The organism is Mesorhizobium sp. WSM3626 (assembly GCF_000513935.1).
GTDB lineage: Bacteria > Pseudomonadota > Alphaproteobacteria > Rhizobiales > Rhizobiaceae > Mesorhizobium > Mesorhizobium salmacidum.
On sequence record NZ_AZUY01000005.1, the window covers coordinates 113301 to 170971 of the forward strand.

Below are 57671 nucleotides of genomic sequence, written 5' to 3' on the forward strand. Positions count from 1 at the left end.
TACGGTGATCAGGCCGGCCTTCTCGCAATCCAGATAAAGATTGGTGTCGGCGCCGAGATGCTCGGCATGGACGACAGTGCCCTTCCAGGCGCCGGATTTCGGATCGACGGTCAGGTGCTCGGGCCGCACGCCGATGGTCTTGGCCGTCTCGCCGAGCCGGGCGCCGTCGACGAAATTCATCTTGGGCGAACCGATGAAGCCGGCGACAAACTCGTTTGCCGGCGAATTGTAGAGCTCCATCGGGCCGCCGATCTGCTCGATTTTTCCGGCGTTGAGCACGACGATTTTGTCGGCCAGCGTCATCGCCTCGACCTGGTCGTGGGTGACGTAGATCATCGTCGCCTTGAGCCGGCGATGCAGCTGCGCGATTTCCAGCCGCGTGTTGACGCGCAGTGCCGCGTCGAGGTTCGACAGCGGCTCGTCGAACAGGAACAGTTTTGGCTCGCGCACCACGGCGCGGCCGATGGCGACGCGCTGGCGCTGGCCGCCGGAGAGCTCCGCCGGCCGCCTTTCCAGATAGGGCTCCAGCGACAGCATGGACGAGGCGACGCCGATGCGGCGATCGATCTCCGCCGCCGGCGTGTTCGCCTGCTTGAGGCCGAGGCCCATATTGTTCTTCACCGTCAGATGCGGATAAAGCGCATAGGTCTGGAACACCATGGCGATGCCGCGTTTTGCCGGCGGCGTGGCGGAGACGTCGTCGCCATCGATCAGCACCCGGCCAGAGGTCGAATCCTCCAGCCCGGCGATGACGCGGAGCAAGGTCGACTTGCCGCAGCCCGAAGGCCCGACGAAGACGACGAACTCGCCATCCGTCACTTCTAGGTCGATGCCCTTCAGCACCTCGACCGGCCCAAAGGCCTTCTTCACGTTCTCGATCTTCAGCGAGCCCACGGCAGTCCTCCAAATTGATGCGTGGGCGCGAAAGCACCCCCCTCTGGCCTGCCGGCCATCTCCCCCTCAAGGAGGGAGATTGGCAGCGTCGACCCAGGCTTTCTTCTTGCAATGTTGGTGATTGGCGAAGGCAACCGAGACAGTCGATCTCCCCCGTTGAGGGGGAGATGTCCGGTAGGACAGAGGGGGGCGCCGTAGAGCGCTGACGACGGCAGCCTGGTCACAGTCGCACCGCCTTGCCGCTGCGCACGCTCTCGTCGGCGGCAAGGCAGACGGCGAGCGACCGCACCGCGTCGTCCATGTGTCTGGTGAGATCGATGTCCTCGCGGATTGCCTTGAGGACAAAAGCCTGTTCGAGATCGCAGAGATCCTGATGACCGGGTTCGCCTTCCATCGACAGCATCTCGTCCGGCCTGGCGAATTTGCCGTCCGGCCCGGTTTCAGCGCTGTGCAGACGGATGGTCGAAGTCTTGGTGTGGGTGTCGATATCGTCGGACCTCACGCCCTCCTTCATGACGATCGACACGCAGCCCTTGGGCGACATGACATCCTTCACGAAGAAGGCCGTCTCGGAAATCATCGGACCCCAGCCGGCCTCGTACCAGCCGACCGAGCCGTCATCGAACAGCACCTGCAGATGGCCGTAATTGTACATGGAGGGCGCCACCTCCTCGGTCAGCCGCACCCCCATGCCGCGCACCTCGATCGGCTTGGCGTCGGTGATCTGCAGCATGACGTCGAGATAGTGCACGCCGCAATCGACGATCGGCGAGGTCGTCTGCATCAACTGCTTGTGCGTCTCCCACGTATGGCCTGAGGATTGCTGGTTGAGGTTCATGCGGAACACGTAGGGACCGCCGAGCTTGCGCGCCTCGGCGATCAATCGGATCCAGGACGGGTGATGGCGCAGGATATAGCCGATCACCAGTTTTCGGCCGTTGGCTTTGGCTGCGGCGACGACGCGCTTGGCGTCCGCCACCGTCGTTGCCAGGGGCTTTTCGACGAAGACATGGCAGCCAGCCTCGAGCGCCTTCACCGCATAGTCGGCATGGCTGTCTGAATAGGTGGCGACGCAGGCGACGTCGGGTTTTTCGTCGCGCAGGGCGTCGTCGAAGGAGCGCCTGATGCCGTAGCCGGCCAGCCCGTCCGGCAGCGGCACGTCGGAGCGATTGACCAGCGCCGCGATCTGAAAACCCGGATTGGCGTGATAGGCCAGCGCATGGCTGCGGCCCATATTGCCGAGGCCGGCGACGATTACTCGGAGGGGATCTGGGACGCGAAGGGGTGATTCTGAACTCACTTGACGGCTCCGGAGGTAATGCCGCGGATCAGCTGCCGCGAGAAGATGACGTAGAGGATCAGCACCGGCAGGATCGCCAGCGAGAGCGCGGCCAGGATGGCGTTCCAGTTGGTGACGAACTGGCCGAGGAAAAGCTGGGCGCCGAGCGTCACGGTCTTGGTCTCTTCCGACGGCGCCAGGATCAGCGGGAACCACAGATCGTTCCAGATCGGGATCATGGTGAAGACGGCGACGGTCGCCATCGACGGCCGCACCAGCGGCACCACCAGCCGGAAGAAGATGGTGTATTCCGACAGCCCGTCGATGCGGCCGGCATTCTTCAGGTCGTCGGAGACCTGCTTCATGAATTCGGACAGGATGAAGACGGCCAGCGGCAGGCCTTGCGCGGTGTAGACCAGGATCAGCGCGGTCAAGGTGTTGACCAGCCCGCTCGCCACCATCAATTGCAGGATGGCGACGGTGGCGAGGCGGATCGGGATCATGATGCCGAGGGCCAGGTAAAGCCCCATCAGCGTATTGCCGCGAAAGCGGTATTCCGACAGCGCGAAGGCAGCCATGGCGCCGAACAGCAGCACGAAGAACAGCGAGCCGACGGTGACGACGAGGCTGTTCTGGAAATAGTGGATGAAATCACCCTGGCCGATCACCGTGGTGTAGCCGATCATGTCGAAGGTTTTCGGCGTCGGCGGCGTCAGCGGCGCGCCGAAGATGCCGGCGCGCGACTTGAACGAATTCATGATGACCAGAACCACCGGGAAAAGCGCGATCGCCGTGTAGGTCAGCAGAATCGCGTGGGCGCCGATGGTGCGGGGCAGTGAACGGGTGGCGATGCTCATTGGAAAAACTCCCAAGCGCGCAGAGAGGCTGGTTCCAAGGCGCCCCCCTCTGGCCTGCCGGCCATCTCCCCCTCAAGGGGGGAGATCGGCAGCGTTGGCCTTGCCGCCCACTTTGCAACGTTGGCGATTGGCGAAAGCAGTAGTGACATCTGATCTCCCCCCCTGAGGGGGAGATGGCCGGCAGGCCAGAGGGGGGTGTTCAGCCGTGACATCTCCGCCCTCAGAACTGGTAGCGACGCAGGCGCGTCTGGATGAGGAAGAGGTAGACGCAGACACCGCCGAGGATGATCAGGAACATGATCGTGGCGATGGTCGCGCCCATGTTGGGGTCGCCGACCTGCAGCTGGAAACCGAAGAAGGCGCGGTAGAGGAAGGTGCCGAGAATATCGGTCGAATAGTTCGGCCCGGCGAGCGCGCCCTGTGCGGTGTAGATCAAGTCGAAGGCGTTGAAATTGCCGACGAAGGTGAGGATCGAGATGATGCCGATCGACGGCAGGATCAGCGGCAGCTTGATCTTCCAGAACTGCGACAGGCCGGTGATTCCATCGCATTCGGCCGCCTCGATCACCTCTTCGGGGATCGACAGCAGCGCTGCATAGATCAGCATCATCGGGATGCCGATGAACTGCCACACCGAGATCAGGCTGAGCGCGGTCAGCGCGTATTGCTCCTTGCCGAGCCATGGCGTGAACAGGCTTTTCAGGCCGACGAAGTCGAGCAGATGCGGCGCCACCCCCCACAGCGGCGACAGGATCAGTTTCCAGGCGAAGCCGACGATGACGAAGGACAGGATGGTCGGCACGAAGATCGCCGTGCGGTAGAAGGCCGAGAACCGCAGCTTCGGACTGGACAGGATGGCGGCCAAAAGCACGCCGACAGGGTTCTGCACCAGCATGTGGATGATGAAGAACCAGACATTGTTCCTCAGCGCGTTCCAGAAATTGACCGACCAGTTGGGGTCGCCGAACAGGGTGCGGAAATTGTCCAGGCCGACGAAGACCTGGGACTGGTCGACGTTGCGAAACAGCGAGAGCTGCAGCGTGCCGGCCAGCGGCAGGATCATGATTGCCGTATAGACCAGCACCGCCGGCGCCAGGAAGACGGCGATATGCCAGCGGAACGGTCTTTTCGGTCGTGTTTGTGCGGCCATGAGTTCGGTCCCCGCCGTCTCTCGGTTCCAGACGATGTGATGCTAGATGATGCCTCGATGCATGGCCCAAACCTTGCCCGGCGCGGCAAGACAAAGGCCTGCGACTGATCAGCTAGCCTTCCCCCAACAAGAGCAGGGTAAAGCCGTGAGGCAGAGCCGACAATCGCAATATGGAACAGGATAATCCGGAACCGGCCGGGCATGCGCCCAGCCGGCTCCGTTGCTGAGCCCTTACTTGGCCGGCTTATACCAGCTGTCGAGGCCGGTCTGCAGCTTCTTGGCCGCGGCTTCGGGCGTATCGGTGCCGTTGATGACGTTGGCCGATTCAACCCAGGTCTCGTTTTCGAGGTTCGGCGTGCCGCGCGACAGGATCTGGTAGGTCGAGCGGATCGTCGACTTGCACTTGCCGCGCCAGGAGACGAATTCCTGTGCCAGCGGGTCCTGCATCTTCACCGGTGCGGAGTTCAGGCTGAAGAAGCCCGGCAGCGCGTTGGCGTAGATGGTGGCGAAATCCGGCGAGGCCACCCAGGACAGGAAGGTCTTGGCCGCGTCCGCATGCTTGGAGGCTGCGTTCAGGCCCATGCCGATATCGGTATGGTCGGAGATGTAGCAGGTGTCGCCTGCCTTCTCGACCGGCGGCGGGAAGGCGCCCATCTTGAACTGGGCCTGCGTGTTGAACAGGCCGATTTCCCACGAGCCGGCCGGGTAGATGGCGGCGCGGCCGAGCGTGAACAGGTTCTGGCTGTCCGGATAGGTCTGGGCTTCGAAGCCGTCGCCGAGATATGGCTTCCACTTGGCCAGTTCCTCGTAGGGAGCGACCCAATCCTTGTCGGTCAGCTTCTGATCGCCCTTGATCAGCGCCGCGCGGCCGTCCTCGCCCTTCCAGTAGTTGGGGCCGATGTTCTGGTAGCCCATGGTCGCGGCTTCCCAGAGGTCCTTGGTGCCCATCGCCATCGGGATGTAGGTGCCGTCGGCCTTGATCTTGTCGAGCGCGGCGAAGAACTCGTCGCGGGTCTGCGGCACCTTGATGCCGAGCTTGTCGAAGGCGTCCTTGTTGTAGATGAAGCCGTGGATGACGGCGCCATCGGCACGCAGAAGCTCGCCTTGCCGTCATCGGTCTGCCAGGCGGACTTGGCGACGGGCGAGAAGTTTTCCATGCCGGGCAGTGCGGAGAGATCGGCAAGGTTGCCCTTCTTGAACAGTTCGAGCGACTTGTCGAAGGGGCGGCAGGTGATCAGGTCGCCCGCCGAACCGGCGGCGAGCTTGGCGCCGAGAGCGGCGTCATATTCGGTCGGAGCCGACGGGGCGAACACCACCTTGATGCCGGGGTTCTTGGCTTCGAAGGCCGGGATCAGCTTGTCCTTCCAGATGGCAAGGTCGTCGCCGCGCCAGCTTTCGATGTTGAGCGTTACGTCCTCGGCGTGAGCCAACCCGGCGGAGCCGAGAATGCTGGTGCCCAGAAGCAGTGCCGTCAGTAGTTTCGTTGTCATGCTCAGTCTCCCTGTTGACCTTTTTCAGGTTCGGTTTTGATGAGAACCTAGGCTTTGGAGCCCTTGTTCCCCTCGATCGCGGAAAGGGCTGGCCGCAGCTTATGGCCTGTCCGTTCCAGTATCTTCTGCGCCGCGTCGGCGCGGGCGGCACCCCGGCGCCGCGCGTCCTCGATGGCGCGCACCGCATAGGGCGTCGTGCCGCTGGCGGAAAGAGCGATCAGGCAATCGCCCGCGCCGACGCCGGCATTGGCGACTGCGGTCGAGGCCTCCTCGGTGTCATCCTCGGGCCCACCGGCCAGTGTCCTGAAGGCCTCGTCGCCGCCGGCGATCAGGATGGCGATGCGGTCGCGCTGGATGCCGAACGTGCCGGGCAGTTCCAGCGCGTCGGCCAGCGCCATCAGGCCGGAGCTGCCGGCCGCGGCATAGGCAAGCTTGCCGCCGCTGCTCAGGCAGCCGGCAATGATCTCGGCTGCCCTGGCGATGGAGGGAATGGCGTTGCGGACCGTTTTCGCAGCCTCGACCTGTGCATCGGCCAGCGAGCCGAGGATCGCTTCGGGAGCCTGGATATCCAGCCCCTCGGCATTCCCATGCAGCGCTTCGGTGCGCGTTTCGGCCATCCCAGTTCCTCCAATCCACAAAACAATACCAAAAAAATACCACTTGTCCACACGGATTAACGAATTCATGGACAGGAAATCGCTGAGCCGACGAATCGCCCATATTTTTCAATCAAATGCGGCTTAATCCTTTTGAAACGGAAATTAACCCTTGGCTATTGGTATTTTATTGGTATTATCCTGCTGGAGGAGAAATCGCGTGAAATTCGTGCTCGGAATCGATGGCGGCGGCACCAGCTGCAGGGCCGCGCTGGCTACGGTGGACGGCGTTGTCGTCGGCCGCGCCAAAAGCGGCGCCGCCAACATCCGCACCGACCTCACCGGCGCCCGCTCGAACATCGTCGATGCGGCGCGGCAGGCTTTCATCGCCGCCGGGCAAGATCCCGAGCTAATCCCGCAAACACCGGCCATTCTCGGCCTTGCCGGCGCCAATGTCGGCACTTACCGGCAGCAGCTCGAGGCGATCCTGCCGTTCAGCACCAGCCGCGTCGAGACCGATGCGGAAATCGCGCTCGAAGGCGCGGTCGGTTCCGGTGACGGCGCGATGGCGATCCTTGGCACCGGCACAGCCTATATGGCGCGCAAGAACGGCAAATCGCGCGCCATCGGCGGCTGGGGGTTCCAGGTCGGCGACCAGGGCAGCGGCGCCCGCATCGGCCGCGACCTCCTGGAACAGACATTGCTCGCGCATGACGGCGTGCGCCAGGCCTCGCCGCTGACCGACAGCATGATGGCCGTTTTCCGCAACAATCCCGAGGACGTGGTCGAATTCACCACCAACGCCAAGCCCGGCGATTTCGGCGGCTTCGCGCCGAAAGTGTTCGAACACGCGCAAAAAGGCGACATCGTCGCCAACTGGATCCTCGGCAAGGCGGTCGCCGATGTCGAGGCCTCGCTCGGCGCGCTCGACCTCGCGGCCGGAGCGCCGCTCTGCCTGCTCGGCGGGCTGGCGCCGCTCTATGCGCCGCGCCTGTCGGCGCGCTACCGTGCCCTGCTGAAGGAACCGCTCGACGACGCGCTTGGCGGCGCGGTGCAGATGGCGGCGCGTCTGTTCGCCAGGCCGGAGGCCACACGATGAGCGATGCCGCCGACCAGATCTTCGCCGCGCTCAAACAATCCTCGCAAAGCGGTGCGCCGCTTTATTTGCAGCTGCGCAAAAGCATTGAGGACGCCGTCAATCGCGGCCTGATCGGCCCGGGCGACGCGCTGCCTTCCGAGCGCGACATCGCCACCAAGGCCGACATTTCGCGCGTCACCGTGCGCAAGGCGGTGCAGGACCTGGTCAAGGGCGGCATATTGGTGCAGCGGCACGGCTCCGGCACCTTCGTGGCGCCGCGCATGGAACGCGTCGAGCAGTCGCTGTCGCGGCTAACCTCCTTCACCGAGGACATGGCGCGGCGCGGCATGGCCGTGCGTTCGGCCTGGCTCGACCGCGGCCTCTACGCGCCGTCGCCCGACGAGATGATGGTGCTCGGCCTGTCGTCGAACGAACTGGTGGCGCGGGTGGCGCGCCTGCGCATCGCCAACGATACGCCGCTGGCGATCGAACGCGCCTCGCTGTCGGCCAGCGTGCTGCCCGACCCGGCCGGCATTGGCTCCTCGCTCTACGCGGCACTGGAACTGACCGGCAACCGGCCGGTGCGCGCCGTGCAGCGCATCTCCGCCGCCAATCTCGGCGATGGCGATGCGCGCCTGCTCGAAGTGCCGCCAGGCATTGCCGGCCTGCACATCGAGCGTATTTCTTATCTGGCGAGCGGCAAGGTGATCGAGTTCACCCGCTCCATCTACCGGGGCGACGCCTATGATTTCGTCGCCGAACTGCGGCTGACAGGGCCAAGCGAAGAGGGCCGACCATGATTGCCAACACCACTCATATGCAGCGCGAGATCGAGGAGATCCCGCAGGCCGTCGCCCGCCTGCTCGACGGCTCCGGACCGGTTTTGGCCGAAGCCGGGCGCGGCATCAGGGAACGCGACCCGCATTTCGTCGTCACCGTGGCGCGCGGCTCGTCCGACCATGCCGCCACCTTCATGAAATATGCCGTCGAGCTGACTGCGGGCCTTGCCGTCGCTTCGGTCGGGCCCTCCATCGCGTCGATCTATGGCCGCAAGCTGCGGCTCGGCGGCTCGGCCTGCCTGGCGATCTCGCAATCGGGCAAGAGCCCCGATATCGTCGCCATGGCCGAAACCGCCCGGGCCGGCGGCGCGCTGACCATCGCCGTCACCAACACCGCCGATTCGCCGCTCGCACGGGCCTCGGATTTCGCCATCGACATCCTCGCCGGCCCCGAGCGCAGCGTCGCGGCAACCAAGACCTTCATCAACTCCGCCGTTGCCGGGCTCGCCCTGATGGCGCATTCCACCGGCGACGAAGCGCTTCTCGCGGCACTGGCCCGCTTGCCCGAGCATTTCGGCAAGGCGATCGCCTGCGACTGGATGAGCGTGCTGGCCGAAACGATCCAGAAGCAGAAGTCGCTGTTCATTCTCGGCCGAGGGCCGTCGGCGGCAATGGCCAACGAAGCGGCGCTGAAGTTCAAGGAGACCTGCGGCATGCATGCCGAGGCCTATAGCGCGGCCGAAGTCATGCACGGCCCGCTGGCGCTGATCGGCCCCGACTTTCCGGTGCTGGCGCTGGCTGCGCGCGACGCGTCCGAGCCATCCGTCGCCGAAGCCGCCGACAGCCTGGCGGCCAAGGGCGCGCCGGTGTTCGTCACCTCGGCACTCGCCAATCGCGCCACGCGCCTGCCGCATGTCGCCACCGGCCACCCACTGACCGATCCGCTGACGCTGATCGTCTCCTTCTACATGTTCGTCGAGGCCTTTGCCCGGCATCGCGGCCTCGACCCGGACGCACCACGCAACCTTCGCAAGGTGACGGAGACCCTATGAGCGACCGTTTTGCCCTGACCGGCGCCCGCATTTTCGACGGCGACGACTGGCATGAAGGCGCAGCCCTTGTCGTGCGCGACGGCCTCGTCGAAGCCATGCTGCCGCAAGACGCGCTTCCCGAGGATATCCGTGCCATCGACACCGGTGGCGGCATGCTGGTGCCGGGCTTTGTCGATATCCAGGTCAATGGCGGCGGCGGGGTGATGCTCAACGACCATCCCGACGTCGCCTCGATCGAAACCATCTGCCGCGCGCATGCGCCGTTCGGCACGACGGCGCTGCTGCCGACGCTGATCACCGACACGCCCGCAATCACCGCCGCCGCAATCGCCGCCGGCGAAGCGGCGGCGCTGCAGAAGGTGCCGGGTTTTCTCGGCCTGCATCTGGAAGGTCCGCATCTGTCGATCGCCCGCAAGGGCGCGCACGATCCGGCGCTGATCCGGCCGATGACGGACGCCGACCAGGCCATGCTGATCGCGGCGCGCCAGAAGCTGCCGGTGCTGCTCACCACGATCGCGCCGGAATCCGTCGACGCGGCCCGCGTCACGGCCTTGGCCAAGGCCGGGATCATCGTCAGCCTCGGCCATTCGGACACGGGCCATGCCACGGCAAAAGCCTTCGCAGAGGCCGGCGCCAGCGTGGTCACGCATTTGTTCAACGCGATGAGCCAGATAGGCAATCGCGAGCCCGGACTGGCGGGCGCGGCCATCGACATCGGTACCTTGTCGGCCGGCCTGATCGCCGACGGCATCCATGTCCATCCGGCCACGATCAGGATCGCGCTCGATGCCAAGCAGGGGCCGGGCAGGATCGTGCTGGTCACCGACGCAATGGCGACCATCGGCACCGACATGAGCTCGTTCACGCTCAACGGCCGCACCATCTACCGCAAGGACGGGAGCCTCAGGCTTGCCGACGGCACGCTGGCTGGCGCCGACCTCGACATGATCTCGGCCATCCGGTTCATGCACCGCACCGTCGGGCTCGGGCTGTCCGAAGCCCTGCGCATGGCTTCGCTCTATCCGGCGCAGGCGATCGGCCAGTCGCACCGGCTTGGCCGCTTCGCCAATGGCACGGCGGCGGACATCGTTGCGCTGTCGGACGATCTTGGCATAGGAAGCGTCTGGATCGGCGGCGACAAGGTGTTCGAGGCTGTCGCTCCCCGCTGAGAGCGAGGCCATGCGGACAATCGATTGTGTCGTCGCCGGAGCAGGCGTCGTCGGCCTTGCAGTCGCCAGGGCGCTTGCCTTGTCGGGCCGCGAGGTGGTGGTGATCGAAAAGGCCGACGCGATCGGCACCGTCACCAGTTCACGCAATTCGGAAGTCATCCATGCCGGGCTCCATTATGCGCCTGGCAGCCTGAAGGCCCGGCTCTGCGTCGAAGGCCGCCGGCTTCTCTACGCCTACTGCGCCGAACACGATATCGGCCATCGCCGCACCGGCAAGCTGATCGTCGCCAGCGAGCCAGGCCAGGCGGGCGGGTTGCGGGCGATCGAGGCCAATGCGAAACGCTGCGGGGTCGACGATCTCCAGCTTTTGACGCGCGGCGAGGCCGAGCGCCTGGAACCGGCGCTGACCTGTGCCTCCGCGTTGCTGTCGCCATCGACCGGCATCATAGACAGCCATGCGCTGATGCTGTCGCTGCGCGGCGATGCTGAAGCCGCCGGCGCGTCCTTCGCCTTCCTCACTTGCGTTGCCGGAGCGGCGATCGAAGCCGACGCGATCCGGATCGACACGTGCGATGCCAATGGCGAGACCTTCGCCTTGGAGGCCGGCGCTTTCGTCAACGCCACAGGCCTTGACGCGCAGGCGGTGGCCAGCCGGATCGACGGTTCCCAAGGGGGCTCGTCCCCCGGCAGTGGCTGGCGCGCGGCAATTATTTCGCGCTTCCGGGGCGGTCACCGTTTTCGCGCCTGATCTATCCGGTTCCGGTCGAAGGCGGCCTCGGCATCCACCTGACGCTCGACCTCGCCGGCAATGCGCGCTTTGGCCCCGACGTCGAATGGATCGACGGCGTGGATTACACGGTCGACCCCGGCCGAAGCGCTGTCTTCCACGAGGCGATCCGCCGCTATTGGCCTGATCTTGCGGGTGACGCGCTCCAGCCGGCCTATGCCGGCATCAGGCCGAAGCTGTCAGGCCCGGGTCAAGCTTCAGCCGATTTCATGATCCAGGGTCCAGCCGATCATGGCGCGGGCCGGATCGTCAATCTGTTCGGCATCGAGAGCCCCGGCCTGACCGCGAGCCTGGCGATCGCCGACCATGTCGTCGAACTCTTGTACCCGACCTGAACCGGCACGTCGCGCCGGGCCGGAGCGGGATATCTGCTTAGCCGACTTTGGTTGAGGCGTAGAGGTCCTTGTAGCTGTCGCGAAGCAAGTTCTTCTGCACCTTGCCCATCGTGTTGCGCGGCAGTTCGTCGACGAAGATCACCCGTTTCGGGTGCTTGTACTTCGCCATGCGGCCGGTGATGGCGTCGAGGATTTCGGCCGCGGTGATCCGCGACGCGGGCGAGCGCACGACGACAGCGGTGACGCCTTCGCCGAAGTCCGGATGGGCAAGGCCGATGACGGCGCTTTCCAGGACGCCGTCGAGCGCGTCGATCTCGCTTTCGAGCTCCTTCGGATAGACGTTGTAACCGCCTGAGATGATCAGGTCCTTGCCGCGACCGACGATGTGGACATAGCCGTCGGCATCGATCATGCCGAGATCGCCGGTGATGAAGAAGCCCTCGGCGCGGAATTCCGCCCTGGTCTTTTCCGGCATGCGCCAGTAGCCGCCGAACACGTTGGGACCCTTGACCTCGATCATGCCGACCTCGCCCTGGCCAAGCGGCTTGCCGGAATCGGGATCGGCGATGCGCAGCGATACGCCGGGCAAGGGGAAGCCGACCGTGCCGGCGCGCCGCTCGCCCTCATAGGGGTTGGAAGTGTTCATGTTGGTCTCGGTCATGCCATAGCGCTCGAGGATGGCATGGCCGGTACGCTCGCTCCAGGCCTTGTGCGTTTCGGCCAGCAGCGGCGCGGAACCGGATACGAACAGCCGGATGTTTTTCGCCGCCTCGCGATCCAGCCCCTCCTGCTGCAGCAGCCTGGTGTAGAAGGTCGGTACGCCCATCAGCGCGGTGGCGCGCGGCAGCAGCGAGACGATGCGGCCCGCATCGAATTTCTGCTCGAACAGCATCGAGGCGCCGGCCATCAGGACGACATTGGTGGCGACGAACAGGCCGTGCGTGTGGAAGATCGGCAGCGCGTGGATCAGCACGTCGTCCCTGGTGAAGCGCCATTGCTCGACCAGCACCNGTGCGTTCGAGGCGAGGTTCTCGTGGCTGAGCATGGCGCCTTTCGAGCGGCCGGTCGTTCCCGACGTGTAGAGGATCGCCGCAAGGTCGTCGCCGCCGCGCTCGACATCGTGGAAATCGGAGGACTGGCGCGACGCCTGGTCCGCAAGCGATCCCCGGCCATTGCGGTCGAGCGTGACCACGACGGCACCGGACGGCTCGACCATCGCACGGATATCCGCCGACCGTGCCGGATCGCAGACGATGACCCGGGGTGCCGCATCGTCGAAGAAATAGCCGAGCTCGGCCAGCGTGTAGGCGGTGTTGAGCGGCAGGAAGACGGCGCCGGCGCGCACGCAGGCGAGATAGAGCAAAATCATCTCCGGGCTCTTCTCGACCTGCACGGCAACCCGGTCGCCGGGCGCGACATCCATTTGCAGAAGCGCATGCGCGAGCTGCGCCGACCGCGCCAGCATGTCGCCATAGGGGAGCGAGCGCCCATCATCGGTTTCCATCAACAGATGCCCAGGCGCCGGCATCCGGGACCGGAATGCATCGAACAGATGATTGCTCATGAAATCTTCCTGGGTGACAGCAATTGGGGGTGACGGCGACGCCGACCCGTGGATCGGCACGCGGCGAAGCGTTCGCGTTTCCCGGCCCGGCCGTCAAGCCGCAAACGGCTGCCCGGCGTCTACCGAAAAAGTTCGAGAGATGGGACAGCAGAGCGCGCCGATCAGACGGCCGTCAACGGTGGACGCGCTGGCCCGGACCGGCGGCGACCTTTGGCACTTCGCCTTGCTTGAAGCGTTCCATGCACATGGCGGCGGTCAGCTGGTAGTGATCGATCAGGGCCTGGACGGCGCCATCCGCGTTTCCGTCCAGCGCATTTTCGGCAATCAGCCGGTGTTCGGCGAAATCGTCGCGCTGGATGCTCTCGCCGTCATTGGCCATCTGGCGATAGCGGTAGGCGTGATCGGAAAGCTGGTCGCAGAAGCCCACCAGCCAGTGCGACCGGCAGGCCGAGATCAGCACCCGATGGAAAGTGCGATGCAATTTCTCCCAGTCCGGATTGAGCGACGAGGTACTTTGCGGCGAAAGCCGTGAGGCGCGCCCCAGGCGATGCAGCGCCAGCACCAATTGTTCTTCCCACTCGGCGGTGCGGTGGGCGATCGATTCGCGCAACGCCCGCTCCTCGAGCCAGCAGCGGGTGCGCGTCAGCTCCTCGAGTTCGGCCGCACTGACCGGCATGATGAAGAAGCCACGCTGGTCATGGCGGCCGAGGAGGCCTTCCGAGGCAAGGCGATTGAGAGCTTCGCGAACCGGAGAGGCCCCGGCGCCATACTTGGAAACGACCCACTCGACGCGCAGCTTGCTTTCGGCTTCCAGAGCGCCGCCGAGAAGATCATCACGCAATTGATGATAGACCGTGCTGGCAAGCGTACTCTTGGCGCCCGTGCCGTCGTCGTTCAGATTGGCAGCTCCATATGTCAAAGCGACTCCTTGTCCCCAACTGTCGTGTTGGGCAATTCGAGTCAGAAATTCCCCTTCTGTACATGTACCATACAGCGGCACGCTTCCGCCGCTCAAGCAGAAGATCGCGCTATTGTACTTTAGAACAAAGAAATATACCCAATCGGCGCGCCGATCGCGGGAATTCGAATATCTCTACAACCAGCAGAACCTTAACGCGTTTTGTATGCACGCATGGTCATCTGTTTCTTGTGTCCCCATGCGAGCATCTTTTCTGCCGCGCGCAAAAGACAGTCGCGGTTTGGTCGGTTCAGGCCTTCTGCACGGATTTGATTCGGCCCGGACGCCGGGAGGCCACTCTCCGCACCACGTTCTTAGTCGGCCTACCGGGATTAAAACCGGACGATAGGGCCGAGTTAGCCGGCGGCCTTGTCGGCCGCGGTCCTGATCGCCTCGATGTTGGCGCGGTACGCTTCGACGCTGCCGCCCCTGAAGATGGCGGCACCGGCCACCAGCACGTCGGCGCCGGCAGATGTGACCAGCGGCGCGGTTTCCGGCGAGACGCCGCCGTCGATCTCGATGCGGATCGGCCGGTCGCCGATCAATGCCTTGACCCTTTTCACCTTGTCGACCATTGCCGGGATGAAGGCCTGCCCGCCGAAACCCGGATTGACGGTCATGATCAGGATCAGGTCGAGCCGGTCGAGCACATATTCGACGGCGCTTTCCGGCGTCGCCGGATTGAGCGAGACGCCGGCCTTCTTGCCGAGGTTCCTGATGGTCTGCAGCGAGCGGTCGAGATGCGGTCCGGCCTCGGCATGCACCGTCATGCCGTCGCAGCCGGCCTCGGCGAAGGCGGCGAGGTAGGGATCGGCGGGCGCGATCATCAGGTGGCAGTCGAAAAAGGCCTTGGTGCGGTTGCGGATCGCCTTGATGACAGGCGGGCCGAAGGTGATGTTCGGCACGAAATGCCCATCCATCACGTCGAGATGGATCCAGTCGGCACCGGCCGCCGCCACCGCTTCGACCTCGTCCCCGAGCTTCGAGAAATCCGATGCCAGCACCGACGGTGCGATCAAGGTTTTTTTGCTCATCTCGCGGCCTTTCCGGGCGCCCTTTCCATACGGACGCCCCGAACCGACTGCCTAAAGCGCTCCCGGCGACTTGTCGAGGGCGCAAGCACAGCGGTTCCACAGGGAGGGTAACGTCGCGGCGCTCGCCGATCCTGTTGCCGTCAATCACCGCCTGAGCTGGTCACAAAGAAAAACCCGCCGGATTGCTCCGGCGGGTGGCTCTCGTTCGGCGTCACGCGGATGGTTACTGCTGCTGGAGTTTCAGGACCCTGTTTGGAACCGGATCCTGTTGCTGGTCGATCTGCTGCCTGCGTCGCGGCAGCAATTGCAGCAGCTGACCCGGATCGATTTCCAGCGACGGCTGCCCGCGTATCGGCCTGCAGTTCGGATACCGCCCGATCGTACCCTCCGGGCAGTGTCGCCTGAAGATCGGCTGGCACTGGCCGTTGACCATCTGCGAGCCCGGCGCGCATTCGCTCTCTTGCCTGGGCTTGCGGCATGCGCCGTCGATCACCTCGGTCCCACGCGGACAGACGCATTCGCCGCGCTTGTTGTGGACCTGGCCGCGTATGTCGCACTGCTGCATGTCAGGCTGTTTGCGCCGGCAGGCATTGCCTTGCACCTCGGTACCCCTTGGGCAGACGCAATTGCCATCGGAGTCATGGACCTGGCCACGAATGGTGCACTGGTCAGGCTGCGGCCGGATCGGACGGCAGGCCCGGTCTCGCACCTCGGTGCCTTGCGGGCAGACGCAGTCCCCGTCCGCATTGTGGACCTGGCCACGGATGCTGCACTGCTCGGGCTTCGGCCGAGTTGGGCGGCAGGCGCCGTTGCGCACCTCAGTGCCTTGCGGGCAGACACAGTCGCCGTCGGCATTGCGGAACTGGCCAGGGATGCGGCACTGCTGTGGTTTTGGCCGGATCTGACGGCAGGCGCCGTCTCGCACCTCGGTGCCGCGCGGGCAGACACAGTCGCCGTTGGCGTCGTGGACCTGACCACGGATGGTGCACTGCTCGGGCTTGTCGGTCCTGACGCATTTTCCGTTCTCCAGCCCCGTGCCGCGCGGGCAGACGCAACGTCCGTCCTCGGTGCGGATCTGGCCTTCGAGCAGCACGCAGCGCGGCGGCGGTGGCAACGGCAGAACATTGGTGCCGCCGCCCGTGCACTGGCCGTTGCGGAAGGTGGTGCCTTCCGGGCAGACGCAGCGGCCGGCGTCGTTCATGACAAAGCCCGGCGAGCACTCATTCTTCACCTCATGCGTGATGATGAACGGATGGCACGCATAGGCCTTGCCGCGATCGCCATGGACGTTGGTCGCATCCTTGGACAGCACGTCGGCGCCGCCCTGCACCCGTGTGTCGGGAGAGAGCACGCCAACGCAGTTCTGGCCATTGACGTTACCCTGCAGGTTGGCAAGACGCCCGTCATCGGGGATGACCACTGTCACACGGTGCGACTGGCTTTCGCCGGCGCCGAGGGTCAGGTTGGCGATGCAGGAGGCCGGCAAGGTCGTCGGCTCCGGCGAGCAGCCGAAAGGCGGGTCGATCGAGGTGATCGCAACGCCTTCCAGCCGGCCAAGCCCTTCCACGCCGATCGCGTCGCCGATGCGGACCGGACCCGAGAAGGGGCTCGTCCCGTCATTTGTGATGGTGATGTCGAACGAGCAGGGCCGGCCGAGCCTGCATTCGCGGTCGCCGGTCTTCTCGACACGGATGGTCGAGGAGCCGCCGCCCTTGGCGCAGGCCTGGCCGATCGGATAGACGGCGTCGTCGCCCTGCGCCGGGCCATAGGAGCCCCGTGCGCAGTTCTCGAACTCGCCATTGGCCGAGACCGTCACGTCGAAGTGCCTTGAGGTCCCGGGTGTCATGACGGCGCCGGGAATCTGGCACGACAATGCATTGGCCGGAACCGGTCCGCACGCCCATTCCGCGCCGTCAGGGGTGACGGTCTGGATCTGTACGGGCGCTCCGCCCGACACCAGCGTGGCGGCATCGTTGACCCGCACCGGACCGGTGGGGGCAGCCGTGCCGACGCTGCTGACGGTGATGCGGCAGGAAACCAGCGCCGCACCAGCCAGCGAGCCGTTGCACACCTTGGTGATGCGCAAGGTCGGCTGGCCGCCATTGGGATGGCGGATGCGTTCCTTGGCGCAGGCCCTGTTGTTGGTGAGATCGACCTCACCGGGGATGGCCCTCACCTCGGCGCAGTTCTCGACCATGTCCGACCGATAGCTGGCCGGCACGACCGCCTTGACGAAGATCGGCGTCGAGGCGCCCGCAGGCAGCGAGATGCCGGCATTGTCGCAGCGGAACTGGCCGGCGCCGTTCGGGCCGCATGTCCAGGGCGGGCTCGGTCCGAAGGTGGAGGATGCCGGCGCGCCGCTTGGGTAGTTGTCGATCACCGTCAGCGGTCCGTTATAGGTCGATGTGCCGTTGTTGATGATGTCGATGATGAAGGTGCAGACGCCATCGGCGGTGCAGACTTGCGTGCGGGCACGCTTCTTGAGGATCAGGTCGACCTTCTTCTCGACCGGCGGCTGGCAATCCGGGTTGCGGTCGCCGCGGCGGCAGATCGGGATCGACGCGCAGCCCCGGTCATTGGCCTGGCTGCCGAACAGCGGCTTGCCGCTGGCGCCGTAATTATAGGTGGCGCAGTTGCGCAGCACGCTGCCTTGCCAGCCTCCGGCCGGCCTGAAGCCGAGCTTGAGGTCGACAAAGGCCCCCGGATTGAGCGTGGTCACCGGGTAGGTGCACGTCATCGGGGTGGTTCCCGGCGCGCAGACCCAGGGCGGATTGGGCCCTGAACTCAGCGTCGAGCCGGCCGGCAGCGTAACCTCGTCGAGCACGATCTTGCCGTTGTAGGGCCCCGTGCCGACATTGGTGACCCGGATGGTAAAGTCGCAGCCGCCGGCCATGGTGCAGCGTGTGACATCGGCATGCTTTTCAACCTTGAGATCCGGCTCCTTGTCCCTGGGCGGGCACCTCTGGTCACGCGGGATGACGATGTCGATGGTTTGCGTGCAGCACAGGCCCCAGCCCTCCTTCGGTCCGGCATAGGTCTCGATGCCGGTGACGATGAGGTGGATGACGTCGCCGGGTGACGCGCCGACGATCTTCCAGTCGAGCACCCCGCCGCCCGCCGGCACCTTCTGGGTGTCGGGGATGATGGTGATGCCTGATGAGGTCGTCGACACCTGCACCCACTTGCCGCCCATCTCCGGGCCCACAGGCATGTGATAGATGAAGGCACCACCGCCGGGCACGCAGTCGACCGTGCCGCGCTCGACCTTGAAGCACTCATGGTCGGTGGGAGGCGGAGGTTGCTTGTCGCATTTGGTGAGGTCGATCCGGATCGAGGTCTTTTCGCCGGTCGCGATGTTGCCATCGTCCGGCTTGCCCGGATCCTGCGAGGGGATGATGGTTCCCGTGCCGATGCCGCCGGTGACCTTGATCAGGCCCTGATTGTCGACATTGGCCGGCGCCGGAAACGCGGCGTGGTCGATCTTGGCCGTGATGCGGAAGGTGATGACGCGTTCGTTCAGTGCGCCCGAGCCATCGAGATCGCTGGCGGACATCCGGAAATCGGAAACCGTTGCCGTATCGTTGGGTCCGGCCGAATTGCTGATGACGGCGGCAGGCAAAGGCCCACCCGATGCATCGGTGCCGTCGCCGGAGACCGTCACGTTGACGATGGAAAGACCGTTCGGAAGCTGATCCTTGAACTCGAGCTGGGCTTTCTTCAGCGCCGCCTCGAGGCCCGGATCGGCAAAGCCCTGCGGATTGCCGCGCAGGCCGAAGGTCAAGGTGTAGAAGACATAGTCGCAGCTGCGCTGGCCGCCGGTCTTGGTGAAGAGCGGCACGACACGTCCGGGCTCCGGATTGATGATGCGCGGATTGTCGAGCTGCAACGGCTGCACATCTGGACTGGTGACAGCCTGGACGGTCTGAGCGGCGGATGCCGGCAGTGCGGGCGCAAGGGCGACCGCGATACCGGCCGCCATCAGCCAGCGCGCACCGCGCCTGGCATATGACAGGGGTTTCATGATCGTCTCCATGACGGTTTTTTGCGTTTGGGTCGCGAGCGGGGATGGGGCAAGACTGTTCATCTTCGCCTCCTCAACGTTCGCAGCTGACGGCTGGGGTCCGGAGCGGCAAGGTCATCTTGCAGCAAGGGTAGTAGCCACCCTTGTCCTTGTCGGACTTCCTGTAGAAGCAAAGTCCAACATCCACTCTGTCGCCCGGATAGTGGCCGGTGATGTCGATCGTGTACGGCTTGCCCGGCGCATGCGACATGGGTGAGGTCACCCCGACGCCTGGCGTCCTGGACTGGGCCTTGATCGAATCGCCGCCGAAGCCGGCATGGTCATGGAGATAGAGATCGGCCTCGAGGCCATGCGGCGTGCAGAAATACTGCACGTCCTCGACATCGAGACACGGAGGCAGATTGCCGGGCGGTGGGAAGTCCGGCGGGTAGAAGGGGGGCTCATAGCCGCCCGGTATTTCCTCATAATAGCTGGCACGGCCCTCGCAAGGGTGCCAGACGGCGACGTCGCCGACATGGCCTTCCACTTCAGGATCCTCGAAATAGCCGTCGAAATCGACGAACCAGGAGCCGAAGGGCGGCACGTTGGCCGGTTTGACGAGGTCCTTGGGCGTGATCTGCACGCCATGGACGGCAAGCGGCCCGCCGGCAGCGAGCTTTTCGGCGAGCTCGGGGTTGTCGCGCAATTTGTCGCCGGTGTTGACCAAGGTCTGGGTGCAGACCGAGGTGTCGAGATTGCCGTCGGCGTCATAGCCATATTGCAGGTCGAGGCCGCCGGCCGACTGCCTGTTGCCTTGCGGGAAGCCGACCGCGTATTCCTGCGGCGCTTCCACCCAGATCGATTCCGTCGAGGGATCGTCCGGGTTTTCTCTGAAATAGCGGATGACCTCGCCCTTGCCGGAATCGGCGAAGCGGCTGTAGTCGTAGCGGTTTTCGGTCGGGCCGCGTTGCGCAAGGTACATGAAGCCGCTGTTGTCGAAGGCGATGTCGGTGACGGCGTAGTCCTTGTCGGCCTTGACCGTCAGTTCCCAACGCGGATCGCCGGCGAAGGTGCCGTCGCGGGCAATGCCCACCGACCAGATTTCAGACTTTTCGCCAACCGAATAGTAGAGCCGGCCGCCATGATAGGAGACGGCCCAGACGCGGCGCTCGTCCTGGGTGTAGCCCCAGGTCTCGGCGTCTTCGGTGTCGAAGGCGGCGCCCTGTATGTCCATCACCGCGCCATCGTCGGCGACGGGAGCCAGCCCATGCGCCGGTCGCCCTGCGACGCCATGGTCGAAGGTGTCGATCGGTCCGCCGTCGGCGTCGATGCGATGGATCAGGCCGGTGTCGAGGTCGGAGGCGAAGAACTGGCGATGGACGGGATCGAAGGTGAGGTTGCCGATGCCGGGACCGCTGTTGGTGTCGATGTCGGCGAATTTGGCGACCTGGCCGGTGATGCCGTCGATCTTCCAGATGGTGCCTGGTCCGCCGCCGTTTTCGGTGCCGAACTGGCCCTCCATGAAAGTGGCGCCCGCCGTGCCGCGGCGCTGCCGCTCCGGCCTGCCGTCCTTGTCGGCATCCGGGGTGACGATTTCGACGCCATGCAGCGAGGTGGCGGCGGCATAGAGGTTGGGAATGCCCGATGGCACACCGCCGCGCACGCCGTCATCATAGGTGAGGCCGAACACCTCGCCGATCTGGCCTGATGTCACCTCGAAAGGCGGCGGCGTGAAGACGAGCTCGCCGGAGGCCGGGCCGCCCAGATGCGAAACATCGAACACGCGCAAGCTGGCGCGCGAAGTGTCGATGAAGGTCTCGTCGACCGGATCGACGCCGGGCGGCAGGCCCTCGTCGAAATTCGGGATGACGGTGCCGGGAAAGCCGGTGACCGCCATCGAGCCGGGATAAATGATCTGGGTTTCCTGCGCCTGGGCGGCGCCTCCAAGCCACAGGCTGGCGGCAAGTGCCAGCACCAGCAAGCCGCTGCCTGCATGCGCGGCTCGTCGCAAGCCGCCGGCAAAATGGAGAGAAGACACAAACGTGCCGTGGACGCGAGACATGAAGCTACCCCCGTTAGCCACGGGAGAAACACCCGGCATCGCCGCGCAAATCAGGGCAAGGCGCGGTGGTCCGGCACGTTCTTCCCTGATCGAATTGTCTGCTTTCCTCATAGTCACGATACGCCTGCTCCTGCGCAGGGTCAACGGAATCAGCGGAAAGCCCAGCGCATCGACCCCGTCCCGAAGGCGGTGGTCGCGCCGAGCTCCTGTTGGTCCCGGAGACCATGGAGTCTCTGGGTTGCTGGTCATGGGGGCTTCCTTTCCGGGGCCGCACCATGCGGCACCTGGACATCAGTCGCGGGCGGAGGTGGAAAGGTTCATGGAAGCCTTGCGCAGAATGCTTGCGCGCGATGCCGCCTGTTCTTATATACGCGCCAAGCCGTGCGGCGCCGGAGAACCGGTGGCCGGACGGGATTTCTTGTGAACAGGGGCTTTCGTCGGAACGCCTTACCGGGTCCTGAGAGCCTGCTTAGCGGAGAGACTAGAAAAATGGCAAAAGTAATCGGTATCGATCTCGGCACCACCAACTCCTGTATCGCCATCATGGATGGCAAGGAGCCGAAGGTAATCGAGAATGCGGAAGGCGCGCGCACGACGCCTTCCATCGTCGCCATCTCGGGCGACGGCGAACGTCTCGTCGGCCAGCCGGCCAAGCGCCAGGCGGTCACCAATCCTGAAAACACCATCTTCGCGGTCAAGCGCCTGATCGGCCGCCGCTATGACGATCCGGTGACGGAGAAGGACAAGAAGCTCGTCCCCTACAAGATCGTCAAGGGCGACAATGGCGATGCCTGGGTCGAGGCTGGCGGCAAGAAGCAGTCGCCCTCGCAGATCTCGGCCATGATCCTGCAGAAGATGAAGGAAACGGCGGAGGCCTATCTCGGCGAGAAGGTCGAGAAGGCGGTCATCACCGTTCCGGCCTATTTCAACGACGCCCAGCGCCAGGCGACCAAGGACGCCGGCAAGATCGCCGGCCTGGAAGTGCTGCGCATCATCAACGAGCCGACCGCGGCAGCACTTGCCTACGGCCTCGACAAGAAGGAAGGCAAGACCATTGCCGTCTATGACCTTGGCGGCGGCACGTTCGACATTTCGGTGCTCGAGATCGGCGACGGCGTGTTCGAGGTGAAGTCGACCAATGGCGACACCTTCCTCGGCGGCGAGGATTTCGACATGCGCCTGGTCGAGTATCTGGCGGCCGAATTCAAGAAGGAACAGGGCATAGACCTGAAGAACGACAAGCTCGCCCTGCAGCGCCTCAAGGAGGCGGCCGAGAAGGCCAAGATCGAGCTGTCGTCGACGACGCAGACCGAAATCAACCTGCCCTTCATCACCGCCGACGCGACCGGACCGAAGCACCTGACGCTGAAGCTGACGCGCGCCAAGTTCGAAAGCCTGGTCGAGGATCTCGTCCAGCGCACCATCGAGCCGTGCAAGGCGGCGCTCAAGGATGCCGGCCTGAAGGCCGGTGAGATCGACGAAGTGGTCCTGGTCGGCGGCATGACCCGCATGCCCAAGATCCAGGAGATCGTGAAGCAGTTCTTCGGCAAGGAGCCGCACAAGGGCGTCAACCCGGATGAGGTCGTCGCACTCGGCGCCGCCATCCAGGCCGGCGTGCTGCAGGGCGACGTCAAGGACGTGCTGCTGCTCGACGTGACGCCGCTGTCGCTCGGTATCGAGACGCTGGGCGGCGTGTTCACCCGGCTGATCGAACGCAACACGACGATCCCGACCAAGAAGAGCCAGGTGTTCTCGACGGCCGAGGATTCGCAGTCGGCCGTGACCATCCGCGTCTTCCAGGGCGAGCGTGAAATGGCCGCCGACAACAAGGCGCTCGGCCAGTTCGACCTGGTCGGCATTCCGCCGGCGCCGCGTGGCGTGCCGCAGATCGAAGTCACCTTCGACATCGACGCCAACGGCATTGTCAACGTCTCGGCCAAGGACAAGGGCACCGGCAAGGAGCACCAGATCCGCATCCAGGCGTCGGGTGGTCTTTCGGACGCCGACATCGAGAAGATGGTCAAGGATGCCGAGGCCAATGCCGACACCGACAAGAAGCGTCGCGCCGTGGTCGAGGCCCGCAACCAGGCCGAAGCCCTGGTGCATTCGTCGGAGAAGTCGCTGAAGGAATATGGCGACAAGGTCTCCGAGGCCGAGCGCACCGCTATATCCGATGCGATCGCGGCGCTGAAGACCGCTGCCGAGGGCGACGATCCGGCCGACATCGAGGCCAAGAGCCAGGTGCTTGCCGAAGCCTCCATGAAGCTTGGCCAGGCCATGTACGAGGCCTCGCAGAAGGAAGCGGCGGAAGCCGATGCCAAGGCGGATGCCGCCAAGGACTCCGACGTGGTCGACGCCGATTTCGAGGAAATCGACGAGGACGACGACAAGAAGAAGTCGGCCTGAACGGTCTGACGGCAAGATAATGCGAAAAGCCCGGCGCAAGGCCGGGCTTTTTTGCAACCCTCGCTGAAAAAATGCGAGCGCTGCCGAAAAAATCACTGAAAACCACGGACAAGTTCGCGCCGGCCCTAGCATACGGGCAGCACCGCTCCTAAATCGAACAACGTGCCGGCAAACGACGCACACCATGCATCAAGACGTTGATCCGGAACTGCGGGAAAAAATGAAAGCTGATTTCTACGAAACGCTGGGCGTGCAAAAGGGCGCCGACGACAAGGAGCTCAAGAGCGCTTTTCGCAAGCTCGCCATGCAGTTCCATCCCGACCGCAATCCCGGCGATCATTCCTGCGAGCACAAGTTCAAGGAAATCAATGAAGCCTACGAGACGCTGAAGGACCCGCAGAAGCGCGCGGCCTATGACCGTTTCGGCCACGCCGCCTTCGAGCAGGGCGGCATGAATGGCGCGCAGGGCTTTGGTGCGGGCGGCTTTGCCGATATCTTCGAGGATATTTTCGGCGACATGATGGGCGGCCGCCAGCGCCGCTCTTCCGGTGGCCGCGAGCGCGGCGCCGACCTGCGCTACAACATGGAAATCTCGCTGGAGGAAGCCTTCGCGGGCAAGACCGCGCAGATTCGCGTGCCGGCTTCGATATCCTGCACGGAATGCTCCGGCACCGGCGCGAAGCCCGGCACCCAGCCGGTCACCTGCTCGATGTGCAACGGCCACGGCAAGGTGCGCGCCACGCAGGGCTTTTTCTCGATCGAGCGGACCTGCCCGCAATGCCAGGGGCGCGGCCAGACGATCAAGGATCCGTGCCCGAAATGCGCCGGCCAAGGCCGCGTCACCGAGGAACGCTCGCTGTCGGTCAACATCCCGGCCGGCATCGAGGACGGCACCCGCATCCGCCTTGCCAATGAGGGCGAGGCCGGGCTGCGCGGCGGGCCGTCGGGCGACCTCTATATCTTCCTGGCCGTCAAGCCGCACGAATTCTTCCAGCGCGACGGCGCCGATCTCTATTGCAAGGTGCCGATCTCGATGACGACGGCAGCGCTTGGCGGCTCGTTCGAGGTGACGACGCTCGACGGCACACAAACCAAGGTGAAGGTGACCGAAGGCACGCAGAACGGACGCCAGTTCCGCCTCAAGGGCAAGGGCATGCCGGTGTTGCGCCAGCCCAATGTCGGCGACCTCTACATCCAGACCGCGGTCGAGACGCCGCAGAACCTGTCACGCCGCCAGCGCGAGCTGCTGGAAGAGTTCGAACAACTCTCCTCGCAGGACAATTCGCCTCAATCGAGCGGCTTTTTCGCCCGCATGAAGGACTTTTTCGAATCTTTCGGCGAGCGTTGAGACGCGACCAGAGCTATCTTATCCACGACACAGGCAGGGCAGCGCCTTGCCTTGCGTCACCCAGGTGTTAAGTAGCTTCCAAGGGGAGCGCTGAGGAGAGCTTGCATGGCACGTGGTCACGGACTGCGGAAGGCGTTTGCCGAGAAGTTCGACGACGAACTCAAATTCTTCAAGGGCTGGATCGACAAGCCGAAGACGGTCGGCTCCATCGTTCCGACCAGTTCGATCACCGCCCGCAAGATGGCTTCGATCGTCAATCCGAAGTCCGGACTGCCGGTACTCGAGGTCGGTCCCGGTACCGGGGTCATCACCCGCGCCATCCTCGCCCAAGGCGTGCGACCTGAAAACCTCTACGCGGTCGAATATTCCACCGATTTCGTGCGCCACCTGCGCCAGCTCTATCCCGGCGTCAACGTCATCGAGGGCGATGCCTTCAACCTCAACGCCACGCTTGGCGAGAGAAGCGGGATGATCTTCGATAGCGTCGTTTCCGGGGTGCCGCTGCTCAACTTCCCGGTCGCCCAGCGCATCGCCTATATCGAAAGCCTGCTCGACCGCATCCCGGCCGGACGGCCGATCGTGCAGCTGACCTATGGTCCGATGTCGCCGATCCCGGCCGGCCGCGGCGACTACACGGTCAAGCATTTCGACTTCATCTTCCGCAACATCCCGCCGACGCAGCTGTGGATCTACAGGCGCGGCAGCGGCGATTGACGCGGATTCTCGCCCAGTATCCCGCCTGCTTCGCCGGGAAAACGAATTGGTGATTTATCGCCGTTCGGTATCATTTGATATTTAATTGCAGGTATAGAGAAACTGCTGATCGGTATAGCGGGGCTCCGGATGCATAAGGAGCTACCCTTGCGCCTCGTATATTCCCTATTGTCGTTTTTTTCTGTATTTCTGGCAACGGCGCCATTGGCCGCCGAGCCCATCTCGCTTCGAGGACAGTGGCGACAAGTCGCCTCGTTGTCGTGTATCGATTGAGCAGCACGGTAATGCGCTTTTGGTGACAGCGAATAACGGATGGACGGCAACAGTTGTTCCAGACCAGGCTGGCGGTCGATTCGCGAGGGGAGAAGGGCGATGGGGTTCTGACTCTGGTGGTTCCTATAAAGGACAGCCTTTTCAGATTCTTGTTGCCTCGAAAGATGGCGGAAGGCTGTGGATGGCCACGTCCGTGAGATCGGCAAAAGGTAGGCAAGCAGTCATCCAAGCGGTCTTTGAACTAGAGAACCCCGCCGATACTGAACTTTGAAATCGCCGCGCCTCCAACGTCCATGATGCGGCTTCGTGTCTAGCGGCAACAATATGAGCTCGGCTATTTGATTCAGTCCGTGCATCGCCTATAGCTGCCGCGACAGCATGGGAGACTCGATGCCGATCATCCCGAAAATCCTCGTCTTCGCCGGCTCGGTGCGCAGCGGCGCCTATAGCGGCAGGACCGCCGACGTGGCGCAGAAGGAACTTTCTGTGCAAGGCGCCGAGGTGACCCGCATTTCGCTCGCCGATTATCCCTTGCCGATCCTCGACGAGGACCTGGAAAAGGAAAATGGCATCCCTGAAAACGCCCAGAAGCTGGCGCGATTGATCGCCGTCCATGACGGGCTGCTGATCGCGACGCCTGAATACAACGGCTCCATCCCGCCGTTGCTCAAGAACACGATCGACTGGGTGAGCCGGGTGCGACGGGATGGCGGCCGGTCGGTCAGGCCGCTTGCCGGCAAGGTCGCCGGCCTCTGCTCGTCCTCCAAAGGCCATTTTGCCGGCATCCGCTGCATCAATCATCTGCGCGCCGTGCTGGTGCGCTGTCAGATGGAGGTGGTGACGCCGGAATGCTCGGTGCCGGAGGGTGGCGACGCCTTCGACGGGGACGGCCATTTCCGTGACGAAAGACTGCACAAATCGATGGAGCACCTATGCCGCACGCTGATCGAAACCTCACGCATGCTGTCGACCAGGGTCGAGGCGTGACTGCCGCTACCATGCAGGCTCACCCCATGCAGGCCAAATCCATGCAGGAAAGATTGATCGTCGGCCTCGACGTGCCGACCGTGACGGAGGCCGAGCAGGCGGTGCGCGAGCTCGACGGTGTCGTCTCCTTCTACAAGATCGGCTATCAGCTGGCCTTTGCCGGCGGGCTCGACTTCGCCAGGGAGCTGGCCAGCGGCGGAACGAAAATCTTCCTCGACATGAAGCTGCTCGACATCGACCACACAGTGGCCAAAGGCGTCGAGAACATCGTCAAGATGGGCATGACCATGCTGACCATACATGCTTATCCCAAGGCGATGCAGGCGGCGGTGGAGGCAGCGCGCGGCAGCGAGCTTTGCCTGCTTGCCGTCAGCGTCCTGACCTCGATGGATGAGCAGGACATGATCGATGCCGGTTATGAATATGACCCGCACACGCTGGTGCTGAGGCGCTCGGAACAGGCGCTGCATGCAGGCATGGGCGGCATCGTCTGCTCGGCCGCGGAGGCCGAAGCGGTGCGCCGCCTCGTCGGCCCCGACATGGCGGTGGTGACACCCGGCATACGCCCCGTCGGCACCGATCATGGCGACCAGAAGCGCGTGATGACACCTGCGCAAGCCATTCGCAGCGGCTCCAGCCACCTTGTCGTCGGGCGCCCGATCGTCGCTGCGGCGGACAGACGCGCGGCGGCTGAAGCCATCCTCGACGAAATGCGCTCGGCGTAAGGAATAGGGAGAAGAAGAATGCCCAAGGGATACTGGATCGCCCGCGTCGATGTGCGCGACGCGGAAGGCTACAAGGATTACGTTGCAGCGGCGAAGCCGGCTTTTGAGCGCTTCGGCGCGAAATTCCTGGCGCGTGGCGGCGAGCATGAGAAGGCCGAGGGCCCAGGGCGCGCGCGCAATGTGCTCATCGAGTTCGAATCGCTCGCCGCGGCGCGTGACTGCTACCATTCGCCGGAATATCAACGCGCAGTGGCGATCCGCCAGAAGGTGGCCGACGGCGAGATCGTACTGGTGGAAGGGGTCTAGCGAAAGAGCCTGTTCGCCGCGGTTTCCGCCATCGCGTCGACGAGTTCCAGCCCCCATTGCTGGCGGCAATAAGCGCGGAAATCGAAGCACGGCAGGCCGGGGCAGACCTCGAACTCGATGAGATGAACCGTATCGTCGGCCTCGACGCGCAGGTCGACGGAAAACACGTCGCGCAGGCCGAGCCCTTCCATCAACCGTTTGGCAATCGCGCGGATTCCGGCATCGGCCACCGGCTGGCTGTCCGCGACAGGAGCGAGTTCGGGTTCGGCATAGTGCCCGGCGGCCTTCGCTGCCTCGCCGGTGTCGCCATAAAGCGCCAGGCTGTCGGCCATCGTCTGGAAATCCGCGCCTGACTCGACAAAGGCGACGCCAAGCGCCTCGACACCGGTTTGCGGCGTCAGCCCGAGGAAGCTGGCGCGCACATTGCGGCCCGCGACATAGGGCTGGACGACGACATCGTCGCGATAGGCCGCGAAAACACGCCGGCTAAGCTCCAGCGCGTGACCGAGATCGGTTACGCGCGAATCCGGCCAGATGCCGATCTTGGCGCCGAGCCGGTTGGGCTTAACGAACCAGCCGGCGGCGGCGGCCGGCGGCTCGACCAGCCAGTTTCCATTCCGGGCAATACCCGCCGGCGGCACCGGCAGGCCGAGCGCGCCAAGCACGGCGCCGGAACGGAACTTGTCCTGGCAGAGCGCGAACAGCGCATCGTCCGCACCGATCGTCCTCATTCCGTTGAGCCGCGCCAGCGCGGGTGCGATACCGCCACGGAAATAGGCGATGCCGTCGGTCAGCGTCCAGACCAGCGTCGTGGAGGGATCGGCTTCGGGAAGCGCGCCTGCGGCATGGTCCAGCTCCACCGCCGCGAAGGTGAGGCCACGCCTGTCACAGGCGGCGGCCAGCGCGTCGAATTCGGGGGCGAGGTCGGTCGATTGCGCCAGGTAGGATGATATCTCGGCCGCGCGCTGCGGTGCGTGACCGTCGGCGACCAGGCGGTCGAAGCAGGCCTTCTCCGGCTCGTGGACGAGGATCAGCTTTGGCTTGTGACTCGACATGAGACGAACATTCCCGGCGGTGCGATCACCCAGCATCGCACGGCCGACGCAAACGGCTTTCGCGAAACCGACTCAAGCCGGACGCCTGCGTGACAGCACCACGATAGATATGCGCGGAGCCAATCGCCCGGCCTGTTCAGGCGATCAGCACGCGCGGCTCGAAGCGGCCGTTGACGGGAATATCGAGGGCGAACGTCATGCCGGCCTGCGGGTCGAGCTGGCGCTGCTTGTCGTCCTTGCCTTTCCAGGCCGACGTCACCGCCAACCGGTCGGCGTTCCTGCCGACAAAGGCCGGGCACGAGGGCTGCGTCACCGGCATCGCAACTTCGCGCAGCAATGTTCCGTCGGGCGAATAGGCCTTGACCGCCTTGCCGCTCCAGACGGCGTTCCACAGCACGCCGTCGCGGTCGACGACCGATCCGTCGACATAGCCCTTGGACGAGCGGTGATCGACGAACACTTTTGGTTCTCCAGAGGGCAGGCCGCTCGCCGGATCGCAGGCGACGCGCATCAGCAGGCCGGTCGAGGTGTCGGTGTAATAGGCGAGCGCGCCATCCCCGGAGAAACAAATCGAGTTCGACACGGTGATGCCGGAGAACAGCTTGCGCAGTTCACCCCTGAAGAACCAGTAGATCGAACCCGCGCCCTTTGCCTCGCTCTTGCCCATCGTCCCCATCCACAAGGCGCCGCAGGGATGGACACGGGAATCGTTGGACCGGGTAAGGGAGTTGTCCGCCTCGACAGGCGTATGCAGCGTCATCTGGCCGGTCGCGACATCGCGGACGAAGAGGCCGGTCTCGGTGGCGATCAGCTGGCGCTTGTCATCGATGATGGCGATGGCGCTCGCCATCTGGCCAAGCTCGTGGATCTTCAGCGCACCACCGGCCACGGGCTTTTCCAGGAGCTGGCCGTTGACGATATCGAACCAGAACAGCGCGTCGGTGGCGGGATCGTAGCTTGGCCCTTCGCCGAGCTCGCAGACATGATCGGAAAAAACCGAAACCTCGTTCATCATGCGTCTCCGAATGCTGCGTCCCAGGCGGCGACGGCGGCACGAGCGCGCGCCGCCACGTCGTCGACGCTCATGCCTGGCTTGAACAGGCTGGAGCCAAGCCCGAAGACCGTCACACCAACCGCCTTGTAGCCGGCAAAGTCCTTGTCCGAAACGCCGCCGACCGCGCCGACCAGCGTCTGCGCCGGCAGCACGGCCCGGATCGCGGAAATGCCCGATGCGCCGAGCACGCTGGCGGGAAAGAATTTCAGCGCCGAGGCGCCGAGCCGGATCGCCTGGAAGGCTTCCGTGGGGGTAAACACGCCGGGCATGGTGACCATGCCGTATGTCCTGGCACGGCCCATGACCTCGGCATCGATGTTGGGGCTGACCAGCAGCCGGCCGCCGGCCTGGTGAAGATTGTCGACGTCGGCGGCCGTGAGCACCGTGCCGGCGCCGACCAGGGCGGTTTTCGGCAGCACTTCGACAATCCTGGCGATCGACGAGAACGGTTCGGGCGAGTTCAGCGGCACCTCTATGGCCTCGATGCCGGCGTCGAACAGCGCCTGGCCCATGGCGATCGCCTCAGTGGGCTTGAGGCCGCGCAGGATAGCGACCAGGCCGCGCTTGAGTTTTGGAAAGGGTGCGGTCTGGCTCATATGGCGGCTCCACTTCTGGCAATCATGCCATTCTCCCGCGCGGCCTCGATCAGCCCGGCGCGTACTGCTCCGTCGGCGTCGGCGGTGCGCACACCTAGCCCGGCAAGGCCGAGCGCAGTCTGGTAAAGCACCGCCAGCGCGCCCGAGGCAACCAGCACGACCGATGTCGCGCCGGCGCCATGGCGGCGCCGGGCGGAGGCGATCTCGCCGCCGATCAGCAGGCCCGACAGGCAGGCGGCCGCATCATCGCCCTTGAGATCCTGGAGCAGGCCGGCAGCGCGGATGGCAAACAGCCGCGAGGTGACATCACCACCCTCGCCCAGTGCTGTTTCGCACCAGCGGCGGAAGAACGGATTGTCGGGAGCAACCGGGCTGGGATGTTCGCCCAGCGAATGGCGCAGGATCGAGTGCGCGGCAAGCACGGAAAACAGCTCGCCCGTCGGCCAGGTGCCGAAGCCGGCGACGGCGCCATCCTCGACCAGCACCCATTTCGAATGGGTGCCGGGCATGCAGACCAGTTCGCGGCCTCTGGCCGGCAGGCCAGCGCCGGCAAGCTGCGTCTCCTCGCCGCGCATGACGTCGGGCGCGTCGGCCAGGCGCTGGGCAAGGCCGGGGACGATGCGGATGTCGCGTTTCTGATCTGGCACCCGGGCGGCGCCGCCAAGAATGGCGCCGAGCGGCGACGGCACGCTGACATAGGGCGCCTCCAGCCAGCCCTGGCGGGAACCGGCCATGCCGCAGATGATGACGGGCAATGCCTCCGGCGCGCCCATCGCTGCCAGATGGCCCTCCAGGACGTTGGCGAAGCCCTTTTCGCGCGCGGTGATCAGGCCATCGTCGCCGCGACGTTCGGCAAGCACCTTGCCGCCGCCGTCGATCAGCCAGGCCCGAAGCCGGGTCGTGCCCCAATCGAGTGCGGCGACTGCCGGAACGTTGCTGGCAAACGCTGGGCTCACAGGAAGCCTCCATCGACGATCAGCATTTGCGCGGTCAGCATGCGCGAGGCATCCGAGGCCAGGAACAGCACCGTGCCGACCATGTCGTCCGGCCGCATAACGTCCCTGATGCATTGCTTGGCGACATGGGCGGCGAGCGCCTCTTCCGTCACCCAGCGCTCCTGCTGCCGCTCGGTGATCACCCAGCCGGGCGCGACGGCGTTGACGCGGATGCGGTCGGGACCAAGCTTGCCGGCCAACCCCTTGGTGAGGCCGAGTATGCCCGCCTTGGCGGCGGTATAGGCCGGCATGTCTGGATGGTTGATCAGGTAGGAGGTCGAGGTGAAATTGATGATCGAGCCGCCGCCGGCCCGCTTCATGCCTGGTGCCACCGCCTGCGCGGTAAAGAAATGCGGTCGCAGGTTGATGGCGAGGTTGTTGTCCCAGAAATCGACGGTAACGTCCTCGACGGCATGGCGTTCGTCCCAGGCGGCATTGTTGACCAGCACGGTGACGTCGCCATGCGCGTCGGCGGCCCTTGCCGCAGAGGCGCGCAGCGCCTCGACGTCGCGCAGATCGGTCTTGAGGTAGAGCGGTCGGTGGCCGAGATCCTTCTCGATCCGGTCGGCGAGCGCGGTGCTCGGCGCGTCGGCGATGTCGAGGAAGGCGACCTTAGCGCCCTGGCGCATGAACCCTTCGGTCAACGCCGCGCCGATGCCGGAGCCGCCGCCGGTGATCAGCACCGAAGCGCCTTCGAGGTCGGCAAAACGCGCCGATGGCATCATGATTTTCGTCTCCCGGGTCAACCGGCGCGCATCCTAGCCAGACACGTCCGGCGGGCAAGGGCGAAAAGACGCTATTTCGAGCTTATGTCGGACAAAAAGGCGATGGCGATGGCGCGAGACCCGCCAGGCGGCATCGCCGCTTGGCCGGCAGCGCCGAATTTCGCCGCTCAGATCGCCTTGGCGCGCAAGGCGCCACGGAAGGAATCGCGGAGGTAGCCCAATGTGGCGTCGGCATCGACAGGCTTGCCGAAGAGATAGCCCTGCCCGCCGGCGCAACCGAACTGGACCAGCCGGTCGGCCTGCGCTTCCTCTTCGATGCCTTCGGCAACCACGTCCATGCCGAGCCCTTCGCACATGGCGAGGATGGCGCGGATGATGTGTTCGGACGGCCGGTCGTCGAGAATGGAGGAAACGAAGGCGCGGTCGATCTTGAGCTTGTCGAAATGAAACTCGCGCAGGCGGCCGAGCGAGGACTGGCCGGTGCCGAAATCGTCGAGCGAGACGCGGATACCGACGCGGCGCAGATCCTCGACGATCTGCGCGGCCGAGGCAGGGTCGTTCATCAGGCCGGTCTCGGTGATCTCGATCTCCAGCCGGCGCGGATCGAACCCGGTGCGGTCGAGGATCGCCAGTATGTGCAGGCCGGTGTTCTGATCGACGAGCTGCGAGGGCGACAGGTTGAAGGACAGGAACAGGTCCTTCGGCCAGCTCCTGGCGGCTTCGGTCGCCTTGCGCAGCACCAGCTGCGACAGCGGGCCGATGATGCCGCGCTCCTCGGCGATCGGAATGAAGACGGTCGGCGGCACCGCGCCGAGGTCGCGGTCGGTCCAGCGCGCCAGCGTCTCGAAGCCGATGGTGCGGCGCGTGGTGAGGTCGACGATCGGCTGGAAATGCGGCTCCACCTCGCCGGCGGAGACGGCGCGGCGCAGCGCCTGCTCGATGCGGGTGACGCGCTTGGCGGCCTCTTCCATCTCGCGGGTGTAGACGACGACGCGGCCACGGCCGGAGCGCTTGGCATGGTAAAGAGCCGTTTCGGCCTTGTTGATGAGGATTTCGGTGGTCTCGTCGCCCGAATAGAACAGCGAGCAGCCGACCGAGGCGGAAAGCCGGGCGGTGCGTTCGCCGACATCATAGGGCGCCGACAGGATCTCGATCAGCATGCGGGATTTTTCCGCCGCCGCCTCTTCCGAGAATACCAGCGGATAGAGGAAGGCGAATTCGTCGGCGCCGATGCGGCAGACCGTCGAATGGCCGTCCATCGAGGCACGCAGCCGCATGGCGACCTGGATCAGGATGTCGTCGCCGGCCTTGTGGCCGAACAGGTCGTTGATCGGCTTGAAGCCGTCAAGGTCGAGAATGCCGACGGTGAAGGGCGCGGGATCGTCGGCACGGTCGCTGATCAGGCGGTCGACCTTGTCGAAGAAGCGGCGATGATTGCCAAGCCCGGTCAACGGATCGGTGAACGCCAGATCCGTGCTTTCCCTGTTTGCCTGACCGGTGCCAAACGCAGTTTGCATCGGTGTCCCTGCTCGTCCCTGCTTTTGTCGTCGGAATTTATTTCGAGACTGGCAGCAAACCCTTTAGGAAACGTATCGCGCGAACCGATTTTTCGAGACTCGCGAACGATCCCACGAAGGAGTAGCGGCTGCCGGTTGGATCAGCCGCCGAGCCGGACGCGGTAGAGTTCCAGGGGGCTGCCCCTGGTCTCCGCCACCGGCTCCAGCCATTCCGGCACGTTGCCGCGCATCAGACCGGCCAAAAAACCGTCCGGCGCCCTGGCCGTGAACAGCCGGCTTTCCGGGTTGCCGCGGCAGAGCGCGACAAGGCCGACATGGTGGCTTTCGACGACGGCTTTCGCGTCGGTGGCCGAGCCCAGCAAGGCGTCGAACACGAGCAGGTTTCCGGCGACGTTGCGATGATAAGGCCCGGCGAACACGCGATGACCGGTAAAGGCGAGGATCGGCGAGCCAAGATTGGAGATGGCAAGCACCGTGGTGGGGGCCATCGCGCCAAGCACGGCGAACGAAGCCTTGCTGTTGCAGGGCGCATCGATACCGGCATCCCTGGCGGGTGCAGCGGTTGCGAAGGCGCTCGATGCGGCTTGAGCGGCACCCGACCAGATGGCGTTGACCGAGATCAGCCAGGCCGCCGCCATCCTGAGCACGGTACCGCTGGACGGGCTGGCTTCGGCCCGCTGCCGCCATTTGGCGATCCAGGCCGAAAGCGGGATCACCGCGAAGGCGATGGAGAAGGTCGAGCCGCGCACTTCCCAGGCACTGACCAGGACCGCCACCACCAGCAGCGCGGCGACGAGGCTGTCCTGCCGCCGCCAGCCGCCATGGCTGAAGCGGAGCGCCATCAGGACGATCGCCACCAATGGCGTGGCAAAACGCGCCACCGCCCTGGCCGGATCGTCGAAGACAAGCTGAACGATCGACTGCGCCTCCTCGATATAGCCGAGCCACATTTGCTGCAGGCGCGGATCGAGATGGGCATAGGGGGCCGCCAGGCATTGCGGAAACACGAGCCCCACGACGAGAGCGAGAGCGACGGCAAGCAGGCCAAGCGACATCAGGCGCCGGGCGGCCGTCGCGTTGGCGGCCTTCCATGAAGCAATGATTGCCAAACCGGCGCCGGCAAGCCCGGTGACGGCGAACTGCACGACCGAGAACGTGTCGCATTGGGCCTGGCCCCAGGACGAGACGGGGATGGTTGCGGCGAAGACGAGAGCCGAGGCGCCGGCGACGCCGAGGCCGAAATCCCTGGCGATCAGCCTTTCACCCTCCCGATTGCCGAGAAACAGCAGCGCGACGACGGCGCCGAGGGATCCGGCATAGGGCGCGCTTTCCATGCCGATAGCCAGGGTCAGCGTGGCGCAGAGGCCGGCGACGAGGGCAGCCGGCCGATGCGTTGGCGCCTCGAGCAGCAGGGCGAGGCTCGCCAGCGTCAGCATCAACTGGACATTGTGATGATCGAGCGCGCCTGGAGAAAAAATCCCGATGTAATACAAGGCCGCCCCGCCGACGACGGCGGCGGGCAGCACCGCGTGCGGGCCGGCGAAAGCACGCGCGGCGCGGACGATGAAGAAGATCGCGAGCCAGAACTGCAGCGCGGGCCAAAGTATTTGCATGATTTGTTCGGCCAAGGCGGTGCTGCCCGTCACGGCCGAAACGGCAAGGATGCTCAGCGCCAGCGGCGCGTCGAGCAGCCGCGACCAGTGCATGACGAAGCCGCCTTCGAGACCCATCCTGTACTGGTGCAGGTCGAACCAGCCCTGGCCCGCCAGCAGGTCGCGGACTTCGACCAACTGCAGCAGGCTGTCATTGTCGCCCGCCGGATTGGCCAGTTGCGGGAATCCCTGCTGGACCTCGAGCGCCAGCAGCAGCAAGGCGGCAAGCAACGCGAATCCGATATCGGACTTCCAGGTGGAAGTTCCCCTTGCCGTGCCCATCCCGATCGCCCTTGGCGTGAATGCCGGGCCTTTCCAGGCCAATCGACACTCGTGAAGTCGGTCTTAAACCTAGCCTTAACGGCTTCAATAAATAGTAAAACCGCCTGAACGCGGCCGGTTTCCGGAGCGCGGCCGCATGGTCGACAAGGCATTCGGAGACGAAAATGCCGCAAGACATCAGCCGTGAACCCACCATCGCCGTGCTCCTGCCTTGCTACAATGAGGAGCTGACCATCGCCGAGGTGGTGCGGCGGTTCCGCGAGACGCTGCCTGCGGCAACCATCTATGTCTACGACAACAATTCGAAGGATCTGACGGCCCTGCGCGCCCGCGCGGCCGGCGCCATCGTGGTTCGCGAGCCGCGCCAGGGCAAGGGCAATGTGGTGCGGCGCATGTTCGCCGACATCGACGCCGAGATCTATCTGATGGCCGATGGCGACGGCACCTACGCGCCCGAGGACGCGCCGCAACTGATCAACACGCTCTTGACCGAACGTTGCGACATGGTGGTGGGCACCAGGCGCGGCGTCACCGACGATGCCGGCCGCGCCGGCCATGCCTTCGGCAACCGTGTCTTCAACAGCCTCTACAAATGGCTGTTCGGCGACGATTTCACCGACATCTTCTCCGGCTACCGCGTCTTCACCAGGCGTTTCGTCAAGAGCTTTCCCGCCGTGTCCGGCGGCTTCGAGATCGAGACCGAAATGTCGGTGCACGCCTCGCAGCTCAAATTGCCGGTCAGCGAAATTGCGCTCGACTACGGACGCCGGCCGGAAGGCTCGTCGTCGAAGCTGTCGACCTTCCGCGACGGCGCCAGGATCCTGTGGATGTTCGCCATGCTGATGAAGGAGACGCAGCCGCTGCGCTTCTTCGGCGCCTTTTCGCTGTTCTTCCTGGCTTCGAGCCTGTTCCTGATGGCGCCGGTGCTGGTCGAATTCGCCGAAACCGGCCTTGTACCGCGCATGCCGACATGGGTGCTTTCGGTCGGGCTGCTGCTTCTGTCCATGCTGGCGGCGGTGACCGGACTGATCCTTGATTCGGTCTCGCGTGGGCGCGCCGAACAGAAACGTATCTTCTATCTCTCCATGCCTTCGGGCCGGGTCGAGCGCCGCACGGGCGATGTGGTTCAGAAGCCGGAACGGGGCAAGGCTTCGCGCGCGGCCTGAACGATGCAACGCGTCGTCCGCTTTGTCGTCGCAGGCGGCATCGGTTTCGTCGCCGACGCGGCGGCGCTGTGGCTGCTGCTCGCCGCCACGCCGCTCGGGCCCTTCGTCAGCCGCATGCTCTCGATCGGCTTCGCGCTCTGCGTCACCTGGCAGATCAACCGGCATCTGACCTTCTCGCCGTCGAGCAGGGGAGTGACACAGGAAGGCGCCCGCTATGGCGGCGTCGGCGTCGCCACCAGCATCGTCAACTACGCCGTCTACTCGGCGATCCTGCTGGTGCTGCCGGCGGCGCCACCACTGGGCGCGCTTGCCATCGCATCGCTGGTGGCCATGACGCTGTCCTTCCTGGGTTACTCGCGGCTGGTCTTCGACCGTTAGCGGCGTGGCCCGATTGGCAGAAGGCGCCGCGACCCTTATATCGCATGCGTTGACTGCGTTGGGGATCCGCCATGAAGCTCAAAATCGCCGTCCAGATGGACCATGTCTCCACCGTGTCGATCGCCGGCGACACCTCGTTCGCGCTGTCGCTCGAAGCGCAGCGGCGCGGCCATCAATTGTTCCACTACACGCCAGACCGGCTGTCGCTGCGCGACGGCAAGGTGTTTGCCCGCGTCGAGGAGATGCAGGTGCACGACGAGAAGGGCAGCCACTACTCGCTGGGCGAAAAGGTGCGCACCGACCTGTCGGAGATGGACGTCATCCTGCTGCGCCAGGATCCGCCCTTCGACATGAACTACATCACCACGACCCATATCCTCGAGCGCATCCATCCGAAGACGCTGGTCGTCAACGACCCGGCTTGGGTGCGCAACAGCCCGGAAAAGATCTTCGTCACCGAGTTTCCCGATTTGATGCCGGACACGCTGATCACCAAGGATCCGCTCGAGGTGGCCGCCTTCCGCAAGGAGTTCGGCGACATCATCGTCAAGCCGCTCTACGGCAATGGCGGCGCCGGCATCTTCCATCTGCTGGAAGCCGACCGCAACCTCGCCTCGCTGCTCGAAATGTTCGGCCAGCTGTTCCGCGAGCCCTATATCGTGCAGCGCTACCTGAAGGATGTGCGCAAGGGTGACAAACGCATCATCCTGATCGACGGCGAGCCGGTCGGCGCCATCAACCGGGTACCGGCCGAGCACGATTCCCGCTCCAACATGCATGTCGGCGGCCGCGCGGAGAAGACCGAGCTGACCGAACGCGAGCGCGAAATCTGCGCCCGCATCGGACCGTCGCTGAAAGAGCGCGGCTTCATCCTGGTCGGCATCGACGTCATCGGCGACTACATGACCGAAATCAACGTCACCTCGCCGACCGGCGTGCGCGAAGTGCAACGCTTCGGCGGCGCCGACATCGCCAGCCTGTTCTGGGACGCCGTCGAAGGCAAACGCGGGAAATAGCGCCTATATCCTACGATGGTCGGGCATACTGTTCGGCGCTCATGACTTCGATGCAGACGAAGCGTTCGTTGCCTTCCACCCAGGCGTCGTGGCCCGGCGGAATTGTATAGGATGTGCCCTGCTCGAAGGTTTTCTGGGTTCCGTCATTCATTTTGACGGTGATGGTTCCCGAGACGACGTAGCCGACATGCGAAACCTGACAACTGTCTGTCTTGACCACCGGCTTCACGCATTCGGACCATTTCCAGCCCGGCTCCATGTTGAGCCGGCCCAACGTATAGCCGGGAAGACGCACCACTTCGACGCGCGTCTTGTCCGGCGTGCGAACTTCATCCGGGCTGTTGTGAGACTTGGACGCTAATTTGGTGACTTCCACACCGGCCATGTCATCCTCCCTGTACTCGACGCGGAGCCTGACGTGCGATTGTCGGAACCGCGACCGGATTCATATCCCATTTGGAGTCGGCATACAATTATAAGCAGTTTCTAAAATGCCTGTTGACTGTGCCCGCTCCTCTCCGGCGGCGCCGGGCCGAACAGCCTGTTTTCATTTTGTCTTAACCATGTTCCGCTTTCTGCAACCGCATACAAGCGCTGTGCAACCGGGGCGGTTACAGGTTCCGGAGGTGTTCCGGGTTTGATCGGGGCTGTCGGTCAGCGATAGCAGGCGGTCGCCCCGCCTGCTCGACCAGCGTGGGCTGTCCGACCATCTCAAGCGCGATATCGGCATGCTCGACGGCCACGCGCCTTATGGCAGTATCCGCTGAGCGCAATCTGGCGGACAGGGACAGGAGGGAACGATGAATATACCGGCGAAAACCCTGGCGCAGAGCCGCCGGACGATCGAGTCGTATGAGGACTACGCGGTCCGTTATGACGAGATTGTCGGGCATATTCCCCACCCGAACGACCGGACCGCGCTCGAGCGCGCCGCAGCGATCGCCGGGCCGGGCGGCCAAGTCCTGGAGATCGGATCCGGACCGGGCCGCGATGCGGATTTCCTGGAGGGCCTTGGCGTCAAGGTCCGCCGAACCGACGCCACGCGGCGCTTTCTCGAACTGCAGGCGGCGCGCGGCAAGACCGGCGAACGCCTCGACGTGATCACCGACGAGCTTGGCGGTCCCTACGACGCGGTGGTGGCGCTCGCCGTGCTGATCCATGTGCCTCGCGACCAGATCGACCAGGTCCTGGCGAAGATTGCGCGTTCATTGCGGCCCGGCGGTGCCTTTGTCGTCTCGATGCGCGACGGCGACGGCGAAACGGGCGGCAGATACCTTACGGTCGACTGGCGCAAGGACGCCTTCGCCGCGCGCATCGAGGCCGCCGGCATGGAGCTTGTCAGCCACAGCTTCCGCGTCGGCAGGAAGCAGCGGGGATGGAACACCTTCCTGGCGGTGAACAGCGCGCGCTGACCGACCGTTTCCGGCGCGGGTTGCCGCGCGTTCGCCCTCATCCCGTGCCGCTCAATCCGGGGCGTTGCGAACACTGGAAGACCCGCGCACAAGGCAACAGGCTGACACGGACGACAGTGACCCCATCCGACGGTATGCACCCGTTTGCCTTTGTTCTTGTATTGTTCTTGCCTAAGCCTGAAATCTGTGGTTGTCTTGAGCTGACGTCGCTCGCGGATTGTTCACAAGGGCTGGGGCGAGCCGGCATCGGGGGCAGAATATGGTGGCGCGGGTTCGTACGGTCGCTTTCCAGGGCATCGAGGCCGTGCCGGTCGACGTGCAGGTGATGATCGCGCCCGGCAAGGTCAACATGCACATCGTCGGCCTGCCGGACAAGGCGGTGGCCGAGAGCCGCGAGCGGGTCCAGGCGGCCCTTCATGCTTCCGGCCTGTCGATGCCGTCGAAAAAAGTAACGATCAATCTGGCGCCCGCGGATTTGCCCAAGGAAGGCAGCCACTACGATCTGCCGATCGCGCTCGGCCTGATGGCGGCCCTCGGCGCCATTCCGGGCGACATGCTGGCCGGCTATGTCGTGCTCGGCGAGCTGTCGCTCGACGGCACGATCACCGCGGTCGCCGGTGCGCTGCCGGCGGCGATCGGTGCCAATGCCGAGGGCAAGGGCCTGATCTGCCCCTTCGCCTGTGGGCCGGAAGCGGCCTGGGCGGGGCGGGAATTCGACATTCTGGCGCCGCGCAGCCTGATTGCCATAGCCAACCATTTTCGCGGTACGCAGGTGCTGTCGCGCCCCGAGGCCGGCATCCACGCCTCGGCGCGCGACCTGCCCGACCTCGCCGACATCAAGGGCCAGGAGACGGCGAAACGGGCGCTGGAAGTCGCGGCAGCCGGCGGCCACAACCTCCTGATGATCGGTCCGCCGGGCTCGGGAAAATCGATGCTGGCGCAGCGTCTGCCGTCGATCCTGCCGCCGCTGGCGCCGAAGGAATTGCTCGAAGTCTCGATGATCGCCTCGGTGGCCGGCGAGCTCGGGGAAGGCAAGCTGACCGACCGGCGGCCGTTCCGCGCCCCGCACCATTCGGCCTCGATGGCGGCGATGGTGGGCGGCGGCATACGCGCGCGGCCGGGCGAAGTGTCGCTCGCCCATCACGGCGTGCTATTCCTCGACGAGTTCCCCGAATTCACGCCGCAGACGCTCGATGCGCTGCGACAGCCACTTGAGACCGGCGACTGCATGATCGCGCGCGCCAACCACCGCGTCACCTATCCGGCACGCATCCAGCTGGTGGCGGCGATGAACCCGTGCCGCTGCGGGATGGCCGGGGAACCCGGCTATCGCTGCCTGCGCGGCGAGCGCTGCCGCACCGACTACCAGGCGCGCATCTCAGGCCCGCTGCTCGACCGCATCGATCTTCGCATTGAAGTGCCGGCGGTATCGGCCAGCGACCTGATCCGGCCCGACCGGGCGGAAAAGAGCGCCGATGTGGCGCTGCGCGTCGGCCGCGCCCGCACCCTCCAGCGCGAGCGCTTCGAACGGCTCGGCGTCAGCAGCGCCACCACCAACGCGCATTGTTCTCCCGCAGTCATCGAAGCGATCGCCATGCCGGATGCCGCCGGCCTGTCGCTGCTCAAGGACGCCAGCGAAAAACTCGCCTTTTCCGCACGGGCCTACCACCGGGTGTTGAAAGTGGCCCGCACGCTCGCCGATCTCGACGCCAGCGAGGCTGTCGGCCGCATCCATCTGGCCGAAGCGATTTCTTATCGGATGAGTGCGGAGCGCATGGCGCAGGCGGCGTAGGCCCGATGCTCGCGACGCGCTTCGTGGGGTGGGCGAGCGCGGTTTGGAGCCTAGATCTGGCTATCTCCGTACGAATGTAAAAGGTTAATTATCGAACTTCTGTTAGCTGCCTGCTTTAGCGCTCGAAGCGTTCGGATCATGGCGCGGCCTTGACGGCTGGTTGGCGCCCAGCCGTCACTAAGTTCTCGCAGGTTTTGCAACATGCCCTCTTCGAGAAGCAGCATCGACGGACTTCGGACCGACCAACTGGACGGCCTCAGATTTCTGGCGTTTGCCATGGTGTTCTTCTTCCATTTTCCCGCGCCCGCTGAATACGTTTCGGTCGTCATGGTTCAGAGACAGGGATGGGTCGGGGTCGAGATATTCTTTGCCCTATCCAGTTTCCTGCTCTTCCGGCTGTTTGAACAGGAGCAGGCCAGAGCAGGAAGAATTTCCATCTCGCAATTCTTCGTACGAAGGCTGCTGCGCATCTATCCGCTGATGGTGCTCTTTCCGCTCGCGATGCTGCTCGTCTACGACACTCTGAATCCCGCTGCCTATGGATGGCTTCTTGGTCTGGCCTCGTTTGTCGGCAACTATATCGACTGGTTCCCGGAGAACGGAGGAGCCATTAGATACACAAGCCAACTCTGGTCGCTGCCCTACGAATTCCAGATCTATCTCTTTCTGCCCTTTCTGTTCCTCATGTATCTCAGCATCGGCAAGCGCGCCCTTGCCGCCGGCCTCCTCTGCATTCTGCCATTGTGCCTACTTGGGCGCGTGGCGTTTGCCTTGAGCGGAATGTCATTTCAAACGATCTACATGACGCCGCTGCTGAGACCTGAATCGACAATCGTCGGCATTCTCATCGCAATGGGCCTGACCAGGAAATTCCCGCTGCCGCTGGTCGCGGCTGTATTTCTCTTGAGCGGGATCGGGCTGGTTTTCCTGCCCTATATCCACACGCCCCTCGGATCGGTTCTGGCCTACCTCCCGGCCGGGCTTTTTGCCGGCTCGCTGCTTCACATCGCGCTCTACGCGCAAAACGTCGCCCGCCTGCTGCGCTGGCCACCGCTGGCCTATCTTGGGACGATTTCCTTCGGCCTTTACGTTTTCCACGCCTGGTCATTTGATCAAGGCAAGGCCCTGCTCCAACTGACCCACATTCCGGAAAACTACGCCACCACCTGCCTGGCAGGTCTGGCACACTGTGTTCTGGCGGCAACGCTAAGCTACCGTGTCCTGGAGCAGCCGCTTCTCCGGCTGAAGCCACGTCGCAGCCATCCTGAACCCGTCCAAGACGATGCGGTGGCGGCAAACGCGTGATCTTGCACAGCTACGGCGCATCTGCGGCGGACCATGCCGAGATGGCGCGCCAGCTCAGCCCTGTCTTGCCTTCAGCTCCAGCCGCCGCTTATGCAGTACCGGCTCGGTGTAACCATTTGGCTGGCTCGTCCCCTTGAACACCAGGTCGCAGGCGGCCTGGAAGGCGATGGAATTGTCGAAATCCGGTGCCATCGGCCGGTAGAGCGGATCGCCGACATTCTGCAGATCGACGATCGCGGCCATGCGCTGCAGTGAATCCCTGACCTGGATTTCCGAGCAGACCTTGTGGCGCAGCCAGTTGGCGATGTGCTGCGAGGAGATGCGCAGCGTGGCGCGGTCTTCCATCAGGCCGACATCGTTGATGTCGGGAACCTTGGAGCAGCCGACGCCCTGGTCGATCCAGCGCACGACATAGCCCAGAATGCCTTGCGCGTTGTTGTCGAGCTCGCGCTGGATTTCGTCGGGCGTCCAGTTCGGCCGCACGGCCACCGGCACCGAGAGGATGTCGTCGAGTTTCGCCTTTGGCCGGCTCTTCAGCGCCGCCTGGACGGCGTGGACATCGACCTTGTGATAGTGCGTGGCGTGCAGCGTCGCCGCCGTCGGCGAGGGCACCCAGGCGGTGTTGGCGCCGGCCTTGGGATGGGCGATCTTCTCGACCAGCATGGCCGCCATCAAATCGGGCATCGCCCACATGCCCTTGCCGATCTGGGCATGGCCGGCGAGCCCGCATTCGAGACCGGTGTCGACATTCCAGGCCTCGTAGGCGGAAATCCACGCGGCCTGCTTCATGTCGCCCTTGCGGATCATCGGGCCGGCTTCCATCGAGGTGTGGATCTCGTCGCCGGTGCGGTCGAGGAAGCCGGTGTTGATGAAGACAACGCGCTCCTTCGCGGCGCGGATCGCCTCCTTGAGATTGATCGTGGTGCGCCGCTCCTCGTCCATGATGCCCATCTTGATGGTGTTTGGGGCCATGCCGAGCAGGGCTTCGACACGGTCGAAGATTTCGACAGCGAAGGCGACTTCCTCCGGCCCGTGCATCTTCGGCTTCACCACATACATCGAGCCGGCGCGGGAGTTCATCCGCCGCCCCTTCGGTCCGACGTCGTGCAGCGCGATCAGCGCCGTCATCGCCGCGTCCATGATGCCTTCCGGCACCTCGCTGCCGTCGCGGTCCAGCATCGCCGGATTGGTCATGAGGTGGCCGACATTGCGCACCAGCATCAATGAGCGGCCAGGCACGGTCAGCGTACCGCCGGCGGGCGCGGTGTAGACGCGGTCGGGGTTGAGCTTGCGGATAAAACTCTTGCCGCCCTTGCTGATCTCTTCGGCCAGGTCGCCCTTCATCAGGCCGAGCCAGTTGCGGTAGACGGCGACCTTGTCCTGCGCATCCACAGCCGCGACCGAATCCTCGCAATCCTGGATGGTGGTCAGCGCCGATTCCAGGATGACGTCGGCGATGCCGGCCGGATCGGTGCGGCCGATCTGGTTGGCGCGGTCGATCAGGATTTCGACATGCAGTCCGTTTTTCACCAGGAGCACGGCTTGCGGGTTGGCGGCGTCACCGCGATAGCCGACGAATTGTTTGGGATCGGCCAGCGTCGTCGAGCCGGCGCCGGCGCTGAGCTTCAGGGCGCCATTGGCAGTGGACAGGCCGTTCACCCCTGCCCATTTGCCAGAGGTGAGCGGCACCGACTGGTCGAGAAAATCCTTGGCCCAGGCGATGACCTTGGCGCCGCGCGCCGGGTTGAACCCCTTGCCCTTCTGCGCGCCATCGGTTTCGGGAATGGCGTCGGTGCCGTAGAGCGCGTCGTAGAGCGAGCCCCAGCGCGCATTGGCGGCGTTCAGCGCATAGCGCGCGTTCATCACCGGCACGACGAGCTGCGGTCCGGCGACGACGGCGATTTCCGGATCGACATTTTCAGTCGACACGCTGAAGGCCGGCCCTTCCGGAACGAGATAGCCGATCTCCTTCAGGAACGCCTTGTAGGCGTCCATGTCGATGGGCGCGCCATTGTCGCGGTACCAGCCGTCGAGCTTTTCCTGCATGGCGTCGCGTTTTGCGAGCAGCGCCCGGTTCTTGGGTGCGAGATCATGGACGATGGCCGAGAAGCCGTTCCAGAAGTGCGCCGCTTCGATGCCGGTGCCGGGTAGCGCTTCGTCGACGACGAAGTCATGCAGCTCGCGGGCAATGCGCAATCCGGCGATCTCGATGCGATCGGTCATCAGGCTACTCCAGATGAAAGCTTTGCGGGGCGTTTGGCATGTTTGGGGTTGCGGGGTCAATTCAGCTCAGGGAAGAATGCGCCCTCAAACCGCGATCCTTGGCCTGCCCGAGGCCACCGCCACGACATGCGCTTCGATGAACATACGTTGGGCCTCCACTGTCGAGACCCGGAACTCGGTCGCGACGTCGATCTCGGCGCTGTCGGTGCCGGCATCAAGGGCCCGCTGGGCGACAATGGCGCGCACGTCGGCCTCGGCGGCTGCTATCGCCGCCGCCTCGTCGAGGAAATCGCGCACCGTTTCACCTGAAGCCAGGCGAAACAAACCCTCCTTGGGCTGGCTGACGCGCGCCTCGGCCGAGACCCTGACCTGGCCGACGACGGCACCGAGCGCGTTGGCGACATCGGTATCCCGGGGCACCACGCACTCGTTGCCGACCAAGGGCGCCAGGCCGGCGTAATGCAGGGGAGCCGAAGCGCCGAGCCCGATGACCGGCCGGTCGAGCGCGACGCTGAGGCGGGCGATGCCGGGGTGGGCGTCGACGGCGCGCTGGACAAGCGCGTGCGCCACGGTCGCCGCGCCGTCGAGCCCGTCCTCGGCAAAGGCGGTTTCCAGGATGTATTCGGCCGACCAGCGCGTCAGCGTCACCAGCACCCGCTCCGAGATTGCTTCCGGGGAGGGCGCGATCGCCTGGCCACGGCCATCGCGCCTGCGGGCGAACAGTTCGGCGCCAAGGCGGGCAGCGGCGGCATCCCAGTTCGCCTGCTTGCCAAGCACATGCGCGGCGTCCGACGGCGTGAAGCCTGAGATATGCACCAGCCCGCGCGAAACCAGCCGGTTCAGCGTGGCATTCTGGGCATTCGAGGTCAGCAGCCTGTCGAGGGCAAGCGGCGTCGCGCCGATCGCCTCGTAGAGCTTCGCCTCGGGTGCGGTCAGCCCCGCGGCGAGCCGGTCCGGCACGCCGGTGCGGACCGCAAAGCGGCCGTCCATGCGGCCGGTGTTGGGGGCGCGCAACTGGCGTTCGAGTTCCGCCGTCACCGCCTCGCCATGCGCCATGCCGGCCAGCGCCAGCGGCACCAGGCGGCGCGGCCCAAGCAGGATCTTCGGATTGAGCGCGCCATCCTCCAGCGTCACCTCGGAATCGCCGCCGAGGCCGAAAGTGCGCATGGCCACCGCCTCGACCATGGTGCGGAAGCCGCCGACGGTGGCGCCTTCCGGATCGAGCCGCGGCCGGCCGCCATCGAGCACAGCGACATCCGTGGTGGTGCCGCCGATGTCAGAGACCACCGCGTTATCGAGCCCGGTCATGTGGCGGGCGCCGACCAGGCTGGCGGCGGGACCGGAGAGGATCGTCTCGATCGGCCGCTGGCGGGCAAACGCCGCCGAAACCAGCGCCCCATCGCCGCGCACCGCCATCAGGGGAGCGGCAATGTTGCGCGCCTGAAGGAACCCCTCGGTCGCCGCCACCAGCCGGTCGATCATCGAGATCAGCCTGGCATTGAGCAGCGTGGTGAGCGCACGGCGTGGCCCGCCGAGCTTGGCCGACAGTTCGTGGCTTGATGTGACCGGCAGGCCGGTCCTGTCGCGGATCAGCTCGCGGGCGGCGATCTCATGCGCGGGATTGCGGGTGGCGAAATAGGCGCAGACGGCAAAGCCGGACACCGACGCGCCGAGTTCCGGCAGCATCGCTTCCAGCCCGGACAGGTCGAGCTTTGCCGCGTTGCCGTGCACATCATGGCCGCCGGAACAAAACACCACCGGGTCGGTGCCGAGTGCCGTCTTCAGCCCATCGCGGGCAAGATCGACCTCGGAAAAGCCGATCATGACCAGCGCCACCCGGCCGCCCTGTCCCTCGACCAGCGCGTTGGTGGCGAGCGTCGTCGACATCGAGACCAGTTTGATGTCAGCCGGATCGGTGGCCGCCTTTTCCAGCACCGCGTCGACGGCACCCGAAATGCCGACGGCCAGATCATGCCGCGTGGTCAGCGCCTTGGCTTTGGCCAGCACCTTGCCCTTGTTCGGCCCCTCTTGCGGACCTTCAGTCTCGGACCACAGCACGGCATCGGTGTAGGTGCCGCCGGTGTCGATGCCGAGGAAGAGAGGGGCGGGCTTGGATTTGGCGGTCATTTTGGGGCGAAAGTCCGGGGAAATGGTTTGGTTGCCTGCCCTTAGCCGATACGGGCTTGCGGATAAAGCCGGGAGAGATGGGCCAAGGGACGCGGCACTGGCGCGGTGGAGAATTTATTGAAAGGTCGGCGTGAGGCGCCCCCCTCTGTCCTGCCGGACATCTCCCCCTCAAGGGGAGATTGGCAGTCTCAGCACCGGCACTGGCCCAGCAACGTTGGCGATAGGCGAAACCCGGCGTGGCAGCTGATCTCCCCACCTGAGGGGGAGATGCCCGGCAGGGCAGAGGGGGGCGCCTCGCGCCAACGCAGCTATCCCACAAACCCAACCTTCTTATGACTGCCATCGCAGAACGGTTTGTTCGCCGAGTGGCCGCAGCGGCACAGGAAGACCTTGGTGGCGCGGTCGACCGTGTGGCCGGTGCCGGTGACGATCTCGACATTGCCTTCGAGCTTGAGCGGGCCGTTGGTGGTAGGCGTCGCCTTCAGTGGGCCGTCACGGGCCTCCAGTGCGGGCGTGTCCTTCAGCGCCGGTTCGCCGGTGGCGGCAAAGCCCGCCTTGATATGGCTGTTGTCGCAGAACGGCTTGTTCTGCGAGGCGCCGCAGCGGCAGAGCGTGGCGCGGAAGAATGTCTCGTCGCCAAGCACGATCTCGGCATGCACCGCCAGCGGACCGTTTTCGCGCAACCGCACGGTGTTGACCACAGGCGGCTTTTCCTGCGGTCCGCCATCCTTGCGCATATAGGTGATGGCGCCCGAGGGGCAATTCTCGGCCAGCGCGACGATCTTTTCGACGCTGGCCGCCTCGGGATGGATCCATTGGCCCGGCGCGTTGGGCACGAAGACATTTGGGTCGCCGAGCACGCAATTGCGCGAGTGGATGCAGCGTTTGCCGGAAAATCCGACGTCGATCTTGTCGCTTTCGACCATACCGGCCATTGGCGTGCTCCCTGTGTGCCTGGAGCACACCGCGCCTGAATGCACGCGGCGTGCCTTGGGTGTTTGGGCTATGGTCCCCCAGCGGGAAACCCGTCAAGCTGGCAAACCGGTCAGGGGACCAGATCGATCTCCTCGGTCTCGCCGCCGCTACAGGTATAGCAGCAATCCTCGCATTTTTCCTTGTTGCCGGGGCCGACGCCCCAATAGGTGCCTTCGTCGCCGTCGACCCAGGCGCCGTAGCAGATCGATTCGCCTTCATTGCAGGATATCGGCAGCTGCTTGGTCTCGCCGTCATCGAGATAGAAATCCTTGCCATCGCCGGGCCAGACATAGTCGCGGTCCTGGCTGTAGAGCTCGAGGCGCATGGCGTTGGGATGGCTGTTCTTGACGGCGAAGGTGACGTCGCCGGCATGGGCGGTCGATACAAACAGGACGGCAAGCGAAAACGCGGCGGCGAGCCGGCGCGCTGATGTGAAAGACATGAAAACCCCCGATGTAGAATCGGCCCCCACGGCCGATGGGGGATCATGGCACGACGCGGGCGGGCACTAAAGGGATGATGCCGGCAATCCCGTCCAAATCATCGCGGCATTTCGCCTTATCGCTGCCAGAAGGGCAGTTTGGCGATTTCTTCCTCGACCTGTGGCGTCGTCAAACCGATGTCGTCGATCAGATGCGGACTGACCTCCGACATTCGCTTGAGGTCCCAGCGAAAGCGTGTCCGCTCGCGCCAGGCCGCTATGGTGTTTCGCAAGACCGCCAGGTGCCGACGCGGCGCTTGCGTGGGACTTGCGGGCTGCCGCACTGCCGGCGGAACCGAAACAAGGATATGATTCATGACAACCTCCGTGGGGGCGGACTTCTAGGCCCTCGAACTGAAAGAGGTTGCATTCTGCGGGACGCGAACGCCGCCGTAATTAAGGCCCGCCAAATAGTTCTCAAAAGTTCCAAACGGGCGTCTAACTCTTTGTTTTCGCGCAATTCCTGCAGGGAAAGCGCTATGCGCTTCTCCGGGGCAAACCGCTTCGCACTTTTCCTGGAATTGCTCTATAGATGCGCCATGCAGGGAGAGCGCTTTGCCTTTGGCCCGTTCGTGCTCGATGCCGGTGCGGGAACGCTGCTCCGGCACGACGTCCCCGTGGCCATCGGTTATCGCGGGCTGAAGCTGCTCGCGGCGCTGGTCGCAAGGGCCGGCGAAATCCTTGAGAAGGCCGAACTCATGGATGCTGCGTGGCCCGGCATGGCCGTCGAGGAAGGCAACCTCACCGTCCAGATCGCGCAATTGCGCAAGCTGCTCGGTCCGCCCGGCATTGCGGGTGAAGGAGGCGGTGAATGGATCGCCACCGTTCCGCGCGTCGGCTACCGCTTCACGGGAGCCGTCGAACAGCTCGCCGGCGCCAAGCGAAAACCGTTGCCGCTGCCTGACAAACCATCGATCGCGGTGCTGCCCTTCGTCAATTTCAGCAACGATGCCGGGCAGGACGCTTTCTGCGACGGCTTGACCGAAGACCTGATCACCGACCTGTCGAGGATCTCCGGCCTGTTCGTCATCGCGCGCAATTCGACCTTTGCCTACAAGGGAAGGGCGATGGATGTGCGCGAGATCGCCAGGGAACTTGGCGTCCGCTACCTGCTGGAGGGCAGCGCGCGGCGTGACGCGGGGCGCGTGCGCATCAACGCACAGCTGGTCGACGCGGCGAGCGGCGACCATCTCTGGGCGGAACGCTTCGACCGCGGCCTGGACGATATCTTCGCCGTCCAGGACGAGGTGACCGCCAAGATCGTGGAGGCGTTGCTCGGCCGGCTGCGCGCGCCGCCGCCACGCAACCGGCCCACCAATCTCGATGCCTACGATCTGTGCGTGCGGGCGCGCAAGCTGATCGACGATTCGCCGCAGACGGCACGGGAAGCGCATCTGATGCTGACGCGCGCGGTTGCGCTCGACCCCGACTACGCCGAGGCCTATCGCTGGCTCGCCATGAACCACTGGATGGGATGGGTGCACTGGGGCGAGCCGATCGACCCCAACCGCCGCATTGCCCTGGACCTGGCGCGCAAGGCGGTCGCGATCGATCCGAACGATGCCGGCTGCCACTGGGTGCTCGGCAATTTGCTTGCCTATGAGCATGATTTCGCCGAGTCGGATGCCGAATTCGCCAGGGCGTTCGAACTCGACCCCAACGAGGCCGATGCCTGGGCGACATTGTCCGATATAACGACGCTCGCCGGGCGGGTGGAGGAGGGCCTGCAGCAGATCCGCAAGGCGTTCCGGCTGAACCCGTTTCCGGCAAGCTGGTACTATCTGACGCTCGGCCAGGCGCAATATGCGGCGCGCGACTACGCTGCCGCCGTCGAGACGCTGCGCCGGGACGAGACCTACCGCACCAGCTCACGCCGCTTTCTTGCGGCAAGCCTTGCGCAACTTGGCCGGCTCGACGAGGCGCGCGCGGAGGTCGAGCTGTTCCTCGTCGGCAATCCGCATTTCACGACCCGCCACTGGGTGATGACCGAGCCGTTCCGCGACGACGCGACGCGTGAGCATTTCATCGAGGGCTTCCACAAGGCCGGCCTTCCAGACTGACGCGCCGGAATGACCGCCTGCACTGGATCCCCGATCACGGCACCAGGTCGATCGTCTCGGTCGTGTGCTCCACGCAGATGAAACAGCAGGTATCGCAGGGCTGGTCGTTGTCTGGCCCGACGCCGGCGGAAATCTTGTCGTTGCCGTCGACCCAGGCACCATAGCAGATGCGTTCGCCCTGGTTACAGGAGATCGGCACCGATTTCTGCGAATCCGGATCGACAAGGAACACCTTGTCGTTGCCCGGCCAGACGGTCTCACGGTCGCGGCTGAACAGCTCGACCGCGACCGCCTCCTTGCGCAGGTTCTTGACGAAAAAGGCCATGTCGGCGGCATCGGCCGAATTGGCCAGGACCAGAGCCGCCAGCGCAACCATGCGAAACAGCGTCACCGCCGACCTCCCCCGAATCATCGCGGGCAGGTTCGCACGGCCGCCCGGAACTAGGAAGACACGCGGCCCTCCGCAGTGATCTCACGCCCCAGCCTCACCGCTTCACGCACCAGCAGATCGAGATCGTCGCGGCGGGTGCGATGATTGGTGATCGCCACACGCAGCCAGTGCTCGCCATGCACGGTGGTGTCGGAGAGTGCCGCGATGCCTTGTTCCTGCAGCCGCAGCATGATCTCGGTGTTGAGCGCCTTCAGCGCTTCGCCCGCCAAACCGGGTTGGTAGCGGAAGCAGACGATGTTGATGGTCGGCGCTGCCGCCAGCTCCAGCGAAGGCTCGGCCTCGATCAGCCCGGCCAGATAGGAGACCTGCGCGATGTTCTGGTCGATCAGGCGGCCGAATTTTTCGACGCCATGCTCCTTCAGCGCCATCCACACTTTCAGGGCGCGAAAGCCGCGCGAGGTCTGCAGGCCATAGTCGTGCAGCCATTCGCCGGATGCGAGGCCGCGCGGCGTCGATTCCAGGTATTCCGGCGTCACCGCGAAGGTCCGGCGGTGCGCTGTGGCATCCCTGACCAGGGCACAGCCGACCTCGAACGGCGCGTGCAGCCATTTGTGCGGATCGAGTGCGATCGAATCGGCCCATTCGATACCGGCAACGCGGTGGGCGTTTTGCGGCGCGATCGCGATCAGCGCGCCAATACAGCCATCGACATGGAACCAGAGGCCTTCCTCGTGCGCGAGTTTGGCAAGCGCCCTGAGGTCGTCGATCGCGCCGGTGTTGACCGTGCCGGCATTGCCGATGACGCAGGCCGGCTTGAAGCCGGCTGCCCGGTCCTCGGCGATCGCCGCGCGCAAGGCGTCGATGTCGATGCGCAGCCCGGCATCCGTCGGGATGCGGCGCAGCGCCCGGTTGCCGAGCCCGAGCGCTTCCATCGCCTTGCGATGGCAGGAATGGATCTGGTCCGAGCCGTAGAAGCGCAGCGGTTTTTCGATGGCGGCGACGCCGTGTTCGCGCACATCGATGCCGGCCTTGACATTGCGCGCTACGGTCAGCCCGATGATATTGGCCATCGAGCCGCCGCTGACCAACGTGCCGGAGGCCGACGCCGGAAAGCCCAGCATCTCCTTGCACCAGTCCACCACCTGGTTGTCCATCAGCCCGGCGGCGTGGTTGCCGCCGCCGAGATTGGAGCCCTGGATCGCCGCCAGGAAATCGCCGAGCGCGCCGGTGAAGTTGCTCGACCCCATGTACCAGGACCAGAAGCGCGGATGGATGTTGCCCATGGGGTAGGACATCACGGTGCGCGAGACCTCGCCGTAGACGGCGGCAAGCGGTGCAGGCGAGCGCGGCAACGGGGCGGTGAAGAAGTCCCGCACATCGGCCGGCATCTCCCGCCACACCGGGCGGTCGCGCACGTCGCGCAGATAATCGACGGCATCGTCGACGACCCGGTGCGACAAGGCCTGCACATCGGCCCAGTCGGGGTCAAGGGTTTCCTCGGCCACCATGCCGACGGTTTCTCGCGCGATGTCCATGACTGCCTCCGTCAAGCCGCCGGAAACTGGCAGCCGGGCGTCGAGCGCGACAGCGCCAGCTCGTCGGCATCCATTTCGGCCTCGATGCCGTCGAACAGCGGTGTCGACATGTAGCGCTCGCCGGTGTCGGGCAACATGCACAGGATCACCGATCCCGCCGGCGCCTTCTCCGCGACCTGCCGCGCCACGGCGAAGGTGGCGCCGCCGGAAATGCCGGTGAAGATGCCTTCCTTCTGGGCTAGCGCCCGCGCCCATTTGATGCCCTCTGGCCCTGCGATCGGCATCACTTCGTCATAAAGGCTGGTTTCGATCGCCTCCTGCAGGACATTGGGGATGAAGTCCGGCGTCCAGCCCTGGATCGGGTGCGGCTCGAAGGCCGGGTGGCTGGCGGCGGGGGCGCCATCGGCACCGCGCAGCTGCGCCTTGCCGCTGCCGATCAGTTGCGCGTTGGCCGGCTCGGAGAGCACGATGCGGGTATCGGGCCGTTCGCGGCGTAAGACTCGCGCCACGCCGACGACGGTGCCGCCGGTGCCATAGCCGGTGACGAAGCAGTCGAGCCGCGAGCCGGCGAAATCGTTGATGATTTCGCGCGCGGTCGTCGCCTCGTGGATGGCGGCATTGGCGGCCGTCTCGAACTGGCGGGCGAGGAACCAGCCATTGGCCTCGGCCAGCTCGACCGCCTTCTTGTACATGCCAAAACCCTTTTCGGCGCGCGGCGTCAGCACCACCTTGGCGCCGAGCATGCGCATCAGCTTGCGGCGCTCGACCGAAAAGCTGTCGGCCATGGTGACGACCAGCGGATAGGCTTTTTGCGCACAGACCATGGCGAGGCCGATGCCGGTGTTGCCGCTGGTCGCCTCGACCACGGTCTGGCCCGGCTTCAGCGCGCCGCTGCGTTCGCCCTCCTCGATGATGTTGAGCGCCAGCCGGTCCTTCACCGAGGCGCCCGGGTTGAAGAACTCGGCCTTGACGTAGATGGTCGCATGGGCCGGCGCGAGATTGTTGATGCGCACCGCCGGCGTGTCGCCGACAGTGTCGAGAATGCTGTCGAACAGGCGGCCGCGCCCGGCGGTGGTCCTGATTTTCTGTTTGTTCAACATTGTTGATCTCCTCGATCGTGTTCATTTTCACGGACCGGTTACGAACCGGCGGCCCGGGCGGCGAGCTTTCGAGACCTTGCCGCGCTAGGACTGACATTGCCGGCGATGCGGCAATGACCGCTGCCGGCGCGAAATTCGCCGCCGGATGCGCCAGATCGTGTTTGGTGATAAAGCAGGGGCCGACAGGCCAGCGTGGGAGCAGGCGTGGAAACGGACGTGGAATCCGCACCATCGAGCCAGGACGGCGGTATGCCGGGCCTGTCCGTGCGCCTGCTCGGCCAATTGGCGATCACGCGTAACGGTATTCCGATGGGACTGCCGGCCTCGCGCAAGCTGCGGGCGCTGCTTGCCTATCTCGTGCTGGCGCCGCACCCGGTGGGGCGCGGCCGCCTGTGCGAACTTCTGTGGGACGTGCCCAACGATCCGCGAGGCGAGCTGCGCTGGTGCCTGAGCAAGTTGCGCGGCGCTCTCGACACGCCCGACCGGCGCCATGTCCGCACGCAGGACGATATGGTCGCGCTCGATCTCGGCGGTTGCCTTGTCGATGCGTTGGAGATCAGCCATGCCGCCGCGCACGGGATCGACGCGCTCGATGCGGAGCGGTTGCGAGCGCTGGCAGAACTCTTCGCCGGCGATTTTCTCGACGGGCTGGAACTCGAACGCAATCCGCACTTCAACAGCTGGCTGATCGGCCAGCGCCGCCGCTTCCGGTCCGTCCACGCGGCGGTGCTGGAACGGCTCGTCGCGAGCCTGCCCGCTGATTGCGACGAGGGGATCACGCATCTCGACAAATGGGTGGAACTCGCGCCTTTCGACGAGCGCGCGCATACGACGCTGCTGGCGAGCCTCGCCCGGCGCGGCGAGATCGCCGCGGCCGAGGAGCATCTGGCGGGGGCGGCACAGCTGTTCCAGTCGGAAGACCTGGATTTCGCGCCGCTGCGGACAGCCTGGCGCATGATCCGCGACCAGCAGTCGGCTGCCTCGCCGCGGCCACAGCCAGCCTGCCAGTCCACAGCATCGCAATTGATGACACCTAGTCCGCCCGACTCCGGTCTACTCGACTCCGGTCCACTCGAGCCGAGCCATGCGTCGCTGGCGGTGATGCCGTTCGTCGAGGAATCCGGCCTGCGCGGCGGGCTGGCCGACGGCCTCACCCACGACATCATCACCCGTCTCGCCAAGCTGCGGGATTTCTTCGTCATCGCGCGCGGATCGGTGTTCGCACTGGCCGACAAGGGCATCGCACCCGAAGAGGCCGGTCGCCGGCTGAAGGTCGACTATTTCGCCACCGGCACGGTGCGCAGCATGGCCGGCCGCCTGATCGTCAGCGTCGAACTCGTCGAGGTGCGTACCGCCAGGATCGTCTGGGCCGAGACCTTCGAGCACCGTCCGGACGACATTTTTGCCGTGCTCGACGACATCGGCGACAGCATCGTGTCGTCGATCTCGGTGGAGGTCGAGACCGTCGAGCGTAACCGAGCCCTGCTGAAGGCGCCCAACTCGCTCAACGCCTGGGAGGCCTACCACCGCGGCCTCTGGCACATGTATCGCTTCACGCAGGCCGAGAACGAAACGGCGCGGCATTTCTTTGCCAGGGCCTTGCAGCTCGATCCGACCTTCGCCCGCGCCTATGCCGGCCTGTCCTTCACCCATTGGCAGAACGCCTTCCAGCGCTGGGGCGACCGCGACCGGGAAAGCGCGCTGGCTTTCGAGAGCGCCGGCCAGAGCCTGCTGGTCGACGACCACAATCCGGCCGCGCACTGGGCAATGGGGCGGGCGCTGTGGCTGCGCGGCGAACAGGAGGGCTCACTCGGCGAACTGGAACAGGCGGTGAAACTCAGCCCCAATTTCGCACTCGGCCACTACGCGCTGTCCTTCGTCCATTCGCAGTCGGGCGACCCGAAGGCGGCAATAAGCTCCTCAGACCATTCGCGCCATCTCAGCCCGTTCGACCCGCTGCTGTTCGGCATGCTGGGTGCGCGGGCGATGTCGCATGTCCGGCTCGGCCAGTTCGAGGAGGCAGCCGTATGGGCGCTGAAGGCAGCGGCGCGGCCGAACGCGCACGCCATCATCCTGGCGATCGCGGCACATTGCCTGGCGCTGGCGGGGCGGCTCGACGAGGCGCGCGGCTTTGCCGCCGCGATCCGCAAGACGTTGCCGGATTACCGCGCCGACGATTTCATCGGCACGTTCCGCTTCGAGCCCGACGCCGAAGCGTTGTTCCGGCAAGGCGCCAGGCGGATCGGGCTCGGCTGATTTCAGGCTTGAATCGCCTGCATTAACGAAGTCGGCAGGAGTTGCTTAACCGTTCACGGCTATGTGACCTCCGGGGGGCCATGGCAAAGTGAGTATGATGAGCAACAGCCCCGACAAGCGCAGCGAATGGCGCGCCATTCTTCATATTCAGGCCCGCGTCGCCGTGCTGTTCGTTCCGGTCGTGGCCAGCCTGCTGCTCATCGCCGCCCTTGCCGGCAACGATCGCAAGTCCGTTCCCGATGTCGACCGGACTATTACCGGGTCGGTGCGATAGATCAGGCCGAACCCGCTTTTCCCAGCTCGCCGAAGCACTCAGTAAAATCGCGGGATCGGTCCGTTCTGCGGGGTGGTACGGTCGCCGAGGTCGAGAAAGATCTCGTCGACATAACACCAGCCCCAGCCTTCCGGCGGGTCATAGCCCTCTATGACGGGATGGCTGGTGGCATGAAAATGCTCGGTGGCGTGGCGGTTGGGGGAATCGTCGCAGCAACCGACATGGCGGCAGGTGCGGCAGAGCCGCAGATGCACCCACCACGAGCCGCTCTTCAGGCATTCCTCGCAGCCGAGCGCGCTCGGCGTCACGTCCTTGATCCCAGCCGCGTGTCTGCACTCGTCCGCCATCACACTCCCCCGACCAGTTGAGGCGCGTCGGCATGGCTGCCTTCCCGCGCAAGAAATGCATGCAATGCGGCCACCACCTGAGCGCCTTCGCCGACAGCCGCCGCGACGCGTTTGACGGAGCCGGAGCGCACGTCGCCGATGGCGAACACGCCGCTGCGGCTCGTCTCCATCAGGCCATGCGCCGATGCTATGTCCGATCCGGTGCGGATGAAACCCCTGGCATCCAGCGCCACGTCGGATTGGGCGAGCCAGTCGGTATTCGGGTCGGCGCCGATGAACAGGAAGAGATGGCGGATCGGCCGCGTCGTCGAGGCGCCGCTCGAGCGGTCGCGCCAGCGGACCGTGGCAAGATTGCCTTCCTCGCCGTCCAGCGCCTCGACCTCGGTGCCGGTCAGCACCTCGATGTTCGGCTGCGCCCTGATGCGCTCGACGAGGTAACGCGACATCGAGGCTTCGAGACTGCCGCCACGCGCCAGCAGCGCCACTTTCCCGACATGGCTGGCCAGGAAGACGGCCGCCTGGCCAGCCGAATTGCCGGCGCCGACCAGTGCCACTTCCTGGCCGCCGCAAAGCCGTGCCTCGATGGGCGAGGCCCAATAATGCACGCATGTGCCCTCGAACTCGGCGAGATTGGCGACATCGAGGCGGCGATAGCGCGCGCCGCTGGCGATCACCACCGAGCGCGTGCGCACCGTCTCGTCGTCGCCGACGGCAAGCTGGTAGCGCGCGCCGTCGGTGGCGGCACCGAGCAGCTTCACCTCGTCGGGAATGACCATCTCGACGCCGAATTTCTGCGCCTGGTTGTAGGCGCGCGCCATCAGCGCCATGCCGGTAATGCCCGTGGGGAAGCCGAGATAGTTCTCGATGCGCGCCGAGGCGCCCGCCTGCCCGCCGAAGGCTCGGCAATCGAGCACGATGGTCGACAGGCCTTCGGAGGCCGCGTAGACCGCCGCCGCCAGCCCGGCCGGTCCAGCGCCGACAATGGCGACGTCATAGACCTTGCTGGCGTCGACCGGCCGTAGCAGGCCGATGCAGCGGGCGAGGTCTTTCTCCGCGGGATTGAGCAGCAGCCTGCCGTTCGAGCACAGCACGACCGGCAAATGGTGGGGATCGA

General features: G+C 65.0%; 47 protein-coding genes and 2 pseudogenes (2 of these 49 cut by a window edge). 20 read left to right on the forward strand and 29 right to left on the reverse strand.

The window, feature by feature from the left end:
- The 6 genes and pseudogenes from M653_RS0105925 to M653_RS1000000134305 all read right to left on the reverse strand — a co-directional run.
- Positions 1-894, reverse strand: the 5' portion of a protein-coding gene (locus M653_RS0105925; RefSeq protein WP_027142494.1) for an ABC transporter ATP-binding protein. 105 nt of this gene lie to the left of the window's left edge; 894 of the gene's 999 nt are visible here — the first part of the coding sequence; its start codon is at positions 892-894; its stop codon lies beyond the left edge, outside the window.
- A gap of 220 nt (positions 895-1114) precedes the next feature.
- Positions 1115-2194: a Gfo/Idh/MocA family oxidoreductase gene (locus M653_RS0105930; protein ID WP_027142495.1), complete on the reverse strand. Its 1080-nt coding sequence runs from the start codon at positions 2192-2194 to the stop codon at positions 1115-1117.
- Complete coding sequence (locus tag M653_RS0105935; RefSeq protein ID WP_027142496.1) at positions 2191-3030, reverse strand: carbohydrate ABC transporter permease; 840 nt, start codon at positions 3028-3030, stop codon at positions 2191-2193. The genes M653_RS0105930 and M653_RS0105935 overlap by 4 nt, the downstream gene beginning before the upstream one ends.
- 220 nt (positions 3031-3250) lie before the next feature.
- The gene (locus M653_RS0105940; protein ID WP_027142497.1) at positions 3251-4180 is read right to left on the reverse strand and encodes a sugar ABC transporter permease; all 930 of its coding nucleotides are present in this window, start codon (positions 4178-4180) and stop codon (positions 3251-3253) included.
- Positions 4181-4411: 231 nt separating this feature from the next.
- Positions 4412-5670 (reverse strand): annotated as a pseudogene (locus M653_RS1000000134300) (ABC transporter substrate-binding protein).
- Positions 5671-5717: 47 nt separating this feature from the next.
- Positions 5718-6287: an SIS domain-containing protein gene (locus M653_RS1000000134305; RefSeq protein ID WP_051442608.1), complete on the reverse strand. Its 570-nt coding sequence runs from the start codon at positions 6285-6287 to the stop codon at positions 5718-5720.
- A gap of 199 nt (positions 6288-6486) precedes the next feature.
- Here M653_RS1000000134305 and M653_RS0105955 point away from each other — a divergent pair, with 199 nt between their 5' ends.
- From M653_RS0105955 to M653_RS1000000134310, 5 genes and pseudogenes are all read left to right on the forward strand, one after another.
- Positions 6487-7365: an N-acetylglucosamine kinase gene (locus M653_RS0105955; protein WP_027142498.1), complete on the forward strand. Its 879-nt coding sequence runs from the start codon at positions 6487-6489 to the stop codon at positions 7363-7365.
- Positions 7362-8144: a GntR family transcriptional regulator gene (locus M653_RS0105960; RefSeq protein WP_027142499.1), complete on the forward strand. Its 783-nt coding sequence runs from the start codon at positions 7362-7364 to the stop codon at positions 8142-8144. The genes M653_RS0105955 and M653_RS0105960 overlap by 4 nt, the downstream gene beginning before the upstream one ends.
- Positions 8141-9175 (forward strand): SIS domain-containing protein, encoded by a 1035-nt coding sequence (locus tag M653_RS0105965; RefSeq protein WP_027142500.1) that lies wholly within the window; start codon positions 8141-8143, stop codon positions 9173-9175. Before M653_RS0105960 ends, M653_RS0105965 begins: the two co-directional genes overlap by 4 nt.
- Positions 9172-10344 carry an N-acetylglucosamine-6-phosphate deacetylase gene (nagA, locus tag M653_RS0105970; RefSeq protein ID WP_027142501.1) on the forward strand — a complete coding sequence of 391 codons (1173 nt, stop codon included), beginning with the start codon at positions 9172-9174 and terminating at the stop codon, positions 10342-10344. Before M653_RS0105965 ends, nagA begins: the two co-directional genes overlap by 4 nt.
- A 10-nt stretch (positions 10345-10354) precedes the next feature.
- A pseudogene (locus M653_RS1000000134310) lies at positions 10355-11466 on the forward strand (NAD(P)/FAD-dependent oxidoreductase).
- A 37-nt stretch (positions 11467-11503) separates the two neighbouring features.
- On the opposite strand, the gene M653_RS0105980 reads toward M653_RS1000000134310, so the two are convergent.
- The 5 genes from M653_RS0105980 to M653_RS0106000 all read right to left on the reverse strand — a co-directional run bounded on the left by M653_RS0105980 (position 11504) and on the right by M653_RS0106000 (position 21084).
- Complete coding sequence (locus M653_RS0105980) at positions 11504-13030, reverse strand: malonyl-CoA synthase (protein ID WP_027142502.1); 1527 nt, start codon at positions 13028-13030, stop codon at positions 11504-11506.
- A 172-nt stretch (positions 13031-13202) separates the two neighbouring features.
- Entirely contained in the window at positions 13203-13949 is a 747-nt protein-coding gene (locus tag M653_RS0105985) for a GntR family transcriptional regulator (RefSeq protein WP_027142503.1), read from the reverse strand.
- Between the two features lie 395 nt (positions 13950-14344).
- The gene (gene rpe / locus M653_RS0105990; protein WP_027142504.1) at positions 14345-15022 is read right to left on the reverse strand and encodes a ribulose-phosphate 3-epimerase; all 678 of its coding nucleotides are present in this window, start codon (positions 15020-15022) and stop codon (positions 14345-14347) included.
- A gap of 223 nt (positions 15023-15245) precedes the next feature.
- On the reverse strand, positions 15246-19106 hold the full coding sequence (locus M653_RS0105995; protein WP_027142505.1) for a DUF11 domain-containing protein: 3861 nt from the start codon (positions 19104-19106) through the stop codon (positions 15246-15248).
- Between the two features lie 10 nt (positions 19107-19116).
- Positions 19117-21084 (reverse strand): hypothetical protein, encoded by a 1968-nt coding sequence (locus M653_RS0106000; RefSeq protein ID WP_027142506.1) that lies wholly within the window; start codon positions 21082-21084, stop codon positions 19117-19119.
- 489 nt (positions 21085-21573) lie between these two features.
- Between M653_RS0106000 and dnaK the strand changes: the two genes are divergently transcribed.
- The 6 genes from dnaK to M653_RS0106030 all read left to right on the forward strand — a co-directional run bounded on the left by dnaK (position 21574) and on the right by M653_RS0106030 (position 27843).
- Complete coding sequence (dnaK, locus tag M653_RS0106005; protein ID WP_027142507.1) at positions 21574-23490, forward strand: molecular chaperone DnaK; 1917 nt, start codon at positions 21574-21576, stop codon at positions 23488-23490.
- A gap of 220 nt (positions 23491-23710) precedes the next feature.
- On the forward strand, positions 23711-24838 hold the full coding sequence (dnaJ, locus tag M653_RS0106010; protein WP_027142508.1) for a molecular chaperone DnaJ: 1128 nt from the start codon (positions 23711-23713) through the stop codon (positions 24836-24838).
- Between the two features lie 105 nt (positions 24839-24943).
- Positions 24944-25552 (forward strand): phospholipid N-methyltransferase PmtA, encoded by a 609-nt coding sequence (pmtA, locus tag M653_RS0106015; RefSeq protein WP_027142509.1) that lies wholly within the window; start codon positions 24944-24946, stop codon positions 25550-25552.
- Positions 25553-26215: 663 nt separating this feature from the next.
- Positions 26216-26812: an NADPH-dependent FMN reductase gene (locus M653_RS0106020; protein WP_027142510.1), complete on the forward strand. Its 597-nt coding sequence runs from the start codon at positions 26216-26218 to the stop codon at positions 26810-26812.
- An 11-nt stretch (positions 26813-26823) separates the two neighbouring features.
- Positions 26824-27537 (forward strand): orotidine-5'-phosphate decarboxylase, encoded by a 714-nt coding sequence (gene pyrF, locus M653_RS0106025; protein WP_198028724.1) that lies wholly within the window; start codon positions 26824-26826, stop codon positions 27535-27537.
- Positions 27538-27555: 18 nt separating this feature from the next.
- Positions 27556-27843: a DUF1330 domain-containing protein gene (locus M653_RS0106030; protein ID WP_027142512.1), complete on the forward strand. Its 288-nt coding sequence runs from the start codon at positions 27556-27558 to the stop codon at positions 27841-27843.
- Here the strand turns inward: M653_RS0106030 and M653_RS0106035 are convergent.
- From M653_RS0106035 to M653_RS0106065, 7 genes are all read right to left on the reverse strand, one after another.
- Complete coding sequence (locus tag M653_RS0106035; protein ID WP_027142513.1) at positions 27840-28898, reverse strand: hypothetical protein; 1059 nt, start codon at positions 28896-28898, stop codon at positions 27840-27842. The two genes, M653_RS0106030 and M653_RS0106035, sit on opposite strands and share 4 nt — an antisense overlap.
- Positions 28899-29034: 136 nt before the next feature.
- Positions 29035-29910 (reverse strand): SMP-30/gluconolactonase/LRE family protein, encoded by an 876-nt coding sequence (locus M653_RS0106040; protein WP_027142514.1) that lies wholly within the window; start codon positions 29908-29910, stop codon positions 29035-29037.
- A complete protein-coding gene (locus M653_RS0106045) occupies positions 29910-30548 on the reverse strand; it encodes a 2-dehydro-3-deoxy-6-phosphogalactonate aldolase (protein WP_027142515.1) in 639 nt (212 codons plus the stop codon). The genes M653_RS0106040 and M653_RS0106045 overlap by 1 nt, the downstream gene beginning before the upstream one ends.
- Entirely contained in the window at positions 30545-31504 is a 960-nt protein-coding gene (locus M653_RS0106050; protein ID WP_027142516.1) for a 2-dehydro-3-deoxygalactonokinase, read from the reverse strand. The genes M653_RS0106045 and M653_RS0106050 overlap by 4 nt, the downstream gene beginning before the upstream one ends.
- Positions 31501-32268 carry an SDR family oxidoreductase gene (locus tag M653_RS0106055; RefSeq protein ID WP_027142517.1) on the reverse strand — a complete coding sequence of 256 codons (768 nt, stop codon included), beginning with the start codon at positions 32266-32268 and terminating at the stop codon, positions 31501-31503. The genes M653_RS0106050 and M653_RS0106055 overlap by 4 nt, the downstream gene beginning before the upstream one ends.
- 167 nt (positions 32269-32435) lie before the next feature.
- Positions 32436-33785 (reverse strand): EAL domain-containing protein, encoded by a 1350-nt coding sequence (locus tag M653_RS0106060; RefSeq protein WP_027142518.1) that lies wholly within the window; start codon positions 33783-33785, stop codon positions 32436-32438.
- 140 nt (positions 33786-33925) lie between these two features.
- On the reverse strand, positions 33926-35761 hold the full coding sequence (locus M653_RS0106065; RefSeq protein ID WP_245262066.1) for a GtrA family protein: 1836 nt from the start codon (positions 35759-35761) through the stop codon (positions 33926-33928).
- A gap of 122 nt (positions 35762-35883) precedes the next feature.
- On the opposite strand from M653_RS0106065, the gene M653_RS0106070 reads away from it, so the two are divergent.
- From M653_RS0106070 to gshB, 3 genes are all read left to right on the forward strand, one after another.
- Positions 35884-36885 (forward strand): glycosyltransferase, encoded by a 1002-nt coding sequence (locus M653_RS0106070; RefSeq protein ID WP_027142520.1) that lies wholly within the window; start codon positions 35884-35886, stop codon positions 36883-36885.
- 3 nt (positions 36886-36888) lie between these two features.
- The gene (locus M653_RS0106075) at positions 36889-37263 is read left to right on the forward strand and encodes a GtrA family protein (RefSeq protein ID WP_027142521.1); all 375 of its coding nucleotides are present in this window, start codon (positions 36889-36891) and stop codon (positions 37261-37263) included.
- A 71-nt stretch (positions 37264-37334) separates the two neighbouring features.
- Positions 37335-38279: a glutathione synthase gene (gene gshB / locus M653_RS0106080; RefSeq protein WP_027142522.1), complete on the forward strand. Its 945-nt coding sequence runs from the start codon at positions 37335-37337 to the stop codon at positions 38277-38279.
- Positions 38280-38289: 10 nt separating this feature from the next.
- Here the strand turns inward: gshB and M653_RS0106085 are convergent, their stop codons facing one another.
- Positions 38290-38664, reverse strand: coding sequence for a cupin domain-containing protein (locus M653_RS0106085; protein ID WP_027142523.1), 375 nt, complete (start codon positions 38662-38664; stop codon positions 38290-38292).
- Positions 38665-39079: 415 nt separating this feature from the next.
- Here M653_RS0106085 and M653_RS0106090 point away from each other — a divergent pair, with 415 nt between their 5' ends.
- From M653_RS0106090 to M653_RS0106100, 3 genes are all read left to right on the forward strand, one after another.
- Positions 39080-39691: a class I SAM-dependent methyltransferase gene (locus M653_RS0106090; RefSeq protein WP_027142524.1), complete on the forward strand. Its 612-nt coding sequence runs from the start codon at positions 39080-39082 to the stop codon at positions 39689-39691.
- 259 nt (positions 39692-39950) lie between these two features.
- Positions 39951-41483 carry a YifB family Mg chelatase-like AAA ATPase gene (locus M653_RS0106095; protein WP_027142525.1) on the forward strand — a complete coding sequence of 511 codons (1533 nt, stop codon included), beginning with the start codon at positions 39951-39953 and terminating at the stop codon, positions 41481-41483.
- A gap of 201 nt (positions 41484-41684) precedes the next feature.
- The gene (locus M653_RS0106100) at positions 41685-42788 is read left to right on the forward strand and encodes an acyltransferase (protein ID WP_032935037.1); all 1104 of its coding nucleotides are present in this window, start codon (positions 41685-41687) and stop codon (positions 42786-42788) included.
- A gap of 54 nt (positions 42789-42842) precedes the next feature.
- Here the strand turns inward: M653_RS0106100 and M653_RS0106105 are convergent, their stop codons facing one another.
- From M653_RS0106105 to M653_RS0106125, 5 genes are all read right to left on the reverse strand, one after another.
- Positions 42843-45011 carry a malate synthase G gene (locus tag M653_RS0106105; RefSeq protein ID WP_027142527.1) on the reverse strand — a complete coding sequence of 723 codons (2169 nt, stop codon included), beginning with the start codon at positions 45009-45011 and terminating at the stop codon, positions 42843-42845.
- A gap of 84 nt (positions 45012-45095) precedes the next feature.
- Positions 45096-47138 carry a hydantoinase/oxoprolinase family protein gene (locus tag M653_RS0106110; RefSeq protein ID WP_027142528.1) on the reverse strand — a complete coding sequence of 681 codons (2043 nt, stop codon included), beginning with the start codon at positions 47136-47138 and terminating at the stop codon, positions 45096-45098.
- 308 nt (positions 47139-47446) lie between these two features.
- The gene (locus M653_RS0106115; RefSeq protein WP_027142529.1) at positions 47447-48073 is read right to left on the reverse strand and encodes a CDGSH iron-sulfur domain-containing protein; all 627 of its coding nucleotides are present in this window, start codon (positions 48071-48073) and stop codon (positions 47447-47449) included.
- Between the two features lie 110 nt (positions 48074-48183).
- Positions 48184-48555 carry a hypothetical protein gene (locus M653_RS0106120; protein WP_027142530.1) on the reverse strand — a complete coding sequence of 124 codons (372 nt, stop codon included), beginning with the start codon at positions 48553-48555 and terminating at the stop codon, positions 48184-48186.
- A 116-nt stretch (positions 48556-48671) separates the two neighbouring features.
- Positions 48672-48911 (reverse strand): DUF1127 domain-containing protein, encoded by a 240-nt coding sequence (locus M653_RS0106125; RefSeq protein WP_027142531.1) that lies wholly within the window; start codon positions 48909-48911, stop codon positions 48672-48674.
- 222 nt (positions 48912-49133) lie between these two features.
- Here M653_RS0106125 and M653_RS0106130 point away from each other — a divergent pair, with 222 nt between their 5' ends.
- Positions 49134-50654 (forward strand): winged helix-turn-helix domain-containing protein, encoded by a 1521-nt coding sequence (locus M653_RS0106130; RefSeq protein WP_027142532.1) that lies wholly within the window; start codon positions 49134-49136, stop codon positions 50652-50654.
- Between the two features lie 34 nt (positions 50655-50688).
- On the opposite strand, the gene M653_RS0106135 is transcribed toward M653_RS0106130, so the two are convergent.
- Genes M653_RS0106135 through M653_RS0106145 form a run of 3 tightly spaced genes read right to left on the reverse strand, consistent with a single transcriptional unit; the run spans position 50689 to position 53680 of the window.
- The gene (locus M653_RS0106135) at positions 50689-51045 is read right to left on the reverse strand and encodes a hypothetical protein (RefSeq protein ID WP_027142533.1); all 357 of its coding nucleotides are present in this window, start codon (positions 51043-51045) and stop codon (positions 50689-50691) included.
- Positions 51046-51095: 50 nt separating this feature from the next.
- Entirely contained in the window at positions 51096-52580 is a 1485-nt protein-coding gene (locus M653_RS0106140; protein WP_027142534.1) for an aspartate aminotransferase family protein, read from the reverse strand.
- An 11-nt stretch (positions 52581-52591) separates the two neighbouring features.
- Positions 52592-53680 (reverse strand): pyridoxal-phosphate dependent enzyme, encoded by a 1089-nt coding sequence (locus M653_RS0106145; RefSeq protein ID WP_027142535.1) that lies wholly within the window; start codon positions 53678-53680, stop codon positions 52592-52594.
- Between the two features lie 249 nt (positions 53681-53929).
- Between M653_RS0106145 and M653_RS0106150 the strand changes: the two genes are divergently transcribed.
- Both M653_RS0106150 and M653_RS01000000132125 read left to right on the forward strand, forming a co-directional pair.
- A complete protein-coding gene (locus M653_RS0106150) occupies positions 53930-55936 on the forward strand; it encodes a BTAD domain-containing putative transcriptional regulator (protein ID WP_051442609.1) in 2007 nt (668 codons plus the stop codon).
- A gap of 97 nt (positions 55937-56033) precedes the next feature.
- Positions 56034-56210: a hypothetical protein gene (locus tag M653_RS01000000132125; protein ID WP_198028721.1), complete on the forward strand. Its 177-nt coding sequence runs from the start codon at positions 56034-56036 to the stop codon at positions 56208-56210.
- A 38-nt stretch (positions 56211-56248) separates the two neighbouring features.
- Here the strand turns inward: M653_RS01000000132125 and M653_RS0106160 are convergent, their stop codons facing one another.
- Both M653_RS0106160 and M653_RS0106165 read right to left on the reverse strand, forming a co-directional pair.
- On the reverse strand, positions 56249-56557 hold the full coding sequence (locus M653_RS0106160; protein WP_027142537.1) for a UBP-type zinc finger domain-containing protein: 309 nt from the start codon (positions 56555-56557) through the stop codon (positions 56249-56251).
- On the reverse strand, positions 56557-57671 hold the 3' portion of the coding sequence (locus M653_RS0106165; protein WP_027142538.1) for an FAD-dependent oxidoreductase. Its footprint extends 577 nt past the window's final position; the window shows 1115 of its 1692 coding nt (coding positions 578-1692); its start codon lies beyond the right edge, outside the window; it ends in the stop codon at positions 56557-56559. The genes M653_RS0106160 and M653_RS0106165 overlap by 1 nt, the downstream gene beginning before the upstream one ends.

What these genes read in the sequence shown, in the direction of transcription:
- M653_RS0105940 (WP_027142497.1), bottom strand. Translation starts at nt 4,180, where the DNA reads ATGGCCGCACAAACACGACCGAAAAGACCGTTCCGCTGGCATATCGCC.
- M653_RS0106000 (WP_027142506.1), bottom strand. Translation starts at nt 21,084, where the DNA reads ATGTCTCGCGTCCACGGCACGTTTGTGTCTTCTCTCCATTTTGCCGGC.
- M653_RS0105935 (WP_027142496.1), bottom strand. Translation starts at nt 3,030, where the DNA reads ATGAGCATCGCCACCCGTTCACTGCCCCGCACCATCGGCGCCCACGCG.
- M653_RS0106055 (WP_027142517.1), bottom strand. Translation starts at nt 32,268, where the DNA reads ATGATGCCATCGGCGCGTTTTGCCGACCTCGAAGGCGCTTCGGTGCTG.
- rpe (WP_027142504.1), bottom strand. Translation starts at nt 15,022, where the DNA reads ATGAGCAAAAAAACCTTGATCGCACCGTCGGTGCTGGCATCGGATTTC.
- M653_RS0106115 (WP_027142529.1), bottom strand. Translation starts at nt 48,073, where the DNA reads ATGGCCGGTATGGTCGAAAGCGACAAGATCGACGTCGGATTTTCCGGC.
- M653_RS0106045 (WP_027142515.1), bottom strand. Translation starts at nt 30,548, where the DNA reads ATGAGCCAGACCGCACCCTTTCCAAAACTCAAGCGCGGCCTGGTCGCT.
- M653_RS0106125 (WP_027142531.1), bottom strand. Translation starts at nt 48,911, where the DNA reads ATGAATCATATCCTTGTTTCGGTTCCGCCGGCAGTGCGGCAGCCCGCA.
- M653_RS0106030 (WP_027142512.1), top strand. Translation starts at nt 27,556, where the DNA reads ATGCCCAAGGGATACTGGATCGCCCGCGTCGATGTGCGCGACGCGGAA.
- M653_RS01000000132125 (WP_198028721.1), top strand. Translation starts at nt 56,034, where the DNA reads ATGAGCAACAGCCCCGACAAGCGCAGCGAATGGCGCGCCATTCTTCAT.
- M653_RS0106105 (WP_027142527.1), bottom strand. Translation starts at nt 45,011, where the DNA reads ATGACCGATCGCATCGAGATCGCCGGATTGCGCATTGCCCGCGAGCTG.
- M653_RS0106100 (WP_032935037.1), top strand. Translation starts at nt 41,685, where the DNA reads ATGCCCTCTTCGAGAAGCAGCATCGACGGACTTCGGACCGACCAACTG.
- M653_RS0106040 (WP_027142514.1), bottom strand. Translation starts at nt 29,910, where the DNA reads ATGAACGAGGTTTCGGTTTTTTCCGATCATGTCTGCGAGCTCGGCGAA.
- M653_RS0106145 (WP_027142535.1), bottom strand. Translation starts at nt 53,680, where the DNA reads ATGTTGAACAAACAGAAAATCAGGACCACCGCCGGGCGCGGCCGCCTG.
- M653_RS0106130 (WP_027142532.1), top strand. Translation starts at nt 49,134, where the DNA reads ATGCAGGGAGAGCGCTTTGCCTTTGGCCCGTTCGTGCTCGATGCCGGT.
- gshB (WP_027142522.1), top strand. Translation starts at nt 37,335, where the DNA reads ATGAAGCTCAAAATCGCCGTCCAGATGGACCATGTCTCCACCGTGTCG.
- dnaJ (WP_027142508.1), top strand. Translation starts at nt 23,711, where the DNA reads ATGAAAGCTGATTTCTACGAAACGCTGGGCGTGCAAAAGGGCGCCGAC.
- M653_RS0106085 (WP_027142523.1), bottom strand. Translation starts at nt 38,664, where the DNA reads ATGGCCGGTGTGGAAGTCACCAAATTAGCGTCCAAGTCTCACAACAGC.
- M653_RS0106160 (WP_027142537.1), bottom strand. Translation starts at nt 56,557, where the DNA reads ATGGCGGACGAGTGCAGACACGCGGCTGGGATCAAGGACGTGACGCCG.
- M653_RS0106020 (WP_027142510.1), top strand. Translation starts at nt 26,216, where the DNA reads ATGCCGATCATCCCGAAAATCCTCGTCTTCGCCGGCTCGGTGCGCAGC.
- M653_RS0106035 (WP_027142513.1), bottom strand. Translation starts at nt 28,898, where the DNA reads ATGTCGAGTCACAAGCCAAAGCTGATCCTCGTCCACGAGCCGGAGAAG.
- M653_RS0106150 (WP_051442609.1), top strand. Translation starts at nt 53,930, where the DNA reads ATGCCGGGCCTGTCCGTGCGCCTGCTCGGCCAATTGGCGATCACGCGT.
- pmtA (WP_027142509.1), top strand. Translation starts at nt 24,944, where the DNA reads ATGGCACGTGGTCACGGACTGCGGAAGGCGTTTGCCGAGAAGTTCGAC.
- M653_RS0106140 (WP_027142534.1), bottom strand. Translation starts at nt 52,580, where the DNA reads ATGGACATCGCGCGAGAAACCGTCGGCATGGTGGCCGAGGAAACCCTT.
- M653_RS0106090 (WP_027142524.1), top strand. Translation starts at nt 39,080, where the DNA reads ATGAATATACCGGCGAAAACCCTGGCGCAGAGCCGCCGGACGATCGAG.
- M653_RS0106120 (WP_027142530.1), bottom strand. Translation starts at nt 48,555, where the DNA reads ATGTCTTTCACATCAGCGCGCCGGCTCGCCGCCGCGTTTTCGCTTGCC.
- M653_RS0105995 (WP_027142505.1), bottom strand. Translation starts at nt 19,106, where the DNA reads ATGAACAGTCTTGCCCCATCCCCGCTCGCGACCCAAACGCAAAAAACC.
- M653_RS0106095 (WP_027142525.1), top strand. Translation starts at nt 39,951, where the DNA reads ATGGTGGCGCGGGTTCGTACGGTCGCTTTCCAGGGCATCGAGGCCGTG.
- M653_RS0105965 (WP_027142500.1), top strand. Translation starts at nt 8,141, where the DNA reads ATGATTGCCAACACCACTCATATGCAGCGCGAGATCGAGGAGATCCCG.
- M653_RS0106110 (WP_027142528.1), bottom strand. Translation starts at nt 47,138, where the DNA reads ATGACCGCCAAATCCAAGCCCGCCCCTCTCTTCCTCGGCATCGACACC.
- M653_RS0106075 (WP_027142521.1), top strand. Translation starts at nt 36,889, where the DNA reads ATGCAACGCGTCGTCCGCTTTGTCGTCGCAGGCGGCATCGGTTTCGTC.
- M653_RS0105960 (WP_027142499.1), top strand. Translation starts at nt 7,362, where the DNA reads ATGAGCGATGCCGCCGACCAGATCTTCGCCGCGCTCAAACAATCCTCG.
- M653_RS0106060 (WP_027142518.1), bottom strand. Translation starts at nt 33,785, where the DNA reads ATGCAAACTGCGTTTGGCACCGGTCAGGCAAACAGGGAAAGCACGGAT.
- dnaK (WP_027142507.1), top strand. Translation starts at nt 21,574, where the DNA reads ATGGCAAAAGTAATCGGTATCGATCTCGGCACCACCAACTCCTGTATC.
- M653_RS1000000134305 (WP_051442608.1), bottom strand. Translation starts at nt 6,287, where the DNA reads ATGGCCGAAACGCGCACCGAAGCGCTGCATGGGAATGCCGAGGGGCTG.
- pyrF (WP_198028724.1), top strand. Translation starts at nt 26,824, where the DNA reads ATGCAGGCTCACCCCATGCAGGCCAAATCCATGCAGGAAAGATTGATC.
- M653_RS0106070 (WP_027142520.1), top strand. Translation starts at nt 35,884, where the DNA reads ATGCCGCAAGACATCAGCCGTGAACCCACCATCGCCGTGCTCCTGCCT.
- nagA (WP_027142501.1), top strand. Translation starts at nt 9,172, where the DNA reads ATGAGCGACCGTTTTGCCCTGACCGGCGCCCGCATTTTCGACGGCGAC.